Origin of the sequence: Lacrimispora algidixylanolytica (genome assembly GCF_003609635.1) — a bacterium.
Classification (GTDB): Bacteria; Bacillota; Clostridia; order Lachnospirales; family Lachnospiraceae; genus Lacrimispora; species Lacrimispora algidixylanolytica.
In genome coordinates this window covers 1-57,671 of the sequence record NZ_MCIA01000017.1, presented here as the reverse complement: position 1 = coordinate 57,671, position 57,671 = coordinate 1, and the positions used below count along the sequence as shown (strand labels likewise).

Genomic DNA, 57,671 nt, shown 5'->3' with positions numbered 1-57,671 from the left:
AGCTGATAACAATTAATAATAGTTTGCTTCAAAACCCTGAAATACAAAGTGAGGAAAAAGAGTTATTTTCACAACTTGGTAGTTTGTATCACCAAGGTTATGATCCGGCAGGAATCCGAGGACAGGAGCTTGCAAAACGATGGTGGGATTTGGTATGTGAGTTTACGTCTGGGGATAAAGAGATGATGAAAACACTTTTTTCAATAGGTACAGATTCTGCCAAATGGCCTGAGAATACGAAAGATATGCAAAAATCGATCGAGAGTTTTTTAGAAATAGCATTATACATATATTTACAGAATAATGATATCTTGATAAAAGATGGAACCGTGCAATAAAATCTAAGCACCCTTAAATTAATGGTAATATTCTATTAATGTAAGGGCGCTTTTCTATTTTATAGGACAGAGCTCCTTTTAGAGTCAGTCTCGGTGATATAGATACATGGACAAGAACCAAAGAAAAATAGCCTTGCCCATAAATAGCATATCAATAACCCGCCGGAACCGCACGCAAAAAAATGGTATGATCAAAGCAAGTAAAGTCCGTAAAGTAAACGGTAAAGCATTCACTAGCACGTGACTGGCTTCCAAACTTTCCAGCCACATAATTATGATTCCCAAAACCAGGACCAGCCGAAATAGCATACTTGCCCTTTGTGGCGGTCACAGTGCCATTCTTTGCCACCATACCGCCTCCTTTTACACCTTCTGCGATAAAATACTCTGATTCCAAACGGCAGCCCGCATCAAAGGCCAACTCAACCCGTAAAGGTGCCCGGTCAATGCCTTCTGTTTTTATCTTCACATCAATCCCATGTTCGACTTCTGATATCATAACATCAAAAATCATCTCAGGACCAATCAGCTTATCACGTTTGCTTTGATCCATTTTCCACCAGTCGGTAGTATCCTGAGGTTCGTCAAAAGGGAGATAATACCAACCTGTCTTTGTCTCCTTTAACCGGAAGCCTTTTTTCTCTGATTGCTCTGTGAGACTTTGAGCCGTAAAATACCGATGCTCACAAAACCCAGCCCCTATTTTCATACTCACGGTGAAATCACCGTGCTGGAAATAAAGAAAGGAAGGACTTTCCTTTAAGATAGAAGCAGAGTAGCCTCCCCGGCGCAGGCGTACAATGCCAGAATCCTTATAATGACAACAATAATCTGTTAATAACCCGCATGTATCATATTCAAAATCCACAAGCTCTGGCAAAAGCATAAAGTAAATAAGAAAGCCCTCCATACTAAGCTGCTTTTCCTCTGCTAGTTTCATAATGGAACAAGCTGTATTCAAAAAAGTTTCGTCATTAAATCTAATTCCCATGTAGAGATATTCTAAATAATACCCTTCTGGATAGACCTTTACTCCCCGGTCCTGCCTGGTGGAATTATTAGTAAAAATACTTTGATCCGGTTCGATGTAGGTGAGCATCATGGATAAATTCCGTTTCACAGGCTCGAAGAAAGAATCATCCCCGCTGGCAATGCCAAGCATGATCATGGCGTTATTATTTACCTTATTATAACCGCCTGCAGAGCGTTCTGCGTATTCCCCGTCCTCATTGCAGTCACAACCCTCCACCAGAAAGGCCTCCGCTCCCTTTTGAAAGGATTCATCACCAGTAATGGAATAAAGCATTTGGAGAACAGAAGCAATGGCCCAGCGGTGGTTGGGAGTATGAAACCCGCTTCCGATCATTGCCTGTCCACCTTTGATTAAGATGGACTCCATTGACTCTTTAAAAGGAACCAACATGCTCTTGTCCACTGGGCTTGTCTTATCTGATTCGAACAGTCGCTTTACATATAAATAGGAAGGCAAAAGCCCATCCAGGCAAAAAGCAGTATCCGCACCGGAATAAAAGTTGCAGTTAATCAGATCAAAAAAGCCGTTATCTCTTTGGCCTCTTACTATGTAATTGAGAGCAATTGAGATTCTATCATAAATGTCTTTACTTCCGCAGTAACGGCTATCCCCATTAAGATAGCAGGCAATCATATCAGTAACCTGAAAGATGGCATATTTAGGCTCTACAAGGCCGTCCTGGTCTCTAAATCCCCCATAGAATTGATTGGAAGGGTCTGTGACCTGAAAGTGAATCACTTGAGAGATCCGAAGATCGCAATCCCTAAGAATTTTATCGTAATGTTTTTTCATAAACGCTCCATTCTCCGCTAGTGGCGGTTTCCTGATACCCGAATAGGCTCATTGTATCATGGTGGTAAATCGGGAACTACTTATATGTTGCCAATCTACCTAAAAAATCTCCTGATAATTGCGGTCAAAAATACATAGAGGAAGCCGGCAGAATACTTTGCCGGCAGGTATGAAAAAAAGTATATATGAAAGGTCCCTGGGACCTATTCGTAAATATAAATATACGAAAAAATTGTGTCTATTCTTTGATAGATTTATGAAGAGTTTGTGAAACCTGAATTTTTAAAACTAACGAAATAGTTTGCTTAAAATAGATGAAAAAACTCGTGTTATGGGGAAGGATAAAATATATGGTATTTTCCTGGAAAATAAGGTCGATTTTAGGTTTTGAAAGAAGGCAATAAAAAAAGGAGTACCGTAGGATTGGGGAAATACGGCACTCCTAAGAAGAGTTAAATAAATTATAACGCAAGAAATCGTTTAAGTAAAGTAAAATAAGTAAATTTTTATCTTTTTAATGAAAAAATATGTAAATAGAAGTTATTTAGGACTAAATAAAATGAATAATGACGTTTCCCCTTTATTGCGACTATATTGTGTGGTTTTGGGTTAATTCTTCTGCTCATATCCAGCCTATAAACGCATAAACTGTATCATATCTTCATTAAAAAGACAGGAGGTTGATGCATGGAAAAGATTATGGACAATCGATATTATGATTTTATTATTAATAATGCATTGATACCAACTTATAATACAGGCGATAATATCACACCTCTTACCGATGTAAATTCCCTGGTTCATATATTAAGGGAGCAGATGGACGCCTGCGATCTTGGCAGGAGTCCTTATCATATGTTTCCGGCTTTATTTACTCTGGAATCTACCCTAAGTTATGATACTCCAGATTTATTTACCACTGAGGCGAGTTCCAATGTGACCACGTCTGGAAGAGGGGTGATTGTAGGTGTGGTGGATACGGGTGTTGATTACCGACATTCGGCTTTCATGCACAATGATAATACCACCAGAATTATATCCATTTGGGATCAAACACTGGTGGATAGCGTACCTCCCAGGGGTTTTACCTTTGGGGCAGAATATACCAAGGAACTCATTAATTTTGCATTGATTTCAGATGATCCTTTGTCATTGGTTCCTACCGTGGACACCATAGGTCACGGAACAGCCATTGCAAGCATCATTGCTGGTCGTCGGGATGATACATATAATTTTTCAGGGGTTTCTCCGGAAGCAGATTTGATTGTCGTAAAATTAAAAGAGGCCAAAGATAATCTAAAAGAGATATTTTTTGTTCCAGAGAATGCTCTCTGTTATCAGGAATCAGATATTATGCTGGGAATTCGATATATGGTGGGAGTAGCCAATCGGTTAAATCGTCCCATAGTCATCTGTCTTGCTCTAGGCAGCAGTCAAGGTGGCCATGATGGGAGAGGACCTTCTGGTGCTTATCTAGATTATCTGGTGCAGCTTCCAAAGACCGGGGTCGTTATTTCGGCTGGAAATGAGGGAAATAATCAAAGGCATTACTTTAACAATACAGTAACAGCCCCCTTCTATCATAACTTTCAACTTGTGGTAGGGAGAAATGACCGGGAATTTATGGTGGAGATTTGGCCTTACATACTATCCAATCTATATATAGAAATAACAACACCTACCTTTGAAACTTCTCAGATAATCAATGCTTCGGTAGAAAGCTGCCAGAGAATCACATTTCAGACGATTAGTGGTGAGGTCTGGGTAAATAATATTCTTTTCGAGGAAGAAACAGGAGATCAGCTCATTTTAGTACGGTTTCGGAATATTCCTCCGGGAACGTGGTACTTCAGGGTTGGGAGTAATCGAGGGGAACCATTTTCGTTTCACTGCTGGCTGCCATCTGGGAACTTGATATCAAACGAGACTTATTTTTTAAATGCGAATCCCGATACTACAATTACAGCAGACGGAGATTCGTCTCATCCTTTGACAGTCACAGCCTATAATCAGCAAAATGGAGAAATTTTGTTAGAATCTGGAAGAGGGTATACGAGGCTGGGGTTGGTGAAACCAGATGTTGGAGCACCTGGCTACCGGATTCCCTGTGCCATACCAGAAGGCCGGTATGGGACCATTACAGGCACTGGGGCGGCAGCGGCCCATACTACTGGGGTTGCTGCTACTGTCATGGAATGGGCCTACAGCCTGGGCAATTACACGGCTGTAACAGGGAATCAGGTCAACCGCCTGATCATAAGAGAAGCTGACCGTGAAGAAAATCAAACTTATCCCAATAATATTTGGGGTTACGGAAAGCTTGATCCTATTAATATCTTCAAACGGCTGTCAAGCCAGTGACCGCTTTCTTACTTTCTTTGCTCTAGCTCTTCCCGGATCTTGGGTTTGATTCCTCTTCGATTCATCTCCTTTAGAATGTTCTCGAATTCTCCGGGGGGAGCAGATGGGGCTTTCATATCCCTGCTTGCGGTTTCTAGCTGGTTAAATTCATTGGCCCACTGTTTCTCGGTTTTCTTTTCTCGATGTTTCAAAATATCACCTCCCAGAAAATTATATAACGATTGTAAAGCCGTACAATGAATTTAGATATATTAAAATATTTCCAATATTCAAAAAACGATTTTCACAAATCTTTCTATACCTATATTATAATAGGAAGAGATCATCTTTTAGACAAATAAAAAAGCACCGGAACCCCTTGTGTTTACAAGGAATTCCGGTGCTTTCACCGTAAACCTGACATGCGGGTAACAGGACTTGAACCTGCACGGTCTCCCACCAGAACCTAAATCTGGCGCGTCTGCCAATTCCGCCATACCCGCTGACAACAATATAGATGATACCATTGGAAGTAGAAATTGTCAAGAAATATAAATTGTATTTTTAATAAAGTTAGTGAGAGAGTAGTTTTGAGTAAGAAAAAACGGACTCTTTATAGAATCCGTCTTTCTTTTTTCGTGAGACACCGGGGATTCGAACCCCGGACAACTTGATTAAAAGTCAAGTGCTCTACCACCTGAGCTAGTATCCCATACTGGGCTAGTTGGATTTGAACCAACGAATGCAGGAGTCAAAGTCCTGTGCCTTACCGCTTGGCGATAGCCCAATAAAAACTCCAGATAAAAAAAAATTCCCTAAAAGGGAAAAGGTGAGTACAGGGATTCGAACCCTGGGCCTCCAGAGCCACAATCTGGCGCGATAACCACCTTCGCCATACCCACCATAATTCCACATCTTGGTTAGAGATGTAGAACGAGCCTGAAGGGATTTGAACCCCCGACCCACGGCTTAGAAGGCCGTTGCTCTATCCAACTGAGCTACAGACTCAAGAGCGGGTGATGGGAATCGAACCCACGCGTCTAGCTTGGAAGGCTAGCGTTCTACCATTGAACCACACCCGCAAAAGTGTTTGAGATTACTCTTTTGACAGTTTTATCTCAGTCGGGGTGACAGGATTCGAACCTGCGACTTCCTGGTCCCAAACCAGGCGCTCTACCAAGCTGAGCCACACCCCGAGGTGATTTGCGTTTGTTGCATTTCTCCAACGCAAGAGTTATTATATCTGATGTATATACTTTTGTCAACAATAATATTAAAAAAAGTTTTAATTATTTAAAAAGCTTGATTTTACGTGGTTTTTTGGAGGTTTTGTTCCTGAAATGGAGGAACCGGCAGGATTAATTTCTTAATCCTGCCGGTTGAGTATGAAAAATAAAAAGTCAATATTAAAAGGTGGGGTCCTTTACATTTATTAGTATATCTGGAAATTGTGACGGAAGTTTGACCAGTCGATAAACATTTCATAAACATTCGAAAGGAATTATAAGGAATGTTTAAAAACAAAAGGATGTTTTGATTCTGGTGGTTAATCCTATGATATTTGAAATTACCTATGATATAATGAAAGAAATTAAAATGAACCATAAGAGAAAGGAGATGCTGTCTATGAGATACTGGGATACCATGGAAAGCAAGATTGGAACTTTAACATTAGTATGTGATGAGGAAGCAATTCTTGGTTTAGAATTTCAGGTTACGGAGCCTGAGGGAGCAATTAGAGAAAGAACACCTTTAATAGAACAAGCAGCTTTACAGATAGAAGAGTATATGGAAGGCAAAAGAGTGAAATTTGATTTGCCTCTTAGGCCTGAGGGGACTAAATTTCAAATGCAGGTATGGGACTCGCTTTTAACCATTCCTTATGGAGAGGTTAGAAGTTATAAGGATATTGCAGTAGCCATTGGTAATCCTAAGGCATGTCGTGCGGTTGGAATGGCAAATAATCGCAATCCTATTTCTATTATAATTCCCTGTCACAGAGTCATTGGGGCAAATGGTAGCCTGGTAGGGTATGGAGGCGGACTTCCTATTAAGACTAAACTTCTTAAATTAGAAGATTCGAAAAGAACTTGGTAAAATTATTAAGAATTTTTGGGGATTCTTTCAGTTCCTTTAATACCCTATACTTTTCCTTTTTATCATGATATAATTCTCCACGTCACAAGAAATAAAACTGATTAGAAGGAGTGATTATTATGAGAAGAAAAAATTTGTTGGCAGCGATAGCATTAGCCATGACAGTAATGGTGGCAGCTACCGCATGTGGATCAAAAAATAATACAAAGCAGCCAGAATCCACGAAGGAAGCGTCAGCTACCGTAGCATCTTCCGAGTCCAAAGAAGAGGGAAGCAAAGCTTCAGATGCTGAAGATACCAAGGAAGCAGAAAGTGAAGAGACAACTGCTTATGTGCAGAAGACTTCTGCTGATGCAGGAAGCATTACCTCTGGCGTATTTACATCAGCTTCTGGAAAATATGAGATTACACCACCATCTGGCTGGAGCGTGGATGAAGATGGAGATGAAAGCGTAGCTTCCTTTACCTCACCAAGCGGAAGCGATATTGTAGAAGTTACTTATGCAGAAGGTGAAGATGCAGACGGCGCAAGAGAAGTTTATCCTGCAACCATGGAAGAGTATAAGAAACTGGTTGACAGGGGAGAAGGCATGGAATTTGTTCGTTATAATGTAGAAAACGGCAAAAACGGAAGTCAGAAGTTTGATTATGCCATTCGCTATAAGTCTCCTCAGGATGGAGTACGCTATTTCGCTATTAGCGGTTCCTATGATGCAGCCACTAAAAAATACCTTAGTGCTTCCGCTACCTTAGTATCTGAAGATAAAGCTGTAATCGATCAGGTAGAAGCATCTCTTAAGACTTTAAAATTAAAATAATAGTATATCAAATATTATAAAAAACGCATTGGTTGATATCCTCCCGTTTCGTACGGGGTAGGATATTGCCAATGCGTTTTTTGTTTTTATGAACTGTTTTTTCGTTCCTTTCATGAAAGACTGATTAATGTACCATTCAAAAGTGAGGCATCCTCAGACTGATGGGTACTGATAATTACTAGTTTATCCTTGGTACATTCTTTGATATAGCTCATTACGTTTTTCTTTGTTTCGTGATCAAGTCCAGTAAAGGGCTCATCCATTACGATAACATCGGAGGGCACCCATAAGGCCCTTCCAATGGCGACTCGCCGCTTCATACCACCGCTTAAGGTGGATACCGGACGGGTGAGGGATTCTCTGGGCAAAAGATTTAAAAGGACTTCCCTGGCTCTTTTTTGAAGCTCTTTTGAGTGGCCTGGAACCGTCATAGTGAGATTTTCAATGGGTGAAAATTCCTCGCAAAGACGATCTTCCTGAAAAACTGCGACAATTTTAAGATCAGAAGGAGCCTCAATGAGGCCAGAATCAGCTTCTAAGATTCCCAAAAGAATCTTAAAAAATGAAGTTTTCCCTGATCCTGATGGTCCCATAAGGCAGTAAACCGAGCCAGAATGAAGGGAAAAGTTAACATCTGATAAGACTTTAAGTCCTTGAAAGGATAAGTTTAGATGTGCTACATTCAGTTCCATAACTTATTCCTCCCTTCTTTTTACAAGGACTGAGGTGGGAGATGCCAGGGATAAAACCCGTAAAAATAGAGCTTCAAAGGCAGCACTGATTACAACAATCACCAGTGTCCAGGCAAATAAATCGGCCGTGCTTAAATAGATTTTTGCCATATACAGCCTCTCTCCAATGGAATGGCCGGGAACTCCGATGACCTCTGCTGCTATTCCAGATTTAAAGCTCATACCAAGCGCGACTCGGCATCCACTGATGAGATGAGGAAGAAGAGCAGGACGATAAATGTAATATAGTTTTTTGAATGGAGGCATACGAAATACTCTTGCCATTTCAAGAAGCTTTTTATCAGCGCTTCGTAAGCCTGCCATGGTATGGATGTAGATCATGGGAAATACAACTAAAAAGGAAATAAATAAGGATAGATTCTCTGATCCAATCCAAATCAGTGCCAGAATAATAAAAGAAGCGACTGGTACAGACTTTAAAAATGAAACTGGAGGTTGTAAGAAGTCCTCCAGCAAAGGAAAACGGTAGGCAGCGCCTCCGATTATGATACCAGCCATAAAAGCCAGGAAAAAGCCAAGGCTGATTTTTCCAAAGGAAAATGCAATGGTCTTCCAAAACTCCACTGTAAAAGCCTGAAAGAGCAGTGAATGGATTACCTCAAGAGGGCCGACTAAAATAATATTGTTGTGAAGGGCGACGCTTGCCACCTGCCACAGCAAGAGCCAAAAGAGGATCATACCGGTGCTTTTAAACCGGACGGTGGCTGATTTCATGAAAGTCTCCTTATCTATAGGTTAGAATTATGGCATGTAATAGAAGGAATCATCAGGAAGAGATCCCCCCACAGAGGTTGGTTCTATGCCAAAGATTACGTTTAAGTATCCGCTTAAAAGGGACTTCATCTCTTTCCCTTCAATATAAGTAATACTGCAGTATGGAATGGCCTTTTCTGCAATAGGTGCCTTCTCGATTATGCCAGAAGATACCACCAAAGCGGCTGCTTCGCTTACATTGGAATTGACAAATTCAGCTGATTTTTTATGTTCCAACATAAAGGTATCCACAGCTTCTTTGTGTTCTTTTAATACGTCATTTCTGCAGATGGTCACGCCTGTTACAAGGCTTCCTCCCTCTGCTTTTGCTTTTGCATCCCACTCTTTTGTTAAGTCAAGAACCACGCTCAGCTTATCGTTTTGGGTGATGGCTGCGGTTGCGAAGGGTTGGGGAAGGATGCCAACGGCCTCTGGTTTTTCTTTTAAAAGAGAAGCTACTTCTGTTGCCTCTGACTTATATTCTAAAGTTACATCTTCTGTGGTTAGCCCATTGGTTTTTAATATGTGCTGCAAAACATAATCTGGAGTGGTTCCCTTTCCGGTGAGATATATTGTTTTTCCTTTTAAGTCGGCAGTGGTTTTAATGGAGGCATCTCCTGATATTCCATAAAGTACGCCAAGGGTATTGATGTCAAGAACTGTGATTTCATGGTTTGTTTTTGTATAAAGAATGGAAGCCATATTGGCAGGTACCAAAGCAACATCTAGTTCTTTGTTTACGATTTTCCCTAGCAGCTCATCAGCTGCGGTTACCATGATAAACTCATAGCTGCCCTCAGAGGTTCCCTTGTCAGCCTTATCTTTAAGCTCCACCAGTCCCATGGAGGTAGGGCCTTTTAAAGAGCCTATTTTCAGGGGATAGCCGCCCTTCTTAGCCGTGGTTGTTTCTGATTGAGTAACTTCTTGTGACGTTGCCGCAGTGGTGTCCTTTGGGTTTGTTTCCGGGCCAGTCTTTTTTCCGGAACAACCAGTCAATGCGGTGAAAGCCATTGTAAAAACCATTAGCAGTGATAACATTTTTTTCATATGAATCCTCCCTTTTTATGTTACAAAATATGCTTGAAATTAATTTCCATATATCGGTAAATGGACAAATTCAGTATATCATTGTGCCGTCTAATTTGTCAAAATTTAGATGAGTTATATTAGAATTTGTGATATACTAAAAATACCTGTATTTTTGAATCTGCAGGAATGTGAAGGGAGATAAAAGCGAATGAATCAAGTATATGAAAAATTACAGAATTGTTTGAAAAGTGTTAGGGAAAAAACGGATTTTGTTCCGGAAGTCGCCCTAATCCTTGGTTCCGGCCTTGGAGAATACGCAGAGGAAATAGAAGTCGTTACTACCATTAATTATAATGATATTGAAGGGTTTCCTGTATCAACCGTTGCAGGACATAAAGGAAGATTTATTTTTGGTTATGTAAATAAGGTTCCAGTAGTTATCATGCAGGGACGTGTTCATTTTTATGAAGGATATCCTATGACAGATGTGGTGCTCCCTACTAGATTAATGGGATTATTAGGTGCTAAGACTCTGCTTCTTACCAACGCCTGCGGCGGTGTAAATAAGGAATATCATGCAGGAGATTTCATGCTGATTAGGGATCATATTGCGACCTCTGTTCCTTCCCCATTACTTGGAGAAAACATAGAAGAATTAGGCCCAAGATTCCCAGATATGAGTGATGTTTACCGCAGAGAGCTTCGTGGCATCATTAAGGAAGTGGCAAAAGAAGAGGGGATTGAACTTCAAGAAGGTGTATATCTTCAGTTATCAGGCCCAGCATATGAATCTCCAGCTGAAGTACAGATGTGTCGGATTCTGGGAGCAGATGCTGTAGGGATGAGTACCGCCTGTGAGGCTCTTGCAGCCAACCACATGGGCATGAAGGTATGTGGCATCTCTTGTATTACCAATATGGCCTGTGGCATCACAGATCAGCCATTAAGTCATGCTGAGGTTCAGGAGACAGCTGACAGGGTGGCTCCAATCTTTAAGAAGTTAATTACAGCTTCTATTACAAAGATTGCAGGGAAATAAGATAGAGATAAGTAGAAATGGGACTAGAGGAAACTTCTGGTCCTGTTTTTTGATGGATGCCACCAGGCAGAACCGAGTGTTAGTCAAAATAATGTGTATTGCAAAAAATACACCTAATCGGTAAAAATTTATTGATAACCCCACATTGATATGCGATAATATTTTAATAGGGGAAGCAATAACAAGGGGAAAATAGGAGGGGTAATACTCATGAGAGTTACAATCTGTATCGGCAGCGCATGCCATTTAAAGGGGTCAAGGGAAGTCGTAGCACAGCTTCAGTCTATGGTAAAGGAGCGTCATCTGGAGGAACAGGTGGATTTAAATGGTTCCTTTTGCAGCGGTAATTGCGTAAGCGGCGTTTGTGTGACCGTTGATGGCCAGTTGTATTCTTTAAAGCCAGAAGACACGAGGGAGTTTTTTGACAGGGAAATTATAGGGAGGCTTTGATCATGGGAATCATTGATTTCAAGGCTACCAAATGCAAACACTGCTACAAATGTATTCGTAACTGTGAAGTCAAGGCAGTCATGATCAAAAACGAACTGGCAGAGATCATGCCGGATCAATGCATTTTATGTGGTAAATGCATGCAGGTATGTCCACAGTCTGCCAAAACTCTGATCAGTGATCTGGATCTGGTCAAGGGATATATAAGCCGTGGGGAGAGAACCATAATCTCCCTGGCACCATCTTATATGGGGCTATTAAAATACGACTCCATTGGCCAGATAAACGGAGCACTGCGAAAGCTTGGTTTTACCGATGTCAGAGAGACCGCAGAAGGGGCCGCCCTTGTGACGGCAGAGTATACTCGGCTGTTAAAGGAAGGGAAGATGGACACCATCATCACCACCTGCTGTCCTGGCGTCAATGACTTAGTGGAGATTTATTATCCGCAGTTAATTCCTTATCTGGCACCGGTAGTATCACCTATGATCGCTCATGGAAAGCTTTTGAAGACGGAGATGGGTTATGATACAAAGGTGGTGTTTCTCGGTCCTTGTATTGCCAAGAAGAAGGAGGCAGAGGATGCCCGCCATGCTGGATATATTGATGCGGTTTTAAGTTTTGTCGATATTAAGAGATGGCTCTTAGAGGAAGGGATTTCTATCGAATCTTGTGAGGATATCCCATTTACCAACCAGAACCCCAGAGTAAACCGCCTTTACCCGGTCGCCAACGGAATCATCAGTTCTGTGCTGGCGACGGAAAAGGAAGGAGATCATTACCGGAAGCTTTATGTCCATGGCATTCGCAACTGTATGGATCTTTGTGATAGTATAACAGAGGGTACCATGGAAGGTTGCTTTATTGAGATGAACGTATGTTCCGGTGGCTGCATCAACGGCCCATTGGTGGAAGATGAGAAGATCTCCCGGTTTAAAGTAAAGCTGGATATGGAAGAAACTATTGAGAAGGAACCGGTTCCATGGGAAGAGATTAATCCTATCATGGACCAGTTATCATTTCAAAAGCATTTTATGAACCGGGCACCAGAGGAAGTTATGCCCACCGAGGCCCAGATCAAAGAGATTTTTAAGATGACAGGAAAACGTAAACCGGAGGATGAGCTAAACTGCGGAGCCTGCGGTTATTCCACATGCCGTGAAAAGGCGATCGCTGTATTTCAGAAAAAGGCAGAACTTAATATGTGCATTCCTTTTATGAATGAAAAGGCAGAGTCCCTTTCTAATCTTGTGTTGGAAACTTCACCAAATATTGTACTGATTGTGGATAAAGACATGAAAATCCTGGAATTTTCTGGAGTGGGCGAGAAATACTTTGGAAAAAGCAGACAGGAGGCTCTAACGATGTATTTATACGAGTTTATTGATCCTTCTGATTTCCAATGGGTATATAAAACCCATCAAAAGATTCATGGAAAAAAGGTGAGCTACGGGGAATATGGCTTTTCCACCATGCAGAACATTGTTTACGTTGAAAAAGAGGATATGGTTTTAGCTACATTTATCGATATTACGAGAGAAGAAGAACTGGCAAAGCAGGAATACGAAAAAAAGCTGGAGACCATTGATTTGGCTCAGAAGGTTATCCACAAGCAGATGATGGTGGCCCAGGAAATCGCAGGGCTGTTGGGGGAAACCACAGCAGAGACAAAAACCACATTGACGAAGCTTTGCAGATCTTTATTGGATGAAGGAAGCGAAAGCGAGGTTCGGTGATGGGAATTACAGTAGATGCTGCTTACAAAAGCCTTAATAAGTTCAATGAAGTTCTTTGCGGGGATAAAGTAGAATTTTTGCAAACGGATGAATCCAATCTAATGATTCTGGCCGATGGAATGGGAAGCGGAGTAAAAGCAAATATTTTGGCAACCATGACTTCCAAAATCCTTGGCACCATGTTTTTAAATGGAGCCACATTAGAGGAATGTGTGGAAACCATAGTAGAGACGCTTCCGGTTTGTCAGGTGCGGCAGGTGGCTTACTCCACGTTTAGTATTTTGCAGGTGTTTAACAGCGGTGAGGCTTATCTGGTGGAGTTTGATAATCCAAGCTGTATCTTTATCAGGGATGGGAGCCTTGTTCCGATTCCTCAAAACACGAGGATCATACGAGATAAGACAATCAATGAATACAGGTTTCGGGTTAAAAAGGGAGATGCCCTGATTCTTTTGAGTGATGGCACCATTCATGCGGGAGTGGGACAGCTTCTTAATTTCGGGTGGCTGTGGGAGGATGTGGCTTCTTATGCGGTAAAGCAGTATCGTCTGACCATCTCAGCCATACGACTTGCCTCGGCCCTTACAACGGCCTGTGATGAGCTTTACCAGTACCGGCCCGGCGATGATACCACAGTTGCAGTTATGAGGATCATTGACAGGAAGCCGGTACATTTAATGACTGGGCCACCCAAAAGCAAACGGGATGATGTCTCAATGGTAAGCGAGTTTCTCTCAGGAGATGATACCACCAAACGAATCGTCTGCGGGGGAACCAGCGCAAATATTGTATCCAGAGAGATTGGAAAGAAGCTTTCTGTTTCCCTTCATTACTATGACCCAGATATTCCCCCCATTGCCACGCTTGATGGGGTGGAGCTTGTAACAGAAGGCGTTCTGACCCTGAACCGGGTTTTAAAGCTTTTAAAGCAGTTTGTAAAAAATCAGTCCGTGACAGAGGAATACTTTAAGGAGTTGGATAAACCAAATGGAGGCTCTTTGGTCGCAAAGATGTTAATTGAGGACTGTACGGAGCTTAATTTGTATGTTGGAATGGCGATTAATAGTGCATATCAAAACCCAGGTCTGCCCTTTGATCTTGGCATACGCCAAAATCTTGTGGATCAGCTTAAGCATGCGGTAGAAGAAATGGGGAAAAAGGTTACAATCACATATTATTAGTAAACAAAGGATGTTCACACGACCACTTCGGTGGAAGTTACAGGAGGAAAATTATGGCAACAAGTGACGCTACATTACATCGCATTACACACAACGTACTGCTTGAGGTGGCAAAATATGTATGGGAGGATCGGTTAGAGGAAGGCAGAAATGAGATTCCTTATCACATCATTCCAGGTCCAAAAGCTCAGTTTCGATGCTGCATTTACAGGGAACGGGAGATTATCAGAGAGAGAGTTCGTCTTGCGGAGGGGTTATGCCCTAGCGGGAAGGGAACCACAAATATCGTACAGGTCATAAACTCTGCCTGTGAGGGCTGTCCCATCGCCCGTTATGTGGTTACGGATAATTGCCAGCTTTGTATGGGAAAAGCATGTCAGGCATCCTGTAATTTTGGTGCAATCACTATGGGCCATGACCGCGCCCATATTCACACGGATAAATGCAAGGAGTGCGGGAAATGCTCCCAGGCCTGCCCTTATAATGCAATCGCAGATCTGACACGCCCTTGCAAGAAAAGCTGTCCGGTGGATGCCATTACTATGGATGAAAACGACATTGTTGTTATAGATGAGAAAAAATGCATTCAGTGCGGAGCATGTGTCAATGGCTGCCCCTTTGGAGCCATTGGAACAAAGACCTTTCTTGCTGATGTGATACGGCTGATTAAGGCAGGGAAAAAGGTAGTTGCTATGGTAGCCCCCGCTACGGAAGGCCAGTACGGCCCGGATATTACTATGGCAAGCTGGAAGACCGCATTAAAAAAAGTCGGTTTTGAAGACATGGTGGAAGTTGCCTTAGGTGGTGACTTAACAGCAGCAGCAGAGGCGACGGAATGGGCAGAAGCTTATAAGGAAGGCAAGAAGATGACCACCTCTTGCTGTCCGGCTTTTGTGAATATGATCAAACAGCATTATCCAATGCTGCTTGAAAATATGTCTACCACCGTATCTCCAATGTGTGCGGTATCCAGAATGCTCAAGGAACAAGATCCAGATACCGTGACCGTATTTATCGGCCCTTGTATTGCAAAGAAGAGCGAAAGTCTTGACCTAAATGTAAAAGACAATGCGGATTATGTTTTGACTCTTGGAGAGGCCTATGCCATGATCCAGGCAAAGGGAGTGGACTTAGAACCAGAGGAAAATACGTATCAGCAGGCCTCTGTATTTGGCAAACGTTTTGGAAATGGAGGCGGTGTGACCGCAGCTGTATTAGAATGTCTGAAAGAGACGGAGGAAAATACGGATATCCAGGTGATGAAGTGTAATGGTGCGGCGGAGTGTAAGAAAGCACTCATGCTTTTAAAGGTTGGAAAGCTTCCTACCGATTTTATTGAGGGCATGGTCTGCACAGGCGGATGCGTCGGTGGTCCTGCAAGACATAAGAATGAAAACGAAGCCAAAAAAGCCAGAGATCTTTTGATTGGACAGGCGGATGGAAGAGAAGTTCATGAGAACTTAAAGAACCAGGGACTTGAAATGGTACCAATGCACAGGCATTAAGAAACGTCTATAAATCTAGTTAAAATCTTGTATTATAAAATAGAATTCTTATAAAAATGCGTCTTGATTGGACCTTTTAAAGGTCACGTCAAGACGCATTTTTACAGATTTGCTCTGAACTTAATCGACTATGTTATGATAAGTGATTACATTCCTGCAAACTGGTTTTTAACTTTGCTTATTTTCTGCTGCTCTGCTTGTTCTGTGGTATACCATCCCTTAGCGGACATTTTCTTATAAAGGCTATCCTGAATGCATAAACTGTCATTTAATGCAGTATCAAATGCTTGGTGTACATTCATAGTAGGGGATTCAATGGTTCCATGCATATACAAGTCACAGACTCCCTTGGCTGTGTTGAGCAGGTTTTCCATAATAATCTTGTCATCCATATTTGGTTCCTCCTTACACTAAATTATAGAAGCTGTCAAAAATTTGCTGGTGCTTTTGAATGATTTCCTGTGCGCAGGCTTTTAATTCTGGATCCTGCAGGTTCTGTGCTGCTTCTTGGCATTGTGTCTTTAAAAATTTTTCATGTCCGAGAGCATCTTCAATATAGATTAATTCTTTTGGGCTCATGTTTTATCACCTCCAATCTTAGTATGGAACTTTTCTCTTAAATCATTCACTTTGTTTAAAATTCTCATTAATTCAAAAAAATATGAATGATACAAGTTATTAGTTCTTGAAAATAGAACAAAAAAGCATCCTGAATTGGCGTTATAAGCCATCAGGACGCTTTTTGTATGATAATTAAACAATTTCTGAATTTTATGTTGTGGTTATATTTTTTCTAGCCCAACGATTTTTATGAATTGATTTTTCTTTTTACATAAGTGGTATGAAGGAGATGGTGAGCTTTCTCGCTTCCTGGCTCTCCTAAATAGGTACTATAAAGCTCTTTAATAGCAGGATTTTCATGAGATTTACGAATCTTACTTCCAGCATCAGAATCGTATAACACCTTTGCTCTCAGGCCACGGATATCAGTGGTGTTGCGGACATAACCTGGCTGTTGAGGCTGACCGCCTCCACCAATACAGCCACCAAGACAACCCATAATCTCAATGAAATGATAGTCTGCTTCCCCTGATTTCACTCGATTTAATAAATCTCTAGCATTGATAAGGCCGGATGCAACGGCTACGTTGACTTTCAGATCGCCTATCTCATAAGAGGCTTCTTTGATTCCCTCCATACCACGTACATCGTTAAATTCAAGTTTTTGCAACTCTTCTCCAGTAAGAGTTTCCACAGCAGTTCGAAGAGCAGCTTCCATAACTCCGCCGGTGGCTCCAAAGATAACTCCAGCACCTGTACCAATGCCTAGTGGGATGTCAAAGGATTCATCTGGAAGACTTTCAAAGCGGAGACCAGCCTGTTTGATCATTCGAGCTAATTCTCTGGTGGTGATAGTGTAATCCACATCTGGGCTACCACTTGCAGCTTGATTGTCTCTTCCAATCTCAAACTTTTTAGCGGTACAAGGCATAACGCTTACGGAAACGATGTCTTCTGGATTTAATCCCATCTTCTCTGCGTAATAAGATTTGGCAATGGCACCAAACATCTGCTGAGGAGATTTACAGGATGATAAGTTCTCTGTCATCTCAGGGAAGTAGTGCTCACAGTATTTAATCCAGCCAGGAGAACAGGAAGTGATCATAGGAAGAACACCGCCATGCTGCACTCGATGAATGAATTCGTGTGCTTCCTCCAAGATGGTAAGATCCGCACCAAAGTTAGTATCGAAAACGTTGTCAAAGCCAAGTCTTCTTAAAGCGGCAACCATCTTTCCTTCTACATTTGTACCAATTGGGAAGCCAAATTCTTCGCCAAGTGCCGCACGAACGGCAGGAGCGGTCTGAACAAGTACGTGCTTACCTGAATCAGCAATGGCAGCAACAACCTCTTGTATGCTGCTCTTTTCATAAAGAGCACCGGTTGGGCAGACGGCAATACACTGACCACAAGAAACGCAACTTGTTTCACCAAGGCCCATCTCAAATGGAGAGCCGATAAAGGTGGCAAATCCTCTTTGGTTTGGTCCGATTACGCCGATTCCCTGAACCTTTTCACACATAGAGGAGCAGCGACGGCATAAGATACACTTGCTGTTATCACGAACCATATGGGTAGCACTTTCATCCAGAGTGGATGGTGTCTTGTCTCCATCATAGAGGTTCTCGGAATCGACTCCTAATTCTTTACACAAGGTCTGAAGTTCACAATCTCCACTTCTCACACAAGATAAACAGGAGCGGTCATGGTTTGATAAGATGAGCTGCAGGGTTTTCTTTCTATAATCACGGACATTAGGTGTATTGGTCCATATTTCCATTCCTGCATTGATTGGGTATACACAGGAAGCTGCAAGCTTTCCGCCACCGATATCTACCGTACAGATGCGGCATGCAGCGATTTCATTAATTTCTTTTAAAAAGCATAACGTTGGTATCTCTATATGAGCAAGTCTGGCAGCCTCAAGGATGGTGGAGCCTGCCGGAGCGCTTACGTCAATACCGTTGATTTTAATTGTAATATTCTCCATGTTGCGGTCTCCCTCCATTATCTTTTATATACAGCGTCGAATTTGCATTTCTCCATACAGACACCACACTTGATGCATTTATCAAGGTCAATGATGTGAGGGTTCTTAACAGAACCGGAGATAGCCTGAACTGGACAGTTTCTGGCGCAGAGAGTACAACCTCTGCACTTTTCGGAATCAATGTGATAGGAGAGAAGCGCTTTACACACACCGGCTGGACATGTCTTATCTATGATATGAGCATTGTATTCGTCCCGGAAAAACTTTAAGGTTGACAGAACAGGATTTGGAGCTGTCTGGCCTAAACCGCATGCAGAGTTCGCTTTTATATAATGACAAAGTTCTTCCAGACGGTCTACGTCCTCAAGGGTAGCCTGGCCCTTTGTAATCTTATCAAGGATCTCCAGCATACGCTTGGTGCCGATACGGCATGGAGTACATTTGCCACAGGATTCTTCTACCGTAAACTCTAAGAAGAACTTGGCAATGTCCACCATACAGTCCGTTTCATCTAAAACAATCAAACCGCCTGAGCCCATCATAGAGCCGATGCCAATAAGATTGTCGTAGTCGATTGGGATGTCATAGTGTTCCATTGGAATACAGCCGCCGGAAGGTCCGCCGGTCTGAGCTGCCTTAAATTTCTTCCCGTTTGGAATGCCGCCGCCCACTTCTTCGATGATCTCCCGGAGAGTGGTTCCCATGGGGACTTCTACAAGTCCTGTATTCTTAATCTTTCCACCAAGTGCAAAAACCTTGGTTCCCTTAGAACGTTCTGTACCCATGGAAGCAAACCATTTGGAACCGTTTAAGATGATCTGAGGAATATTTGCGTAGGTTTCTACGTTATTTAAAATAGTAGGCTTACCAAAAAGACCCTTTTGGGCTGGAAATGGAGGTCGTGGTCTTGGCTCACCGCGGTTGCCTTCAATGGAAACCATAAGTGCCGTTTCTTCTCCGCAAACGAAAGCACCTGCTCCCAGACGAAGGTCAATATCAAAGGAAAATCCACTTCCAAAGATATCATCTCCTAAAAGACCCATCTCTCTGGACTGGCTGATGGCGATTTTAAGACGATCTACGGCAATTGGATATTCCGCACGTACGTATATGTAGCCTTGGGATGCGCCAATGGCGTAGCCGGCAATGGTCATGGATTCTAACAGTGCATGTGGATCTCCCTCTAAAACGGAACGGTCCATAAATGCACCGGGGTCACCTTCATCCGCGTTGCAGCAAACATATTTCTGATCCGCATCATTTTGCTTTGCAAGCTTCCATTTTAGTCCGGTAGGGAAGCCAGCGCCGCCTCTTCCTCTTAATCCACTGTCTAAAAGTTCCTGAATTACTTCATCAGGAGTCATCTCAGTGAGAACTTTTCCAAGTGCCTGATAACCTCCGGTACCAATGTATTCCTCAATGACTTCCGGATTGATGACGCCGCAGTTTCTAAGGGCGATTCTGTGCTGCTTTTTATAGAAATCGGTATCACCTAATGCTTTGATACCAGAGGGAGTTACTGTCTCTTCATAGAGCAACCTCTTTACGGGCCGTCCCTTTAATAAGTGCTCATTTACAATTTCCGGAATGTCTTCTTCCTTTACCATAGCATAAAATGATGCATCCGGATAAATAATCATAATAGGTCCTAATGCACAAAGACCGTGACAACCGGTCTGTACAACGGATACTTCTTCAGAAAGATCCTGTTTTCCAAGTTCTTCTACTAATTTAGCCATTATCTGCTGGCTGCCCGAAGAGGTGCACCCTGTGCCGCCGCAAACCAATACATGTGAACGATACATCTCCTGATTCCTCCTTATTGTGCGTCAGCAGAAGCCAACGTGTAGTGTTCCAGAACCTGACCCTTTACAAAATGCTCCTGAAATACTTCTTCCGCTTTTTCGGGAGTCATCTTGACGTAAATGATCTTTTCTTTTCCGGGTTCCAAAATCTCTACAATGGGTTCGTACTGGCATAAGCCATTGCATCCGGTCTGAATAACGGTGAACCGGTCTGTCATATGGTGTTCCTGAACCAGGTTTGATAGTGTTTGTAGAACAGGTCTTGCCCCGCTTGCAATACCGCATGTGGCCATACCCACCAGAATGCGTGTGCGTGCGTGATCTTCTTTTCTCATACTGACCTGACTCTGCATTTTATCTCGAATTTCCTTTAATTCCTCAAGAGTCTTCATGTTATTCCTCCAATAAAACGACCCTAAATGGTCGCATCTCCATCTATTTCCGATTTGTTCTCCCGTAAGTATTCCTTTATAAAAGTAGATATCTCCGGCTCATAAAGAGGGATATCCAAAAGAATGCTGCGAAAGCTTCTTGTATCCAATTCAAATGATGATTCATTATAACGGTAGGTATAGAAAAAGTCCTTGTCTGGATGGCATAGAATTAATGTCTCAATGGTGCTGTTAATGTCACCAAGAGGCATCCGGTCGATGTGGGATAGTGAAAAAAATGCTTCCACTTTCGTTCCCTTCCCCGGTTCTGAACAAATGGAGAAACTTCCCCCTGCTATTTCCGTTGCATATCGAAAAAACGGAATGCCAAGCCCAACCCCTCTGGTGGTTCGTGTGGTAAAAAACGGGTCTGTGACCCTGAGTAAAACTTCTTCTATCATTCCCACCCCATCATCGGTAATGATGGTAGTAAGACGGTCATTTTTCTCATCCACCCAAACCAGGATGGAGATTAGATGAGCGCCTGCCCGAAGGGAGTTTTCTGCCGCATCCAGAATATGTAAAGAAATCTCTTTCATCATATACCGTTTGGATTACTCATATTTGGCCAGAATGTCAGGAACATCATCAGCCGCTAGCCTTCCATAAACTTCCCCATTGACCATAAGGACAGGGGCGAGGCCACAGGCACCTACACAGCGGCAGGAATCAAGAGAAAACTTACCATCTGGGGTGCATTCCCCGTTGGTGATTCCTAAAAGGCTTTCCAGTTTGTGAAAAATATCACCAGAACCTTTTACGTAGCAGGCTGTGCCAAGGCAGACAGATACCTGATATTTACCCTTTGGCTGAAGCGCAAATTGAGAATAAAAAGTAGCCACCCCATAGATCTTTTCCAGTGGGATGTCTGTTTCATCGGAAATCATGGTTTGAACTTCGATTGGAAGATAACCGTAAATCTCTTGTGCCTTCTGCATGATAGGCATAAGAGATCCTTTTGTGTCCTTAAGCAGGAAGATTGCTTCTTTTAAAGCCACTTCCTGCTCTGCAGTCCCTTGAAAAGGGACACCTTGCTTTATACAAGTCATAAATAACCTCCTTAAATTGTTGTGCAATGTATCTGATATTTTACCATGTTATTGATAAAAAATCTATAGTTTTGTACCACATTCGACAAAAAAATAACAAAGATTACGTGTAATGTCCCTATGGAAATGCCTTGATTTGTGCTATAATTATCATAAATGCTTTTATTTTTATGAATAAAGAGAAAAAGGGGGCTAAAATGACGACAGGACAGCTGATTGACAGCGGTTTATTTGAACTGATTCATGAAGGAAACTGCAGAGATCAAGAGATATCCACCCCATTTTGTTGTGACCTTTTAAGTCTTGCTATGGGTAGGGCACCAAGGGACTGCGCCTGGGTAACAGTCATTGGAAATAAGAATACTTTGGCTGTTGCTACTTTGGTAAAAGCTGCCTGCATTATTTTGGCAGAAGGGGTTGTCTTAGATGATGAGACAGTGGAGAAAGCGAAGGAGCATGGAATTACGGTACTTAGTACGGAATTGCCTGTCTTTGAGGCGGCCTTGGCAGTTTTTTATAAGGCCAAAACCTATGTCATTTAAATTTCACTTAGATTTATGGAGTGAGTGCTTAAAATTCATATCATTTGTTAGATGATAAGATGAAGGGATAAAACTTATTGTTATATTATACTTATGGGATTGAGATAGCTTGTAAGTGAGAGTCAAAAATGGTAGGTACTTTTTCGTATAAGAAAGGGTGCCTTATTTTTTAGCCATTTTTAAGTATGATAGGATACCATTAAGAAAGATATACTTAAGTAGATATCTATAAATCTCTCTAAGGAAGTCACTGAAAATACAGCCTCATTCACTCTTTTTCACACGACCACCTAGCCAATTAACACACCAGGCACATATTGCTTCATATCTGGGTATTACACCGGTTTCGTTGAGTCGTATTCTCCGTGCAATCCGAGAAGAAAATGGAAATTAGAATCCTCAACTTCTGTAGAGGCAATTCTTTGTAATAAGAAAGGATAAAATATATGAAAAATACGATTCAAATGCCAATAGACACCAAATATGACTTTTTTTCTACCGCTGAGGATGTAATCAATCATTTGAGCTTGATTGGCAAAACTGCAATTGTAACTGGAGGTTATTCGGGAATTGGTCTTGAAACAGCCAGAGTTTTAGCTCAGTCGGGCGCTACGGTAATAGTTCCAGCGAGAACCATTGAAAAAGCGGAAAAAGCAGTAGCTGGAATTCCCAATATAGAACTGGAGACTTTAGATCTTATGGAACCTTCTTCCATCGATAATTTTTCGAATAAGTTTCTTTCTTCAGGAAGACAGTTAGATATCTTAATAAATAGCGCAGGTATTATGGCTTCGCCACTAATGAGAGATGAAAGAGGTTTTGAGTCTCAATTTTCAACCAATCACTTAGGACACTTCCAATTAACCGCAAGACTTTGGCCGGCACTTAAAAAATCTGGAAATGCAAGGGTTGTTGCTGTTTCATCAAGAGCCCAGCGCCTTGGAGGGGTCAATTTTGAAGATCCAAATTTTGAACATACAGAGTATGATAAATGGAAGGGATATGCTCAATCTAAAACAGCAAATATACTTTTTGCCCTTGAACTTGATAGAATTGGAAGAAATTACTGTGTAAGAGCTTTTGCAGTTCACCCAGGATTAATTCCTACTACAGATCTGGGCAGATTTTCTGAAAATGGTACTGTCGTGAAACAAGAGATTAAAACGGACGCAAATAAAAAGGCTGAACAGAAAGAAAAAACCTTAGTGAATGAACAGGCAAATGAGTTTAAAACCATAGAACAGGGGGCAGCAACTTCAATCTGGTGTGCGGTAAGTAATGATTTAATAGGAATGGGTGGCGTATATTGTGAAGATTGCAATATTGCAGAAGAAGTATCAGCAGATAGTTTAAAAGCGAATGGAGTACGCCCTTGGGCGATTAATCCTGATTATGCAAAAAAGCTTTGGAGGCTCAGTGAAAGACTGACTAGTGTAACGTTTGATTTTTAAACGAACATTCAAAAAGCCGAGATATCATATAGGTTGGATTGCTTGGGGGAAAGCTGAGAGATTGTGCATTTCTTCTATATGATATGTCATAGTGTTTTATACGGCAGTTTAGTTTAAGCTTCCTTTAAGACTCTTTACTTTTTTAGTAATATTCTTCCAATTCTTTCTTCTTTCCTGTATAGTAATAGTTAGTAACCGTTAAAGGAGAGAAGAAATATGAAAAAATTTCTACAATGGATTAGTATTTTAATGGCTATAGCACTTGTAATAGCCTTCGTACCAGCCGCACCATTTTCATCTATGGCAGATGAGACTGCGCCGGCTCCAGACAGGACGGATGTAAGACTTGGCTGGATAGATGAAAACCAGGGCCCTGGCGTTGCCAGATGGGTGGATGAAAACGGAAATATATCAAAACAACCTGGAAAAACTAAGGCTGAATCACAAAATAGCTCAACTCAAGCAACACAAGGGGAGAAAGCAGGAGAGAGCAGCCAGGGAAACAGTACTCAGCAGTCGGTAACCGGAGAAAGTGGACAAGCTGAAACACAGACTGAGACCCAACCAGCAACAGTGCCAGAGACACAACCGGCAACGCAGTCAGAGACACAACCGGCTGAAACTGGAAGACAGATCGATCCGGCGGGGCCGATGATTGCACTTACATTTGATGACGGTCCTTACGCTCCGGTAGGAAATCAGATTATGGATTCTCTTGCACAATACGGAGGAAAAGCTACATTTTTTGTGGTAGGAAGCAGGGCGGCTGCCTACCAGACAGAGCTTAAACGCATGGTGGCTGAGGGACATGAAATCGGGAACCATACGTTTGACCATAAGTATCTTACTAAATTAAACGGCGCGCAGATACAAAATGAGATCAACCGTTGTAACGATGCAGTCTTCGCGGCCAGCGGTGTAAAGCCAGTATTAGTAAGGTTGCCGGGTGGATTAAAAAACCATACAGTACTTGCCAATGTGAATGCACCAATCATTATGTGGAGCATTGATACCCTGGATTGGAAAACCAGAAATACAAGTAAAACCGTACATTCTGTGTTAAGTCAGGTGAAAGATGGAGATATCGTCCTCATGCATGAGCTATATTCCCAGACAGGAGCGGCGGCTTTAGAAATCATTCCGAAACTTGCGGCAGCAGGTTATCAGATGGTTACAGTCAGTGAATTGGCACAGTACCGAGGCGGAGTAGTTCCGGGTGGAGTATATTCTCAGTTTTACCGTTAAGTAAATGTTAGGAGGAGAGCATGAAGGAAATCGTTACGGAACGTTTGATCATACGCAGGTTCCAGCCAGAAGACTGGCAGGATCTTTATGAGTACCTATCCGATGAGGAAGTAGTCAGGTATGAGCCTTATGGGGTCCATACGATGGATCAGGCTAAGGAAACGGCAGTAAAAAGAGCGAGTAATGAATCATTTTATGGGGTCTGCTTAAAGAAAACTGGAAAGCTGATTGGAAACCTTTATCTTGGAAAAGCAGATTTTGATACATGGGAATTGGGCTATGTTTTTAATAGAAGCTATCAAGGCCAGGGGTTTGCATATGAAAGCGCAAAGGCACTTCTTGATTATGTTTTCGAACATCTAGGAGCAAGGCGTATCGTTGCAATGTGTAATCCCGACAATCATCGTTCATGGAAACTCATGGAACGCTTATCCATGAGACGGGAAGGGTTGTTGATACAAAATATATACTTCAAAAAGAATAAAGATGGAGAGCCGATATGGTCCAATACTTATGAATATGGCATTTTAAAAGATGAGTGGTGTAATCTTTAAACATAAAGTACTGATTAAGTAAAAACAGGTTCCTAATCCTTCGCCAAGGATTGGGAACCTGTTTTTATTAGAAGTAGATTGCTGATGATGCGCTAGTTATTTTTTCCATTTGTTAATTTCAGAAGTAAATTCCAAACTGATTCTCTTTATCTATTTCTCGTCACAAACCTGGAAGATATAGAACTTTAAATAGTAGGAAGTATCATCTCCAGTCCACAAGATCGGGTGATCGGCTGCCTGAGTGCGGTATTCTACCTGTCTAAGGCGTTTGTGGACATTAGAAGCAGCTTCCCTGATTGTCTTTGTAAAAAGCTCAGGTGTCATAAAATGGGAGCAAGAACAGGTGGCTAAGTAACCGCCATCTTTTACCAGCTTCATACCTCTTAAATTGATTTCACGATATCCCTTTACTGCATTTTTCAAAGAGTTCTTTGATTTTGTAAAGGCAGGAGGGTCTAGGATAACTACGTCAAACTTTTCTCCCTTTTTCTCCAGTTCCGGAAGAAGCTCAAAAACATCGGCACACTGGAAGGTCACACGGTCGGATAAATTATTTAAACGTGCATTTTCCGTAGCCTGAGCGACTCCAAGTTCAGAAGCATCCACTCCTAAAACTTCAACGGCTCCGGCAATTCCTGCATTTAAGGCAAAGGAACCGGTGTGAGTAAAGCAGTCTAATACTCGTTTTCCTTTACAGATGGGATGCATTGCGAGACGATTGTATTTCTGATCCAGGAAAAATCCTGTTTTTTGACCGTCCTCTACATCTACCAGATATTTCACGCCATTTTCCACAATTTCAACTTTTGTATCAAATGGTTCACCGATAAATCCCTTTACTCGCTCCATACCTTCCTGGAGGCGGACCTTGGCATCGCTACGTTCATAGATGCCTCGGATTTCGATGCCATCTTCTTTTAAGATACGTTTTAGAGTTTCTAAAATAAGAGGCTTTAAACGGTCAATACCAAGAGCGAGAGATTCTACCACCAATACGTCAGAAAACTTGTCCACAACAATACCAGGAAGAAAGTCTGCTTCTCCAAAGATCACGCGACAGCTATGAGTATCTGATGTAGTCTTACGGTATTCCCAGGCATTTCGAACTCTCATCTCAATAAATTCTTCGTTGATTTCTGTATCTTTTTTTCGTGTCATCATACGAACGGTGATTTTTGAGTTGGTGTTTATAAAACCTCGTCCAAGAATATAACCGTCAAAATCCTCTACGGTAACAATATCTCCATTGGTGAAGTCACCGGTAATGGTATCGATCTCATTATCAAAGATCCACATACCTCCAGCTTTTAAGGCGCGGGCCTCTCCTTTTTTAATTTTAACAATTGCTGATTCCATAAGCAATTACTCCTTTTCCTTAATTAGATTCGATTTAATGCAGTAAGAAGCCGATATAACGGCGAAAACAAGATGAGGGACAGAACAAAATTACCGATTCCATGTACGATATCAAAGGGAATTCCGGCGGTCCACCAGATAAAGGCCGCACCAGGACCTGCTAATACCAGGTAGGATAAGGCACAGAATAAACCAAAGAGCATACCAAATATTCCAGATAAGATGGATATGACAAATGGCTTTGGTGGGGTTACTCTGATAAACAGAAATACTGCGGCTGGAAGAATCGGCCATACATACAGGTAGGAAAACCACCACAACCCAAACCCATAAACAAGTCCCTCCAATACAATAAACACGTACAGGATCAGCCATACGTGTTTTTTAAATACCAGAGTATATAAAATCAGCAGCAGGGAGACTAACTCCACGTTACTGATCCAGGCAAGACTTACCTGGCTGACAAATAAAATTGCAGCGAGCAGAGCATCCCGTACCAGCTCATTGGTCGTCAGTTTGGGAAGGGGTTTCATGGCTTCGCGGCCTCCTCTTTTGCAGAGGTATACTGAAACGTATATGTTTCCTTATCCTTTATGGGTTGCTGGCTAATTCCATAACTGCAAGGCTCCCCATCCAAAAGAATGGCCCAGTAGGCATGGTCCTTTTGATAATCGGCACTTGTCCCATTGATGGCAGTTATCATAAGACCAAATTCGTCGCTTGTGTTTCCTTCTATCTTAAGATCAGGAATGGACTCAGTGGCCTCCAGCAGAAATTGAGCTTCCGTAGTGGTCTCATAATGCTCTTTCGTTCCATCTTCATATGCGACATCAATGGAAATATTCTTTGTTCCTACAATGGTAACTGGTCTTGTCAGACTGTATATAACGAGCAGTAGTGTTAAAACTGCAATAGCAGCAAAGCCTCCCAGTAAGGGAGAAAGCTTAATATGTTTATTCATAGATGGCTTACTTCCTTTGTTTATCTTTCATGCATGGATTAGTATAGCATAGATACATAGAGGGCCGCAAGGTCAGAATTTCCATCTTTTCTTAAGATTGCCATTGATGTATAATAGAGAAATACTTCTAACAAAAGGTGGATAACTATTATGATAAAAGAAACATTAGTGGAAGAAATAAAAAATTGTGAAAAACTATTAATTGGAATCGGGGAAGAGTGGAAATCCCAGGAAGCCGTAGACATACAGGTTCTTTATGATAAGCTTGGAGAATTGATTCAGGATAAGGATTATTTTATTGTAACTACGGTCACAGATGGAGAGATCAGGAAATCATCCCTGGATCAGAGAAGAATCGTGGCACCTTGCGGCAATGTAAGCTGGAGACAGTGCTCCAAATCATGTACAAAGGATATCTGGGAGCAAGGAGAAATCCCAGATGATATCTGCCCTCACTGTGGACAACCGCTTACCGGTAATACCATACAGGCGGAGGATTACATCGAAGAGGGGTATCTTCCCCAGTGGAATGCTTATACTTATTGGCTTTCTGCTACCTTAAATAAAAGAGTACTCATTCTGGAACTTGGGGTTGGATTTCAAACGCCTACGGTCATCCGGTGGCCTTTTGAGAAAACAGCTTCTATTAATAATAAGGCTCATTTATACCGGATTCACGGCTCCTTTTCCCAATTATCCGAGACTGTGAAAGGGAAAGCGGATTCTATTTCAGAAAATTCTTTAGAATTTCTTCGTAATTTATAGTTGCTTTTAGCGTTGTACAATACAAGGGACTGTGCTAAAATGTTGAAAAAAGGCGTAAAGAGGTGGCTGCTATGATTGCGATTATTGACTACGATGCCGGAAATTTAAAAAGTGTGGAAAAAGCCCTGGTTTCGCTAGGGGAACCCCCTGTTATATCGAGAGATAAGGAAATACTCCTTTCTGCGGATAAAGTGATACTTCCGGGAGTGGGGGCATTTGGAGAAGCTATGGAGAAGCTTCATCAGTATGGACTGGTGGAAGTAATTCAAAAAGTGGCAGAAAAGGGGACTCCCCTTCTTGGAATTTGTCTGGGACTTCAGCTCTTTTTCGAAAGTAGCCAAGAGTCAGAAGGAGTCAAAGGACTTGGGTTATTGCCAGGCAAAATTATTCGATTTCCGGAGACCCTTGGTTTGAAGGTCCCCCATATGGGGTGGAACTCTCTCAATATAAAACCAGAAGCTAAACTTTTTAAAGGAATTAATTCTGGGGAATATGTTTACTTTGTCCATTCATATTATTTAGAAGCAGAGCGGCAATCCGATGTGGCAGCAACGGCGGAGTATGGTCTAACCTTTGGAGCCTCGGTGGAACGGGGAAATGTTTTTGCCTGCCAGTTCCATCCAGAAAAGAGCAGTGATACAGGTCTTAAAATCTTAAAAAATTTCATTGAACTGACCTAAGGAGGAGCCGGATGCTGACGAAAAGAATCATACCATGCCTGGACGTACATAATGGAAGAGTGGTAAAAGGAGTTAATTTCGTAGATTTAAAGGATGCTGGTGACCCTGTAGAGATTGCGGCAGCTTATGATAAAGCAGGAGCAGATGAAATGGTGTTTTTAGATATCACCGCTTCCTCAGATAACCGAAGCACCGTGGTGGATATGGTGCGCCGGGTGGCGGAGAAGGTGTTCATTCCTTTTACTGTAGGCGGAGGAATCCGAACCGTTGATGATTTTAAGATGCTTTTAAGAGAAGGCGCAGATAAGATTTCCATTAATTCTTCCGCACTTAATAATAAAAGGCTCATTTCCGATGCCGCAGATAAGTTTGGTCGTCAGTGTGTGGTGGTTGCCATAGACGCCAAAAGACGGGAAGACGGAAGCGGTTGGAGCGTCTATAAAAATGGTGGAAGGCTTGATACCGGACTTGATGCCATAGAGTGGGCAAGAGAAGCAGACCGTCTTGGCGCCGGGGAGATACTCCTTACCAGCATGGATTGCGACGGTACAAAAGCCGGATATGACAATGAATTAAACCGTATCATTGCAGAGAATGTTTCCGTTCCAGTCATTGCCTCCGGGGGTGCAGGAACGATGGAACATTTTAAACATGCCTTAACAGAAGGGAAGGCAGATGCCGCACTGGCAGCTTCCCTGTTTCATTACAAAGAACTTGATATTATGGAATTAAAGGGGTATTTAAGAAATTCAGGGATACCCGTAAGGATTTAGATGCAAAGGAGAAAAAATGGGAGCTATTGAAAATGACTGGAAATCCCCCTTAAGTGAGGAGTTTAAAAAACCGTATTACAGGGAACTTTATCAGAAGGTGAAGGAAGAATATGAATCAGGAAAGGTTTTCCCGGAACCTGATGATATATTTAATGCGTTTATGTTTACCCCTCTATCCAAGGTAAAGGCAGTGATATTAGGTCAGGATCCTTATCATAATCATGGTCAGGCACACGGTCTTTGTTTCTCCGTAAAACCTGATGTTGATATCCCACCGTCTCTTGTAAATATTTATAAGGAATTGAGTGAAGACTTAGGTTGTGAGATTCCAAGCCATGGCTATCTAAAGAAGTGGTCAGATCAAGGAGTCATGCTTTTAAATACGGTTCTAACGGTTCGTGCTCATGCAGCCAACTCACATCAGGGAATTGGTTGGGAGAAGTTTACCGATGCAGCAATCCGTATCTTAAATGAAGAGGACCGGCCTATGGTATTTCTTCTTTGGGGTCGTCCAGCCCAGAATAAGAAAGCAATGCTTACAAACCCCAAACACCTCATATTGGAAGCGCCACATCCCAGTCCGCTTTCCTCTTACCGAGGGTTTTTCGGTTGCAAACATTTTAGCAAGGCCAATGCCTTTTTAAAAGCCAATGGAGTTGAGCCGATCGACTGGCAGATCGAAAATATAGAATAAAGCAGAGGGAATGGAATGAATATTTTAGAGATTTTAAAAGTTCTGGTACTGGGAATTGTAGAAGGCTTTACCGAGTGGCTTCCGATTAGCAGCACCGGCCACATGATATTGGTGGATGAGATCATTCACCTGAGCCAGCCGGCAGCCTTTAAGAACATGTTTTTAGTTGTGATTCAGTTAGGAGCCATACTTGCGGTCGTCGTATTATACTTTGATAAGCTTAATCCTTTTTCCCTAAAAAAGAAGCCGGCCCAGACAAAGGCCACTTTAGTTTTATGGAGCAAGATCATCTTAGCTTGTATGCCGGCAGCGATTATTGGATTCTTAGTCGATGATATCCTTGATGAATACTTAATGAACGGCTATGTGGTTGCGGCTACCTTAATTATCTACGGTGTGTTATTTTTGGTTATTGAAAGCAGAAATCAATATAAGACCTTTGATGTGCAAAAAGTGGGAGATATCTCTTATCAGACAGCCCTCTATGTAGGCCTCTTCCAGCTTCTGGCTCTTATTCCTGGTACATCAAGGTCCGGTGCCACCATTCTTGGCGCCATGATATTAGGATGCTCCAGAGCGGCTTCTGCAGAGTTTTCCTTTTTCCTTGGAATCCCAGTTATGTTTGGCGCAAGTCTTCTAAAGGTTGTGAAATACGGATCAAACTTTAGTGGGTCCCAGATATTTTATCTAATCCTTGGTATGGTGGTTGCCTTTGTGGTTTCTATTTACGCCATCAAGTTCTTAATGGGATATATCAGACAACACGATTTTAAATTCTTCGGATATTATAGAATCGTGCTTGGAACTGTGGTAATTTTATATTTTGGCATATCAGCAGTGATTGGTCTATAAAAATAGAGTGAATGAAGGAGGTTTCTACTCCGGTCATTCACTCTATTTTTGTATGTTGAAGTATCTTATACTAGTTCAGCAATCTCATAAAGCAGGCGTTCAGATGCCTCCCAGCCAAGACAAGGATCAGTAATGGATTTTCCGTAGCAGCCATCCCCTACCTTCTGAGCACCGGGTTCGATGTAGCTTTCGATCATCAGTCCTTTAACAAGTGAGCTAATCTCTGTTGCATGTCTGCGGCTATGAAGAACTTCCTTGGAGATGCGGATCTGTTCCATATATTTTTTGTTGGAATTGGAATGGTTGGCATCTACGATGCAAGCTGGATTTGCCAGGTTGCGCCTTCCATACATCTCATGAAGCAGAAAAAGATCTTCAAAATGATAGTTTGGAATGCATTGACCATGTTTGTTGACCGCGCCTCTTAATATGGTATGAGCAAGAGGGTTTCCACTGCTTTTTACCTCAAAGCCACGGTATGTGAAATCATGGGCCTGTTGGGCAGCTACCACAGAGTTAAGCATAACGGATAAATCTCCGCTGGTAGGATTCTTCATGCCAACTGGTACATCACAGGCACTGGAGGTGAGACGGTGCTGCTGATTTTCCACAGAGCGGGCGCCAATGGCGATATAGGACATAACGTCATCAAGATACGTTAAGTTTTCTGGATAAAGCATCTCATCGGCGGTGGATAAGCCTGTTTCTGTTAAGACCTTCATGTGCATTCTACGAATGGCAATTAGTCCTTCCAGCATGTCCGGTTTTTTCTCGGGATCTGGCTGATGGAGCATGCCTTTGTATCCCTCTCCCGTGGTGCGGGGTTTGTTGGTGTAAATTCTTGGAATAAGAATGAGTCTATCTTTTGTTTTTTCTTGCACTTTTGCAAGCCGATTTACATAATCGGAAACAGAATCTTCGTTGTCAGCAGAACAGGGACCAATGATAACAAGAAATTTATCGCTTGCCCCGGTAAATACGTCGCTGATGGCCTGATCACGTTCTAATTTAAGGGCTTTAAATTCAGTCGGAAGTGGAAAGCTTTCCTTGATTTCTTCCGGGCTTGGCAGATGATTGATATAATGAAATCCCATAATGTCCTCCTGTGCATGTTTTGTTCTGTATTTTGCAGTATTATATAACAGATCCAAATAAAAATCCAGTGTAGGTTTAAAATTTATCAATGTCTTATGGTAGGAGTGTTTCTTTTTGGTAAAGAATGGTGTATGATGATTAATAAAAATAGGAAAGGTGTTGAAAGAATGGTTAGATACTGGAGTTGGGAAGGCAACTATGTAGGTGTCCAGCAAAAAGACTATCTAGTTGCATGTGACGGTACCATCCTGGGCAAGTTCTATGGAACGGAAATTTACAATCAGAATGGAAATTACATAGGAGAGCTGGGAAAAAACGAGAGGCTGTTAAAGAACCTGAATAAGATCAATAACCGCCGACCGGCCTTTAGCTTTTATGTAAAAGGAACCATAACTGCTCCTTTCAAAAACAGCGCTTCTTATCCCATGATTTCGGGCTTTGCGGATTTTACCATATCTCAAACTACATAAGTACATGAAAGACTTAACAAAAGGAAATCCAGCCAAAATAATGTTAACATTTGCCGTGCCGGTGGCTCTTGGCAATGTCTTTCAGCTTTTTTACAGCTTGGCAGATACCAGAATCGTAGGAAGTATCTTAGGGGAAAAGGCCCTGGCAGCAGTGGGGGCTACCACATCGATCAGTACCTTATTTATAGGATTTTTATCCGGACTCACCGGCGGTTTTGCACTTTTGACTGCAAAAAGCTTTGGAGCAGGGGATAAAGAGGGGATCAGGCGCTACTCCGCGGGAGGTTTGTTATTAGGGACCCTGACCTCTCTTTTTCTGACCCTAATTTGCGTGGGAGGACTTCCGTTTTTCTTAGATTTATTAAGGGTTCCGGTTGAGCTACTTGCAGATGCAAAAGGATATATACGGATTATTTTACTTGGAATGTTCATGACTATGTTATACAACGCATGTGCCAATATTTTACGATCTGTGGGAGATACCGTTGCTCCTCTTTTGTTTCTTATGGGCTCTAGCATTTTAAACATATTTCTTGCCATTTTATTTGTGTATTATCTAAAGCTAGGAGTTTCTGGTGCTGCAATTGCCACCGTGATCGCCCAGTCAGTTTCTGCATTTTTATGTTTGTTTTATATGATGAAGCGTTATCCTGTATTTCGGTTTCGCTTAAAGGATTTTAAGATCACCCTAGCGGAAGCAAAAGAACTATATTCTTCCGGTCTTTCTATGGCGCTTATGATGTCACTCGTATTTTTTGGAACCCTGTCCCTTCAGCGAGTCATCAATACTTTTGGTATGGAAATTATCGTCGCCCATACAGCGGCTCGTAAGTTAACTGAATTTTTTATGTTGCCATTTTCTGTTATGGGAGTCACGATGGCTACTTTTTGTGGCCAAAATATGGGGGCAGGGAAACAAGACAGGATTCGACTGGGTCTTAAATGTGCTCTGACCATTACCTGGATTTGGTCTGGAGGAATGATTTTATTAAGCTATACAGTAGCACCAATTTTGATAAAACTGGTAACTGGTACCGTGAATGGAGACATTGTTCATACCGCTACGTTATATTTAAGAATCAATTCCCTTTTTTATGTTGTGGCTGCCTCCATATCTATTCTTAGGAATGCACTTCAGGGAACTGGAGATCATAAGACACCGGTGGTATCAAGCTTTATAGAGCTTGTGGGAAAAGTTGCCATCGCCATGTTCCTGGCTCCTGCACTCAACTACATGGGAATTATGGTAGCGGAACCCATTGTCTGGGTGTTGATGGTAATTCCATTGGCAGTAAAAATTAAAAAAATGGGAAAGGAAGTAGAAGATGAAAGGCGAACAAGAGCTTGTGACCTTAGAAGAGATGCTAGGCTTCCGTGAAGAAAAAGCATGGCTGCAAGATAAGTTCAAAGAAGCACACAAAGATTCTGTGATTGTAGCGATTGGTATGAACATTCCTGGTCCGAGAAAGACTTCCCCTGATATTATGAAAGCATTTCAAGCTGGTGGACAAGCAATCTTCAACTCTTTGCAGGAGCAAAAGATCCAGGTGGAAGAAGAAAAGGAAATTATAAAAAAAGAGGGGTGTTTGAAAATATTTGCAGTGAAAAGTGAAGATCCCTTATTAATAAAAAAAATCATGATAAATATAGAAGAAACGCATCCGTTAGGAAGGCTTTTTGATATTGATGTTTATGACAAAACTGGAAAAGGAACGAGCAGAGAGCAGCTTGGAATAACAGTTCGCAGATGTCTGCTATGCGATCAGGAAGCAAAAGCATGTGGTCGCAGCAGGAACCATACGATAGAAGAATTATATAAGCGAGTCGAGGACATAATAAAATCATGGCTGATAGAGGTACGTTGAATTAATTGTCAGATTATTCATGATATATGGGGCTGTAAACTTGATGTTTTCAGAAAAAAACATTGAGTTTACAGCACTTTCTGTCTTAATAAATTTTAAGATTCCTTTTTCCCCTAATTAAGATTTCAACCTTATAATGAAAGCATACGAAAATAAAAGGGAGGCTTTAAGCAAAATGGAGATAACAAAACCAGCCTTGGCAGGGACTTTAGAATCAAGTGACTGTCAGGTAACCGTAGAACCGGGCGATGGTAAGATCGACTTTGCTCTGGAAAGCGCAGTAATAAACCAGTACGGAAACCAAATCCGTAAAGTGGTTATGGAGACTCTTAATAATTTAGGCATTAACAATGTAAAGATTGCTATTGTTGACAAAGGAGCCCTGGATTGCACCATTAAGGCACGTGTTGAAGGTGCGGTAAGCCGTGCCACAGATCATTTTGAGAATAATCTTTGGGGAGGCACAGGAAAGTAATGAATCCGAATAAAAAACGGCTTAGAAGAACCATGATGTTTTTAAATGCCCAGAAACCAGGCCTTGTAAAGGATCCTTATATCTACAATCCAGATTCCATTATGTTGGATTTAGAGGATGCAGTTGCAGAGAATCAGAAAGACGTAGCAAGATTTTCTTTGTTTCATGCATTAAAGGAAATTGATTATAGAGGATGCGAGCGTGTTGTTCGTATCAATGGATTAGATACCGCTTATTGGAAAGAAGATATCCGCTGTGCAGTTGCAGGTGGCTGTGATGCGATCCGTATTCCAAAGACAGAATCACCAGAAGAAGTTCGCGCAGTAGAAGCAGAGATTGCTATCGCAGAGAAAGACTTTAATATTCCTGTAGGAAGAACTCTTATTATGGCAGCAATCGAGTCCGCAAGAGGTGTTATGAAGGCACTTGATGTCTGCGAATCTTCAGAAAGACTTTTTGGTATTGCTTTGTCCGGCGGAGATTATACCAAGGACTTACAGACTCGTATTACTGGAACCGGAGTTGAATTAATGGGAGCCAGACAGAACATGATCATTGCAGCAAGAGCAGCAAAGGTTCAGTGTTTTGATACGGTATTTACCGATCTTGATAATATGGAAGGATTCCGTAAAGAAGTTGAAACCATTCATTTAATGGGCTTTGATGGTAAATCAATTGTTAATCCACGTCAGATTCCGGTTGTACATGATATTTTCACCCCTACCCAAAAGGACATCATTTTTGCAGAGAAAGTTGTAAAAGAGATCGAAGAGAAGAGGGAAAAGGGCATAGGCGTATTTACCGTAGATGGAAAGATGATAGACATTGCATTCTATGACGGGGCGAAGAGAACCATAGAGCTGGCCAAGGCCTCCGGTGTGTATAAAGGAGAGTTATAAGATGATTAATGCAGTAGGCAGAGATATTCCAGATGAAATCTTAAAGCAAACAGGAAAACAACCCTTTATGGGAAACCATCATTTTGATGGATATGAATATAAAAAAGATGGCCCTGTTACAAAGTGTGTCATTAATAATACCGATAGCAAGATGGTTGATAACATTCGCGAAGTGTTAGTAAAGTGTGGAATTAAAGATGGTATGACCCTTGGTTTCCATCACCACTTCAGAGAAGGTGATTACATTGTAAATATGGTTATGGAGCAGGTTCATAACTTAGGCATCAAAGATATCACTATTTGTGCAAGTTCTCTTGGAAAGGCTCATGATCCACTTTTAGAATACATTGAGGATGGCACCATTGTTGGAATCCAGTCTTCCGGTGTAAGAGGAAAAATCGGTCAGGCTATTTCTGATGGTAAATTAAAAGGACTTGCTATCATGCGTTCTCATGGTGGAAGAGTTCGTGCGATTGAGTCTGGTGAAGTAAGAATTGATATCGCATTTATCGGCGCTCCAACCAGCGATGATTATGGTAACTTACGTGGTATCGGTGGAAAATCTAACTGTGGTGTTCTTTCTTATTCCATGGTTGATGCAGATTATGCAGATAAAGTAGTTGCTATTACTGACTGTCTGGTTTCATTTCCAAACTTCCCAGCTCATATTTCCATGACTAAAGTGGATTATGTAGTAGTAGTAGACGAAATTGGTAATCCAGATAAGATTGCAACTGGAGCAGCAAAACCAACCAGCGATATGCGTAAGCTTATGATGGCTGATTACTGTACTGAGTTCGTTGTAAATGCACCATACTTTAAAGATGGATTTTCCTATCAGACTGGTGTTGGCGGTGCTTCCATAGCATCTACTGTTTCTCTTGCTAAGGTTATGAAGGAAAGAAATGTACGTATGCGTTTTGGCGTGGGCGGTCTTACAAAACCTATGTGCGATCTCTTAGAGAATGGCCAGGTTGATGCACTTTTAGATACTCAGGATTTCGATTTAAGTGCAGTAGAATCCGTTATCAAAACAAAGCATTTCCGTATCAGTGCAGGCGAATATGCAGATCCTTTTAACAAAGGAGCTGTTGTTAATAAACTAGATTATGTAATCCTTGCTGCCTTAGAGGTAGACGTTAACTTTAACTGTAACGTAGTAGTAGGTTCTGATGGTGTTGTTACTGGCGCTCAGGGTGGACACCCAGATACAGCAGCTGGTGCAAAATGTACCATCGTAATTTCTCCTCTGATTCAGGGAAGAATTCCTGCAATCTGTACCAATGTAACAACTGTTACAACACCTGGTGAATCCATTGACGTAGTTATTACTGATTATGGTATCGCCATCAACCCTAAGAGACAAGATCTGATTGAGTGCATGAAAGAAGTTGATCTTCCATTCAAGACAATTGAAGAGTTAAGGGACATTGCTTATTCTATCGTTGGAGAGCCAGAGCGTGTGCAGTTTGATGATAAGGTAGTGGGTATCATTGAAGGCCGTGACGGTACCATCATGGACGTTGTGCGTAAAATTAAGAAATTCGAATTTTCAGAGGCTTAAATATGCAGTTCTGTTCAGGGACAGATATGGAAAAAATCTATAAAAGTGCCGAAAGAATCGGAGATATAGCATACCGGGCTTTATTGGAGGAGGTTTATACCTCCCCCAAGCCTGGCCTGGTAGATTTATATTCCAATGGCGCTCATAAGGATATGGATGTATCCACCTTTGAGCGAAGTGCGGACGCTCTTAAACCGTATTTTTCAGCCATGGCTCTAGAAGGCATAAAGCACAAGGAAAACCCGAAAATGATATTTTCTAGTATCAGAGGGCTTGGGCTAGATGCAGAACAGGCTATGTTCCGTGCAACTGCTGGTGTAAATACTCATAAGGGACTGATTTTTAATATGGGAATACTTTGTGCGGCTGTGGGGGCTTGCATGGAGGAAGATGATACCGTTAACATAGATTCTCTGATGGAAGTAGAGCAAGCTATGGTACGGGAGACCTTATTAAAAGAAGTTTATGGGATGCGTGACTTTACCAGCAACGGAGAAAAAAATCTGCAAAGATACGGCACAATGGGTGCCAGAGGAGAGGCTATAAGCGGCTACGAATCCATACGCTTAATCTCCCTCCCGGTGATGCTTCAAGGTCGATCGGAAGGAAGAGAATGGAACCTGATTAAGCTTCAGACCTTATTTGCCCTAATGAGCCAAGTAGACGATTCCAACATCATAGCAAGGCATGATCCTATTGTTTTAAAAGAGGTTCAGGAAATTGCTAAGGAATTCATCTCTGCCGGCGGGGCATATCAGGAAGAAGCGGCATCTATGTTAAAAAGTATGGATAAGGATTTTATAGAAAAAAATATCAGTGCAGGAGGATGTGCGGATCTTCTTGCTGTCACCATATTCCTGACAGAATTGGTGTGTCATCAACCGAAGAAATGTCCGGATGAGATTTTGTTTTCTAACTAAAAAATGCCAGAGGCCTATGGGATAAACCGGTATCCTAGGCCTCTGACTGTTACGATATGGGCCGGCTTTTGCCGGTCTTTTTCAATTTTACTACGCAGGCGGTTAATGTAGACCATGATGGCGTTATCATCAATGGCAATGCTGTTTCCCCACACATGTTCGTAGATCATATCTTTTGTAAAAACCTGATTGGGACGTTTGATAAAAAGAAGCATCAAACTACTTTCCTTAGAAGATAAGACAATCTCTTCCCCGTTTTTATAAAAACGCATGGTAGAAGTGTTGTAAGAGAAAGGCCCGCATTCGATCAGCTCAGAGCTGTCTAATATCTGGTTTTTGTTCCTTCGAATTAACGCTTTCACTTTAGCGCCAAGAACCAAAGGGCGAAAAGGTTTTGTAATATAGTCGTCAGCACCAAGTGAAAGTCCGTAGAGAGAGTCGTAATCCTCGTTTCTTCCACTGACGATCATGACAGGGGTCTGGTCTCCCTGACCTCGAATTCGCTTAATGACTTCAAAGCCTTCCATGTCCCCTAGCATAACATCCATAAGGATGATATCATAGGAATGGTTTTTTAATAAATTAAGTGCCGCGAGGCCGCTGTCTGCGACTGTGGTTTCCAGATCGTTGCTGTGCATGACTTTCTCAAGCAGCTTATAAACAGCCGGATCATCATCCACAATTAATACTTTATCAGACATAGATTCCCCCAAAATTAAATTTTTTGTAGAAATATATCGAAATTACTCTAAAAATATTATAGTATTAACCTGGAGACAAGTCAATGATGAAAAGACAAACGAAGGGAATATTGATGAAGATTTTAATGGAAATTAAAAAATACAGAGCAATACTCATGTCTTTGGCTATGACAATTGTGCTAGGTGTCTTTTCCTGTTTGGTGTTTAGTATATGGAAAGAATACAAAGAGGCGATCATAGACAATCAAAAAAAACAGATGCTATTGACGACCCAGAGTATGGGAGATAATTTAAAAGCATTCATTGAGGGATATCAAGCTGATATAAATTCGCTCTATGCCATGGAGGAAGAAAATTATAAAAGAACGGGTTCAAAAACATGGGCTGTGCTGGAGGAGTATGTAAATTTTCATACCCGGTACGTTTACGATGCAATCCTAGAGGATAAAAATGGAAAGTTATTAAAAAGTATCCATGGATTCGCTGTAAAAGAAACTTATTCAGTAACAAACATTGATAATGATATGAGCTTTCGCCTGTGTAAACTGGAAAACGGAGAAATGTATCTGTTGATTAAAAAGAAGTTAGACGATGGAACCTCTGTTTCGATCTTAATTGACAACAAAAGTTATAATGATACTCTGGTTTCAAATATACGCGTAGGTACCAATGGCTATGTACTTTTAAAGGATTCCATAGGCACCATACTGACGCACCCTCAGAAAAGTCAGTGGGGAATTAATGTTATTACTGGAAGAGAAATAATGTTTCCCAATGCAGATCTAACTAGCTTACAGCAGATGATCGAGAGACAAAACAGAGGAGAGACTGGAGTGGCAGAGTATTATTCCTACTGGTGGGAAGATCCTGGTGTGCCAAAGGTTAAGAAAATCAGTGCATTCTGTCCTGTGTATATTGGAGACGGTTTTCTGGTTATGAGTGCTGTTATTGATTATAATGATATTTATGTTCCAGTGGCTACGGGATTTTTTAAGCTTGGCCTTGTTTCCGTTGGTATTGTTGCGGTTGTTCTTGGTATGGTATTTTACATTGGAGCCTTATGGCTTCAAAAGAGAAAGGACCGGGAAGAGATTGACTATCTCATAGAACTTAACAACATTCTGGAAGAGATGCATCAGAGTGAAGAAACGATTGCTCATCAGCAAAGACTTCAAATCATGGGTACCATGACCGGAGGAATTGCTCATGAATTCAATAACCTGCTGACACCCATCATGGGTTATGCAGAGCTTTTAATGTTGGAACTGGAAGATGGATCAGATAGCTATGACAATGCGATGGAAATATACGATGCTTCCGCTAAGGCAAAGGAAATTATTCAGCAGATATCTTCTCTGAGCAGAAAAAATATGGAGACAGCATACAAATCTGTGGATGCAGGCAAGGTACTTCGCAGGGCAGCGAAAATGGTTACTTCTGTTTGTCCCCCGAATGTAAAGGTGGAGGAAGCCATTTACTTAGAAGAAGAGCGCTTTCTTGGAAATGAAACACAGATGAATCAGGTTATCTTAAATATTTGTGTAAATGCCATTCATGCCATCGGCCACAGAGAAGGAAAAATTCATATCAAAGCCTGCCGTGTTATGCCTTATGAATTAGAACAGTATAAACAATCTTCTGTATCGGGAGAATGGGATTCTTATATTAGGATTGATATTTCTGATAATGGAGAAGGTATGAGTGAAGAAGTATTAAAGCAAATTTTTGATCCGTTCTTTACGACTAAGAAAAATGGAGTAGGAACTGGACTTGGCTTATCTTTGGTAGAACAGATTATACATTCTCACAAAGGCCATATATTTGCAGAGAGTACGGCGGGTATCGGCAGTGTGTTCCACGTCTTCTTACCGGTAAATGAACATAAGGCTCAGGAAGCCAGTCAGTCTATGGAGACAGAACGAGATGGAGCTTTAAGACTTCTTATTATCGATGACAATCCAAAAGTCCTTAAACTTTTGGAAAAAAGCTTTAGCAAGCTTAAAGTAACCGTATTCTCATGTATGAATTTTGAAGAAGCCAGGAAAACTTTAAAGGAACAAGAGGTTGATGCTGTTATCAGTGAACAGTATGTTGCAGGAAAGAGCGGTGCAAATTTCTGTATGTCAATAAAAGGAGCTTACCCCAGACTGATTCGCATTATTATGGCAGATCGGGTGACAAAGGAAATTGTAGAAGCGAAGCAACGTAAAATTATTGACGAATATATTGATAAACCGGTATCAGACTCAGCGATTCTAAAGGCAGTGAAAAACTGCATTGAAAAACCATAAACAGAGTAAGTGATAAAAAAGCAAGGTGCAAAGATAACAAATTTCTTGTAGATTAGTTGGTATTTATTGACAATAACCCAGTTGGCACGGTATATTAAAAAGAAGCGTATCATACCGGCACGTTTCCAGTATAAATGAAAGTTCCGGGAAAGAAAGCTGGATTAGCATTAAATCAAAAAAAGTTCCAATAGGAGAAACAGATGCAGAAAGAATATTTAATGGAATCCGATGATGTAATAGTAAAGTTAGATACATCACACCAAGGGTTAACAGACACCCAGGTTGCGGAAAGACAGTCAAAGTACGGAATGAACAAGTTAACAGAAGGAAAGAAGGAAAGTCTCTTTCGTAAGTTTTTAAAAGAGCTTACGAACTTTATGACCATTATCCTGATTATAGCAGCTTTTCTTTCAGGAGCAACTTCCCTTTATGTAGGCGAAAGTATGATCGATACGTTCATCATTTTGATGGTGGTCATTATCAATGCAGTGCTTGGAGTATACCAGGAATCCAAAGCAGAATCAGCCATTGAATCCTTACAAGAGATGGCAGCCGCAACCACAAAGGTGATTCGTCATGACAGACTTCTTGTGGAACGGTCTGAAGAACTGGTACCAGGTGATATCATCTTATTGGAAGCGGGAGACTCCGTTCCTGCAGATGCAAGAATTCTGGAATGCGCCAGCTTAAAAGTGGAAGAAGCAGCACTTACTGGTGAATCCTTATCCGTATCTAAAACTGAATCTGTAGTTGGAGGCGGCTCATCAGAAGTTGCACTTGGCGACAGAAAGAACATGGTCTATACCGGTTCTACCGTTGTTTACGGCAGAGCAAAAGCAGTTGTATGCTACACTGGTATGGAGACAGAGATCGGCCATATTGCAGATGCCTTAAACACAGCAAAAGACGAAGAGACACCTCTCCAGATTAAGCTGAACCAATTATCAAAAATTCTATCGATTCTGGTACTAGTCATTTGCGGACTGATGTTTGCAATTAACTTAACAAGACTTGGACTTTCCGGCAAAGGAATCCACTTACAGGAACTCATTAATACCTTTATGATTGCCGTGTCATTGGCAGTTGCTGCAATTCCAGAAGGACTGGCAGCCGTAGTTACCATTCTTTTGTCCATTGGTGTAACCAAGATGTCAAAGAAACGGGCTATTATCAGAAAGCTTACCGCAGTAGAGACTCTTGGATGTACCCAGATTATTTGTTCCGATAAAACAGGAACTCTTACTCAGAATAAGATGACCGTTGTGGAACATGCGACTGACGATGAAACCATGCTGATGACAGCCATGGCTCTTTGTTCCGATGCCGAGTTAGATCCAGATACGAAAGATGCAGTGGGAGAGCCTACGGAATGTGCTCTTGTCAACGATGGTTATAAAAATGGTCTGAATAAGGCAGAACTTAAGAAGACCTTTGCCCGTATCGGGGAAGCTCCCTTTGATTCTGTGAGAAAGATGATGTCCACGGTTCATAAAAAAGAGGACAATACGATCCTACAGTTTACAAAAGGTGCCCCAGATGAAGTTTTAAAACGTTGTACCAAGGCTTATATCGGTGGCGTAGAAGTGGAGATGACAGATGAGATCCGAAAGGATATCCTTCACTCCAACAAATCCATGGCAGATAAGGCACTCCGTGTTCTATGTGGTGCCATGAAAGTTTGGGATGGCCAGCCAGCTTCCTATGAGCCAGAGACATTAGAGAGTGACCTCGTGTACTTAGGACTTTCCGGTATGATCGATCCAGTACGTCCAGAAGTAAAAGAGGCCATTAAGGAATGTCAGGCAGCCGGAATTCGTCCAATTATGATTACCGGTGACCATAAGGACACTGCTGTAGCCATTGCAAAGGAACTTGGAATCCTTGATAGCGAAGAAATGGCAATAACAGGTGCTGAACTATCTAAAATATCCGATGAGGATCTGTTAAAGACAATTCAAAATTACTCCGTTTATGCCAGAGTACAGCCTGAGCATAAAGTTCGCATCGTTAAAACTTGGAAAAAGCTTTCAAAAGTAACTGCTATGACTGGTGATGGTGTTAATGATGCACCTTCTATTAAAGAAGCTGATATTGGTGTTGGTATGGGAATCACCGGAACCGATGTAACAAAAGATGTTGCCGATATGGTTCTTGCAGATGACAACTTTGCTACCATCGTATCTGCAGTAGCAGAGGGACGTCGTATCTATGATAACATCAGAAAAGCCATTCAGTTTTTATTATCTTCCAACTTGGCAGAGGTTATCGCTGTATTCGTTGCAAGTTTATTAGGATTTACAATTTTAAAGCCGGTTCATTTATTATGGATCAACTTAATCACAGACTGTTTCCCTGCGATCGGACTTGGTATGGAAGCGGAAGAAGCTGACATTATGAAGAGAGCGCCAAGAAATCCTAAAGATGGTATTTTCGCTGATGGAGTTGGAGGCGAAACTTTATTCCAGGGTGTTGTGATTGCACTTCTTACTTTACTGGCATACTTTGTAGGTCATTATATGGAAAGTGGATTGTGGGAGGTTGCAGAAAGTGCCGACGGTATGACAATGGCATTCTTATCTCTATCCTTGCTTGAGATGTTCCACTCCTTTAATATGCGTTCCAGAACAGATTCTGTTTTTAAACTAAAGACTAAAAATGTCTTTTTAACTGTGTCTCTTTGTGCTTCCTTTATCTTAACGACTGCTGTCATTTATGTACCATTTTTAAGAGAAGCATTTTCGTTTGAGCATATTTCATTGAAAGAATATATCGCCGCTGTAATTATTTCTGTATCAATCATTCCAATTATGGAAATAGTAAAGATAGTTAAACGGAGATAATTCATAAAAGTGTAATTAAGAATTATTACAAAAATCTAAAAAAAATATTAAATCTTACAAAATTTTAAGTAAGTTTTTATTACTCTTTAAGAATCCCCGTTTAATATGGATACATGATACTTATGAATCAATAATAAAAGGGGGATCATTTAAGATGATTACTATTTTAGCATGGCTTATGATAATCGTATTCTTAGGATTAGTCATGACCAAGAGGTTACACCCATTTACGGCACTTATTAGTGTGCCACTGGTATTCTCACTTATCGGTGTATTTACCGGAGTAATGAAGGAACCAATTGCCAAGTTCCTTGAAAAGGACGCTGCTGATTCATTATCGATTGGTGATCAGATCGTGGCTCTTGGAAAGATGTCCCAGGACGGACTGGTAAAAAGTTCCAAAACAGCATTCATGTTACTTTTCGCAATTCTTTTCTTTTCCATCATGTTGAATGCTGGTCTGTTTGATCCGATCGTAAACACGGTTATCCGCATTGCAGGTGGTGACCCAGTTAAGGTTTTAGTCGGAACTGCAATCGTAGCTGCAGCTGTTTCCTTAAACGGTGACGGTACAACTACAACACTTATTTGCTGTACAGCGTTTATCCCGATTTACAAAAAGCTCAACTTAAAGATGCTTTATCTGGGCGTTTTGATTATCCTGATGAACACAATTATGAACTTACTCCCATGGGGAGGCCCAACTGCACGTGCTATGTCAGTTATGGAAGTAGAAGGCGGTCCTGTACTTGCTGCTCTTGCTCCAGGTATGGCTGTGTCTATTATCTACATGTTGGGTGTTGCTTTCTATCTTGGTCTTAAAGAGAGAAAGAGAGTAGGCATTCAGAAATTTACAGCAGCTGAGCTGGCTCAGACCACTAAGTCTGATCCAGAAAAAGAAGCTTTAAAACGTCCAAAACTCATCTGGTTCAACGCCATTTTAACAATTGGTACCGTTGTACTTTTAGTTATGGATAAGCTTCCATCATCTTTTCTTTTCTTAGTTGCATTAGTAATCGGTCTTATGGTAAACTATAGACAGATTAAAGAACAAAAAGACCGTATTCAGGACAATGCAGGCGATGCTTTACAGGTAGTTATTCTTGTTATCGGTGCAGGTATGTTCTCTGGTTTATTTGGAAACACAGGTATGAGTGATGCATTGGCTCATAGTATGGTTAGTGCCCTTCCAACCTCTCTTGGAAGATGGTGGGGACTTGTAACTGCTGTTGTTTCTGCACCTGGTACATTCTTCTTATCAAATGATGCTTACTATTATGGTATCTTACCAGTATTTGCAGAAGCAGGAGTTAAGTATGGCTACTCTGCACTTAACATGACTGTAGCATCCCTTTTAGGCCAGGCATTCCACTTATTAAGCCCACTGGTAGCATTTATCTACCTTCTGTTAAATATGACAGGGCTTGAAATGGGTGAATGGCAGAAGGAATCCGCTAAATGGGCATGCGGCATCTTCGTTATCATGGTTGCTGTTGCTGCTATTACAGGAGCATGTCCATTATTTATTTAAAGTTATTACAGGCAGAGATTTAGATTGGAGACAGAAATGAGCATATTATTAGAAGGGCTACTCGCATTTACCTGGCAGCAAGCTGTTATGATGTTAATCGGCTGCGCCTTGATGTATCTGGGTATCAAAAAAGAGTATGAGCCGACACTTTTAGTTCCTATGGGACTAGGCACGATTTTAGTTAACTTCCCGATGTCCGGTATTATTACACAACCAAGTACTGGAGTAGAAGGTGTTTTAAACGTGTTGTTTGATGCCGGAATTTCAACAGAACTGTTCCCGCTTCTGATTTTTATCGGAATCGGAGCAATGATTGATTTTGGCCCACTACTACAGAACCCTTTTATGATGTTGTTTGGTGCTGCCGCACAGTTCGGTATCTTCGCAACCATCGTATTAGTTGTAGCAATTACCGGATTATCACTTCCAGAGGCTGCTTCCATGGGTATTATTGCAGCGGCTGATGGCCCGACCAGTATCTTTGTAGCTGGTAAGCTGGCTCCTAACTTATTAGGACCGGTTACGGTGGCGGCGTATTCATACATGGCTCTTGTGCCAATCATACAGCCACCTGTTATCAATGCGCTGACAACGAAAAAAGAACGTATGATTCATATGAAATATGAGCCAAAGAACGTTTCTAAGACAGCGAAAATTTTATTCCCATTACTTATTACATTTGTTGCTGGTTTTACAGCGCCTATGTCCCTCCCGCTAATCGGATTCCTTATGTTTGGTAACCTTCTTCGTGAGTGTGGCGTGTTAGACCGCTTAAGTGCATCTGCACAGAATGAGTTAGTAAATATTATTAGTATTTTACTTGGACTTACAATTGCTTTAAAGATGACAGCTGGCGAGTTCTTAAACGTTAAGACTCTCTTAATCATCGCATTTGGTCTGTTAGGTTTCGTATTTGATACTGCAGGCGGTGTAATCTTTGCAAAGCTTTTAAATGTTTTCCGCAAAGAGAAGATCAACCCAATGGTTGGTGCTGCCGGTATTTCCGCATTCCCTATGAGCAGCCGTGTTATTCAGAAGATGGCAACAAAAGAAGATCCTACAAACTTTATCTTGATGCATGCAGCCGGCGCTAACGTATCCGGACAGATCGCATCAGTAGTAGCTGGTGGACTTCTGCTTTCCTTCTTTATGTAATTTAATGTAACTTTATTAAAGTATATTGTGCTGTCCCTTAAGGGGGAACGGAGGTAATGATGACAGAAATTATGGAACAGGCAATTGAATTAATGGGCGTAGGCATGGGCGGTATCTTCGTCGTAATGATCTTACTCTATGGAATATCTCAGTTGCTTTTAAAATTAACTGCACCAAAAAAAGAGAATTAATTAATTTTTGCTTACTATCTATTTATTAGAATCCTAAAAATAAAATGTTGGAAAAGACGACGGAAGAAATTCCGTCGTCTTTTCTATTTCGTTTCATTAAATGGATAACTGTGTTCTTAAATAATTCTTAGGTGTGATTCCCATGCGTTTTTTGAACACTTTAAAGAAATAAGCATAATCTTGAAAACCGCATTTCTCTGCTATCTTATGAAAGTCTCTTTCTCCAAGCTCCAGCATATGTATGGCAGAAGAAATTCTTAGGTAGTTTAAATAATCCGTAAAACCCTGTCCAGTTTCGGTTTTAAAGATAGTACTTAAATATCCCATACTGATTCCAATATCGCCGGCTACGCTTTGAAGGGAGATCGACTTTGAATAATCCCTATTCATATATGCGATTGCAGATTTCACGTAACTGGAATCACCAGGTATCTGTAGTCGCATTTCCTTGCACACATTAGAAAAGCAGTGGAGAAACCATTCACAGAGCTGTATCAATGTAGTAAGCTGAGTGAAAATCTGGTCTGGAGACACCTGATCTGTAATGATCCGATTCAAATCCAAATGATACTTTTTAGAAATTCTAGTAATGATGCTAAGCAAGTCTGCACATTTCATCTGAACATTGGATCTGGTTTCTTTCTGATCGATCATATCTTGAAATGATTTTCTGATAATCTCTTCCGTTTTCTTATAATCTCCTTTTAAAACAAGATCTAGAAGTGTTTTTTCGATTGCGTAGTCAAGTCCTGACAAGGTGTCTGAAGCATTGATAATAGTACTGGACCTTAAGATGGATTGCCTTCCAAAATAAAAGGTCAAACGCATGGTTTCTAAGGCTTTTGTATAGGACTGGCTGATATCAATAATATGGTTGGTACGTTCTCCAACACAAAAGCTTACGGAGATATTTAGAAAATTCCTATAATTGGTTGAGAGCTGATTTAAGAGTCTGCTAATCGTTTCTTCTATCTTCGCCTGACTTGCCTCATGAGCAAAGGAAAGCAGGATACAATACGTCTCTCTCTCAATATGGGCCAAGACACCGGAGGGGTAATTGCTTAGCAGTTCATTTCCTATATTGCATATGGAAAAGCTTAATATATTGCGATGGTAAAAGCTGCCCTGATGCTCAATTTTTGCATAATCATCAACAGAGAGAATAATTGGCATCACCTGGGTGAGTGACAGAGAGATACCAAGGGCGAGAATATTTGTTTCGATGTCTTTTTTGGAAAGGAAAGTTTTGCCTAGCAGGTCAGTGACAAACTTTTCTCTTAAAGCGGAAATGGTCCGGTCTGGGAATGCTTTTGAGTTATTATGTGTTTTTAAGCTCTTTTTTAGGTCATTTAATAAGGATAGAATGTAGTCCTCGCTCAGCTTGTGTTTTAGAACGTAATCCGTGGCCCCGTTTTTAAGTGCACCTCGGACATAGTTGTAATCATCGTAATTGCTTAGGGCGACGAATAATATGTCTGGATATAATTCTGTTACCTTTTGGCATAACTCCAGCCCGTCCATATTTGGCATTCTCATGTCGGAAAAGATGATGTGTGGATGAGTAAGTGGGATTTTATCCAGTGCAGATATTCCATCACTTGCTTCCCCACAGACAGTAAATTCCTCAGTGGAATTTTGAAGCAATAATTTTATGTTGGTGCGAACCAATAATTCATCATCTACAATTAATATGTTATACATAATGTGTCACCTCATTTTCAAGAACCATGGGAAGGGAAAGTTCAAATCGGGTGAAGACTCCGGGCTGGCTTATGATCTCCATATCAAAGTCAGTAGAAAAGTACATATGCAGACGTTCCCGGATGTTATGAATGCCAATGTGCCCTGCACTTTCGTTTTGATTGTGATCTAATATTTCTTGAATCCGATCTTCCTCTATTCCACAACCATTGTCCTCTACGATAAGTTTCAAATGTCCGTCATCAATAAAATAATCCACCAAAAGGATGCCATCTGAAACCTTCTCCTTTAAGCCATGTTTTAATGCATTTTCAACTAGTGGCTGAACTAATAGCTTTGGAATCATATATAGACCGGCTTCCTCAGAAACATGAACGCGGTATTGATAGGAATTGGTATAACGGTAATTTTGAATTTCCAAATAGGATATCAAAAAGTCCTTGTCCTCATTGATTTGAATAAAAGATCTTCCATTCATATTGGTATGCATCAAAGAGGAGAGAGCTTCTGCCACTTTGCCAATATTGTCAGCGCCCTGGAGTGCAGAGAGAAACTTAATGGTATTTAAGGTGTTGTATAGAAAATGCGGATTCATCTGAAATTGTAGAGCCGCAATTTCAGCTCGGTGCTTTGATTCCTCTTCCTTTTTTACCTGGAGAAGCAGAAGGCGGATTCGATTAAGCATCGCTTTAAATTGTTTGGTTAAGGCGCCTATTTCATCTTCTGAATGTATTTCTATGGGGAGATCCAGACAATCCCCGTCTATGCGCCTTACGGCATTTGCAAGAAGACGTATCTTCCTTGTTAGCAAGGAGGTAATGATAAATACGCAGGTTATGATGAGAGCAACTAGTAACAATGTAATTAGAATGATGTTATGCAGGGTATTGGTAAAGGCGGATACGATCTCTTGTTCCGGAATTACATTTAAGGTAGTCCAGTTTGTAAGGCGGGAGGTGTGATATACCACAAGCAGTTTATCATTTTCCTCATTGGTAATAAAAAAGTGACCGGATTGATTGGTTATCCTGTCAAGGATCTCAAAACGCGCTGGTTCACTTTGTTTTGTATTCAACAGATTAAATGCAGGCTGAAATAAAATGGCCCCGTCTTCTAGATTGATTACATACAAGGAAGAGGAGGAGGTGGAACTGGTATTAAAACACTCTTGAAACAGGTTCGCACTGATGTCTGCATTTACAAACCCAATCTTTTGATTGTCAAAGCCATAAACCGGTTTTAATACCGAAAATACCATATCATTTTTCGTATTGTACCATTTATTAGGATAATGAGGAGGAATAAAAACAAACTTTTTATTGCTGTCTTTGATTAAGGAAATCCAGTTGTTTTCTGCCATGGTTTCAAAAGAAGTGGGGAGACCATATGCAACTGTGTTTCCGTTAAAGTCGCTTAGCATTAGACCGTTTAAGTTGCTTTTAAAGCTGCAAAGGCTGATTAAATAATCGGAGGCAGTCCGCCGGTAATTCACGATATCAGAATCACTTAAGTCATCTCTTGACAATATAGTGATGATGTTTGTGGATAGAGAGTTACTGGATCGAACCGAAGTAAGAGCTGCTACATTCATAATATCTTGGACCTGATTTTCAAATATGGTATTGGATACCTGTAATAGATGCTCGGAGTTGTGTATGGCAGTGGAGGCAGCATCCTTCTTTAACGCTTTATACCAGATTCCAAGGACCAACGCTGCAAATAAAAGAAAGATCATAGTCATGGAAAAAATAAATTTATAACGGATGCTGGTAAAGTGTTTTCTCATTCATCCTCCTTTGGTAATGTGTTATAAAAGTATCATAGAATTTATGGGAATATATGTCAAGTTGTACATGAAAAAGTGTGAAAAAATCCTATGAAGTGAAAAAAAGTGCAATGCACTCCAATGGAATTTAATGGTATGATTGGTTTAAGAAATAACCGGTTAATTCAAGTGTAGATAAAAGGAAGGATATGAATTATGAAAAAGAGTAGAAAATGGCTGGCTATGGGTCTGGCTTTTTCAATGATTGCTGGTCTTACTGGATGTGGGGGAAGCAGTACTGCTTCTAAGTCAGTAAGTACAGGATCAAAAGGTGACATGGAGGTTAAGACATTTCGCGTTTTAATGTATACGGATTGGTATAAAGCAGGCTGGCAAGCATTGGAGCAGCATATAAATGAGAATTCCAAGGAACTGGGATTTAAGCTTGAGATATCAAAAATACAAGGCGGCTCCCAGGGAGATCAGGTTCTTCAGACAAAGTTTGCTACAGATGATCTTCCGGACATCATTCAGGTCTACAAGCCTCAATGGGTTGAGTCCTATGCCAATGGTCTTGATAAATTAGTTGACCTAACAGGACTAGAGTGTGTATCTGAATATGATGAGAAGGCACTGGACGGTACCTTTAAGTATAATGGTAAGTTATATGCGGTCCCAATTGATTCTGTGGTATTATCCGGCGTATTTTATAATAAAAAGGTTTTTGAAAAGGCAGGCGTTAAAATACCTCAGACATGGGATGAGTTATTAGCGGTTTGTGAAAAAGTTAAAGCACAGGGAGTAACCCCGGTTTATTATTCTGGTAAGGATGCGTGGAGTGTGCAGCCACCTACCATCAGTGGTTTATTAAATGATGCCAAAGAAAAAGGAACGGATACCTTTGGTCTCATGGAACAGATCAATACAAATAAACTAAAATATGCAGATTGTACGAATTTCGTAGGTTCTATTGAAAAAACGAAGAATCTGATCGACCTTGGCTATGTGAATGAGACGTATCTATCAGATACCGTAGACAATGCGCATCAAGCACTGGCAAACGGAGAGTGTGCCATGTACATTAACGGTACCTGGTGTGCAGATAACATCAATAAGAAGTTCCCAGATAAGATTGACGACATCGGAGCCTTTGCAATTCCAACCACAAGCGGTGATAATTACATCAATATGTTTACCCCATATTCGCTGGCACTTACCACCAATTGTAAGGATCCGGAGCTTGGAAAAAAGGTACTTAACTATATTGCTTCCAAAGAAGCTCAGCAGATTTATGCCGATGCACAGCCAGGCGTTTACTTAAATAAAAATGTTACCAGTGATATTCCAAAGGCAACAGAGGATTTAAAGAAAATCATGGATAACGGAAAATCCATGACAGACTGGGAGGAAATCAACAAATATGCTTACGGCAACTTAAGCGAACCTTTGTTAAATTACTATACCGGCATGTTAAAGGATGCCAAGGAAGTAGCCCAGGCACTTGATCAGGAAACCGAGCGAAATGCAAAAGCGCAAGGCGATTCTAACTGGAAATAATAAATTGGCAACGGAATAAAGAGAGATACCAGATATTCGTATTAGTAAAAACATACTTTTACCGTATCTGGTATTTCTGCTATCACCGTTACATCTAAGGAGCAGATTATGCATTCAACTACATTAAAAAGATATTCCTATACCTTGGCGATCCCAGGACTCTTGCTTTATATCCTGTTTTTTATAATCCCCGCCGTAGGAGGGTTGGCCCTGTCATTTGTTAAAATTCTTGGTTTCAATTTATCCTCAGCCCGGTTTGGAGGGCTGCAAAATTATGTAGACGTATTCACTCAGCCCAATATGAGACGGGCCATTGGTAATTCTTTTATATTTGCTTTAGTCACAACCATATTTAAAATGGGAATCGGACTGTCTCTGGCGATTGCACTAAACCGGAAGATGGCACTGACCAATGCCTTGCGGACTGTATTTTTTCTTCCAGCCGTAATCAATACGGTGGCGGTGGGACTTATATTTTCTTCTCTTTTGCACCCTTCGAACGGACTGGTCAATGGATTTTTACGAGCAGTAGGACTTGGGGGGCTTGCTCAGTCCTGGCTTGTGGATACCAATCTTGCTATTTTCTCTGTATGTGCCATTGAAATATGGAAATGGTCCGGCTTTACCATGGTGATTCTTCTGTCGGGAATGCAGACCATTGGAAGGGATTATTATGAGGCCGCAGAAATCGATGGAGCTGACGGGGTTACTAGATTTAAGTACATCACCTTTCCCCTTCTTTTGCCTGCATTTAACAATGCACTTATATTAAGTATCATCGGAGGACTTAAGGTGTTTGATCTAATCCAGGCCACCACTCAAGGAGGTCCAGGATCGGCAACAGAGGTCTTTGGAACTCTGATCTATAAATCCTTTGGGGCTGGAAGGCTCGGAGAAGGCTGTGCGGCTAGCATTATATTGGCCGTGGTAATTGCTGGGATTGCCCTGCCAGCTTATAAATACATTGCAAACAGGGAGGTGGAGATGTGAGAAGAAGAAAGCGATATGAAGCGATACTAAATACAGCGTTGTGCTTTTGTGCTTTGATTATATTAATCCCTGTATTTATGGTAATCATCAATTCTTTTAAAAACCAGACAGAAGCAGCAAGAATGAATTTAAAGCTTCCAACCACATGGCATATCTTTGAAAATTATAAGGAGATGATACGAGAGGGAGGAATCTTTCGGGGATTTTTAAACAGTACGATCATTACGGTGATTTGTGTCTTACTGCTGATTATTTTATGTTCTACCATGGCCTTTGTATTGGAAAGAAGAAAAACATTTTTTTCAAAGTTGATTCATATGACCGTTGTATTTGGGCTTGTGCTGCCACTTCAGATCATACCTACTTACTTTGTCTGTAATTTCCTGCATCTGACTCATGAGATAGCTGCTGTTTTTGTCTTAATCGTTGCAAACATGTCCTTTACGGTCTTTTTATATACTGGTTTCATTAAGAGTATTCCAATTGAGATTGATGAATCTGCATGGATTGACGGAGCCAGCCATACGCAATTGTTTTTTCGGATTATATTTCCTCTGTTACAGCCTGTAACAGTAACGGCTGTCATTATCAACTTTATGGCGGTATGGAATGACTTTGGAATATCCATTTACTTTTTGAACAGTGCCAGAAATTATACCCTTCCTTTGACGGTTTATAATTTCTTTGGAAACCATAATTCAGACTGGCAGCTGGTATTTGCAAACGTGGTATTATCCACTCTTCCCGTAGCAATTGTTTATTTGATTTTGCAAAGGCATATTATCTCCGGTATGACCTCAGGTGCAGTAAAAGGTTAAGGGGGGGGAATTTAAAATGAGAGAAGGAAGGGGGAGAAATAAAGTAACATTCAGTGAGAAGGTACTTTATATTCAAGAACAAATGTAAAGTCTGGAGGGGCAAATGAAAAAGGTATTGATGTTGTTATCAGCAGTATGTATGAGCATTATACTGGCTGGGGGCCATGTGTATGCAGAAGAACCACAAAATACTAAGTGGCAGAGATTGACTACGGCTACGTACTATGTGGACGATGTAAATGGAAATGATAAGGCAAGCGGTACGTCTGAGCAAACGGCATGGAAGTCCCTGAATAAAGTAAATGAAACTACATTTCTCCCGGGAAATAAAATATACTTTAAAGCGGGTGGAAAATGGAGCGGAATACTTCACCCTTTGGGGTCCGGAAGTAGCGGAGCCCCCATTATCTTGGATCAGTACGGAGTGGGAAATAAGCCTTTGATTGAGGGCAATGGAGCAGAAGCCGCAATCAAGCTTGAATCCCAGGAATACTGGACCATAAAGAATTTTGAGGTTACCAATAAGGCAGCCCAAAGAGGAATTCGTCAGGGAATCTTTATCAATGGAAAGACAGATGGAATCACTCATGGAATCACCATTGAAGATTGTGAGGTCCATGATGTAACCGGAGAGAACAGGAGGGATTTGCAAACCTACAAGAGCATGTACTGGAATTCAGGTATTTATGTCAGCATGCCTGGAAGGTCTACCAGCTCCGTTCATTATGACGGGGTGTCCATTAAGGGAAATTACGTTCATGATGTATTGACTAGCGGTATTCGGATAAACCAGAGAGAAGATTTTATTGTAGATCAGTACCATACCAATGTGGTAATTGAAGGCAATACAATAAGCAGAACCGGATCGGACGGAATGATAGTGGCAAATTGTATCTCACCTTTGATTCAGTATAATCTGTGCTATGATGCAGGTGCTCTTGGAAATTCTTCGGATACTAAAATTATTGCTGGCCTGTGGACCTGTGGAACAGATGATGCACTGTTTCAGTACAATGAGGTAGCAAGAACGGTATTGTTTGAAAGTGATGGAACCGCTTTTGATACGGATTGGGGAACGGGAGGAGTCACAACCTTCCAGTATAATTACACCCATGGAAATCAGGGGGGATTCTGGCTTGATTGTGCGGGAATCAATAAGGATCCTGAGCATATAAAGACGGTCCTGCGTTATAATGTCAGTGTAGATGATGAAAGGTATATTGTAAGAGCAGGAGATATGCCAACTGAGTTATATAACAATACATTTTATAAATCACAAGGGAAGCTGGATGCATGCTTTGGGAATGCGGGTAAGAATCATAAGTTTTATAATAATATATTCTATTTTAATTCTTCCCCGGATTGGGCCTCCTCTGTATATGAGAACAACCTGTATTATCCATGTGATGCAAACCAGGCAGATTTATATGCGGTTGCAGCAGATCCTCAATTTGTCAGCCCTGGGCCTGCAGAGGATGGAATGGGATTTGCGGACCATTTTAAAAATAAAAATACGTCTCCAGCCATTGGAAGAGGGGTATACCTTCCTGACAATGGGGGCAAAGATTTCTTTGGAAATGCACTGAATAAAGGTTCCTATGATATTGGAGCTCATCAGACTACGGTGACGGGTCTTGTTGATGAAGATACCTATGTATTTACCAGGGATTTTGCAACTTCTCAGGGTAACCGGGGCTGGTATTACATGGAGGCGGTTAACGGCTCTTATCAAACTATGTCATGGGATGATAATCAGAAAAAATGGAAAGGAAGCGGCGTTTATAATCTCATCTGGGCACCTGGAAATATGCACCCCGACGGCAATGATACCGTGCTTGCCTGGAAAGCTCAAAAAGCAGGTACCATTCAGGTTGTAGGAAACCCCAAAAAGATTAGTTTTGGAAATGATGGAGTAAATGTGAAGATTCTAAAGGGTAACACCCAGGTCTGGCCAGGAAGCGGCTGGCAGTTAATCGGTGGATCAGACGCAATAGGAATAGCCCATAACTTCACTGTTGATGTGAAAAAAGATGAGATGCTTTACTTTGTTTTAAATAAAAATGGAACGAATTACAGTGACGGCACATACTGGAATCCGCTTATTACCTATAAAGTAGTAGAAAAATATAGTTTGGCTGGGGATTTTTCCAATGTACAAGGAAACAGGGGCTGGTATTATCTTGAGACGGATAATAACGGATATCAGCAAATGACTTGGGATAGCAGTGTGAATCGGTGGAAAGGGAAAAAACAGTATAGTTTAATCTGGTCGCCAGCTCAGCTTCATCCCGATACCTCAGATACGGTAGTTGCATGGAAAGCACCTCGTTCTGGAAATATCACTATAAAAGGGAATCCAAAGAAGGCAAGTGCAGGCTACGATGGAGTTAAGGTCAAAGTATTAAAAAATTCACAGAACCTTTGGCCAGAAAATGGCTGGCAATCCATTGGAGGATCGGATACTTCAGGAATGACTCATCAACTGACCACCCGTGTTTTAGCAGGAGATTTTATTTATTTTTTAGTAAACCAAAATGGCTCCAATGCTGGAGATGAAATCAGCTGGAATCCTATTATCTCATTTGATTAGATACAGATTGGTTGATTTTCACTAACTCCCCTAAAAGATCCGGGTAAATGGAGGCTGTCATGAAGAAGAGAACATATATGATTGGAACTGTTTTTATTCTCTGCGTAGCTACTTGTTTTTTGACTGCATTTCAAAGTAAGCCTGTGATTACAGTAAATGGTCACAAGATATATGAAGACGAGTACTCCCTTTTGTCTCATGTCTTTACCGGTGGTGTTCAGGCTGGAGAACAGAGGCCTGAGGATAGAGTGACCTTTGCTAAGGTTGAACAGCAGATGCTTAAAGAGAACGCAGTTATAGAGGATATTTCCTATTCTGCTTTCTGCAAAACGGTAGAGAAAGAAAATGAAGCAAGAAAAAAGGCCATTGTTGCAGGTGAAAAAATCTATGGTCCAAAGGAGTATGATACGAGGATCTATTACGATTATATTTACAGTGAGGCAAAGGAACGGATGATAAAAGATGTTTTAATGGGTCGGATTTCCGAAGATGAGGTAATACGAGTTACAGAAACAAATGGATCTGAACTAAAAGAGGAGGAGGATAAGCAGTATATCCGTTACCAAATAGCCAAAGAATGCTATATGGCTGAATTAAAGGAGAGAGTTTCTAAAGCTGTAGTAAAAGAATAAAAGAAAGAGGATATAAGAAATCAGTCGGTTCCGGAAAATTTTCTATAAT

54 protein-coding genes and 7 tRNA genes (1 of these 61 running past the window's edge) are annotated in these 57,671 nt (G+C 41.2%); 35 read left to right on the top strand and 26 right to left on the bottom strand.

Annotation, left to right across the window (positions count from 1 at the left end):
* Positions 1-338 carry the 3' portion of a MerR family transcriptional regulator gene (locus BET01_RS11670; protein WP_120196990.1) on the top strand. Its footprint begins 448 nt before the window's first position, so 338 of the gene's 786 nt are visible here — the last part of the coding sequence; its start codon lies beyond the left edge, outside the window; the stop codon is at positions 336-338.
* A 151-nt stretch (positions 339-489) separates the two neighbouring features.
* On the opposite strand, the gene BET01_RS11665 is transcribed toward BET01_RS11670, so the two are convergent.
* On the bottom strand, positions 490-2,163 hold the full coding sequence (locus BET01_RS11665) for a hypothetical protein (RefSeq protein WP_120196989.1): 1,674 nt from the start codon (positions 2,161-2,163) through the stop codon (positions 490-492).
* Between the two features lie 687 nt (positions 2,164-2,850).
* On the opposite strand from BET01_RS11665, the gene BET01_RS11660 reads away from it, so the two are divergent.
* Positions 2,851-4,524, top strand: a complete 1,674-nt coding sequence (locus tag BET01_RS11660; protein WP_120196988.1) for a S8 family peptidase — start codon at positions 2,851-2,853, stop codon at positions 4,522-4,524.
* A gap of 8 nt (positions 4,525-4,532) precedes the next feature.
* On the opposite strand, the gene BET01_RS11655 is transcribed toward BET01_RS11660, so the two are convergent.
* From BET01_RS11655 to BET01_RS11620, 8 genes are all read right to left on the bottom strand, one after another.
* On the bottom strand, positions 4,533-4,715 hold the full coding sequence (locus BET01_RS11655; RefSeq protein WP_120196987.1) for a hypothetical protein: 183 nt from the start codon (positions 4,713-4,715) through the stop codon (positions 4,533-4,535).
* Between the two features lie 211 nt (positions 4,716-4,926).
* Positions 4,927-5,006, bottom strand: a tRNA-Leu gene (locus BET01_RS11650).
* Between the two features lie 136 nt (positions 5,007-5,142).
* Positions 5,143-5,215: transfer RNA gene (locus BET01_RS11645), tRNA-Lys, on the bottom strand.
* Between the two features lie 3 nt (positions 5,216-5,218).
* Positions 5,219-5,290, bottom strand: a tRNA-Gln gene (locus BET01_RS11640).
* A gap of 40 nt (positions 5,291-5,330) precedes the next feature.
* Positions 5,331-5,406: transfer RNA gene (locus BET01_RS11635), tRNA-His, on the bottom strand.
* 31 nt (positions 5,407-5,437) lie between these two features.
* Positions 5,438-5,511 (bottom strand) — tRNA-Arg (locus BET01_RS11630).
* Between the two features lie 3 nt (positions 5,512-5,514).
* Positions 5,515-5,585: transfer RNA gene (locus BET01_RS11625), tRNA-Gly, on the bottom strand.
* 40 nt (positions 5,586-5,625) lie between these two features.
* Positions 5,626-5,699: transfer RNA gene (locus BET01_RS11620), tRNA-Pro, on the bottom strand.
* Between the two features lie 430 nt (positions 5,700-6,129).
* Here BET01_RS11620 and BET01_RS11615 point away from each other — a divergent pair.
* Together BET01_RS11615 and BET01_RS11610 are read left to right on the top strand one after the other, a co-directional pair.
* Complete coding sequence (locus BET01_RS11615) at positions 6,130-6,600, top strand: methylated-DNA--[protein]-cysteine S-methyltransferase (RefSeq protein ID WP_120197005.1); 471 nt, start codon at positions 6,130-6,132, stop codon at positions 6,598-6,600.
* 119 nt (positions 6,601-6,719) lie between these two features.
* Complete coding sequence (locus tag BET01_RS11610) at positions 6,720-7,418, top strand: hypothetical protein (RefSeq protein WP_120196986.1); 699 nt, start codon at positions 6,720-6,722, stop codon at positions 7,416-7,418.
* 110 nt (positions 7,419-7,528) lie between these two features.
* On the opposite strand, the gene BET01_RS11605 is transcribed toward BET01_RS11610, so the two are convergent.
* The 3 genes from BET01_RS11605 to BET01_RS11595 are packed head-to-tail and all read right to left on the bottom strand — an operon-like array spanning position 7,529 to position 9,970.
* On the bottom strand, positions 7,529-8,110 hold the full coding sequence (locus BET01_RS11605; RefSeq protein ID WP_120196985.1) for an ATP-binding cassette domain-containing protein: 582 nt from the start codon (positions 8,108-8,110) through the stop codon (positions 7,529-7,531).
* A gap of 3 nt (positions 8,111-8,113) precedes the next feature.
* Entirely contained in the window at positions 8,114-8,884 is a 771-nt protein-coding gene (locus BET01_RS11600; RefSeq protein WP_120196984.1) for an ABC transporter permease, read from the bottom strand.
* A 27-nt stretch (positions 8,885-8,911) separates the two neighbouring features.
* Positions 8,912-9,970: an ABC transporter substrate-binding protein gene (locus BET01_RS11595; RefSeq protein WP_120196983.1), complete on the bottom strand. Its 1,059-nt coding sequence runs from the start codon at positions 9,968-9,970 to the stop codon at positions 8,912-8,914.
* Between the two features lie 190 nt (positions 9,971-10,160).
* Here BET01_RS11595 and BET01_RS11590 point away from each other — a divergent pair, with 190 nt between their 5' ends.
* From BET01_RS11590 to BET01_RS11570, 5 genes are all read left to right on the top strand, one after another.
* Entirely contained in the window at positions 10,161-10,991 is an 831-nt protein-coding gene (locus BET01_RS11590; protein ID WP_120196982.1) for a purine-nucleoside phosphorylase, read from the top strand.
* 210 nt (positions 10,992-11,201) lie between these two features.
* Positions 11,202-11,441, top strand: coding sequence for a (2Fe-2S) ferredoxin domain-containing protein (locus tag BET01_RS11585; protein ID WP_120196981.1), 240 nt, complete (start codon positions 11,202-11,204; stop codon positions 11,439-11,441).
* Between the two features lie 2 nt (positions 11,442-11,443).
* Positions 11,444-13,177, top strand: coding sequence for a [Fe-Fe] hydrogenase large subunit C-terminal domain-containing protein (locus BET01_RS11580; protein ID WP_120196980.1), 1,734 nt, complete (start codon positions 11,444-11,446; stop codon positions 13,175-13,177).
* A complete protein-coding gene (locus BET01_RS11575; protein ID WP_120196979.1) occupies positions 13,177-14,358 on the top strand; it encodes a SpoIIE family protein phosphatase in 1,182 nt (393 codons plus the stop codon). The genes BET01_RS11580 and BET01_RS11575 overlap by 1 nt, the downstream gene beginning before the upstream one ends.
* Before the next feature lie 53 nt (positions 14,359-14,411).
* Positions 14,412-15,863 (top strand): 4Fe-4S dicluster domain-containing protein, encoded by a 1,452-nt coding sequence (locus BET01_RS11570; protein ID WP_120196978.1) that lies wholly within the window; start codon positions 14,412-14,414, stop codon positions 15,861-15,863.
* Between the two features lie 146 nt (positions 15,864-16,009).
* Here BET01_RS11570 and BET01_RS11565 read toward each other — a convergent pair whose 3' ends face one another.
* The 7 genes from BET01_RS11565 to BET01_RS11540 form a co-directional block, all read right to left on the bottom strand.
* A complete protein-coding gene (locus BET01_RS11565; RefSeq protein ID WP_120196977.1) occupies positions 16,010-16,255 on the bottom strand; it encodes a spore coat protein in 246 nt (81 codons plus the stop codon).
* 13 nt (positions 16,256-16,268) lie between these two features.
* Positions 16,269-16,442 carry a hypothetical protein gene (locus BET01_RS21725; RefSeq protein ID WP_166428728.1) on the bottom strand — a complete coding sequence of 58 codons (174 nt, stop codon included), beginning with the start codon at positions 16,440-16,442 and terminating at the stop codon, positions 16,269-16,271.
* Positions 16,443-16,671: 229 nt separating this feature from the next.
* On the bottom strand, positions 16,672-18,414 hold the full coding sequence (locus BET01_RS11560; protein WP_120197004.1) for an NADH-dependent [FeFe] hydrogenase, group A6: 1,743 nt from the start codon (positions 18,412-18,414) through the stop codon (positions 16,672-16,674).
* A gap of 17 nt (positions 18,415-18,431) precedes the next feature.
* Positions 18,432-20,219: an NADH-quinone oxidoreductase subunit NuoF gene (nuoF, locus tag BET01_RS11555; RefSeq protein ID WP_120196976.1), complete on the bottom strand. Its 1,788-nt coding sequence runs from the start codon at positions 20,217-20,219 to the stop codon at positions 18,432-18,434.
* 14 nt (positions 20,220-20,233) lie between these two features.
* Positions 20,234-20,611 carry a (2Fe-2S) ferredoxin domain-containing protein gene (locus BET01_RS11550; RefSeq protein ID WP_120196975.1) on the bottom strand — a complete coding sequence of 126 codons (378 nt, stop codon included), beginning with the start codon at positions 20,609-20,611 and terminating at the stop codon, positions 20,234-20,236.
* A 23-nt stretch (positions 20,612-20,634) separates the two neighbouring features.
* Entirely contained in the window at positions 20,635-21,192 is a 558-nt protein-coding gene (locus BET01_RS11545; protein ID WP_120196974.1) for an ATP-binding protein, read from the bottom strand.
* 12 nt (positions 21,193-21,204) lie between these two features.
* Positions 21,205-21,699, bottom strand: coding sequence for an NADH-quinone oxidoreductase subunit NuoE family protein (locus BET01_RS11540; protein ID WP_120196973.1), 495 nt, complete (start codon positions 21,697-21,699; stop codon positions 21,205-21,207).
* Between the two features lie 197 nt (positions 21,700-21,896).
* On the opposite strand from BET01_RS11540, the gene BET01_RS11535 reads away from it, so the two are divergent.
* The 4 genes from BET01_RS11535 (at position 21,897) to BET01_RS11515 (ending at position 25,491) form a co-directional block, all read left to right on the top strand.
* On the top strand, positions 21,897-22,241 hold the full coding sequence (locus BET01_RS11535) for a hypothetical protein (protein ID WP_120196972.1): 345 nt from the start codon (positions 21,897-21,899) through the stop codon (positions 22,239-22,241).
* A 446-nt stretch (positions 22,242-22,687) separates the two neighbouring features.
* Positions 22,688-23,692, top strand: coding sequence for an SDR family NAD(P)-dependent oxidoreductase (locus BET01_RS11525; RefSeq protein ID WP_120196971.1), 1,005 nt, complete (start codon positions 22,688-22,690; stop codon positions 23,690-23,692).
* A gap of 216 nt (positions 23,693-23,908) precedes the next feature.
* The gene (locus BET01_RS11520) at positions 23,909-24,937 is read left to right on the top strand and encodes a polysaccharide deacetylase family protein (RefSeq protein WP_243117200.1); all 1,029 of its coding nucleotides are present in this window, start codon (positions 23,909-23,911) and stop codon (positions 24,935-24,937) included.
* Positions 24,938-24,957: 20 nt separating this feature from the next.
* The gene (locus tag BET01_RS11515) at positions 24,958-25,491 is read left to right on the top strand and encodes a GNAT family N-acetyltransferase (protein ID WP_120196970.1); all 534 of its coding nucleotides are present in this window, start codon (positions 24,958-24,960) and stop codon (positions 25,489-25,491) included.
* A gap of 150 nt (positions 25,492-25,641) precedes the next feature.
* On the opposite strand, the gene BET01_RS11510 is transcribed toward BET01_RS11515, so the two are convergent.
* From BET01_RS11510 to BET01_RS11500, 3 genes are read right to left on the bottom strand one after another with little or no spacing between them, the layout of a single operon-like run.
* Positions 25,642-26,847: a class I SAM-dependent rRNA methyltransferase gene (locus BET01_RS11510; RefSeq protein WP_120196969.1), complete on the bottom strand. Its 1,206-nt coding sequence runs from the start codon at positions 26,845-26,847 to the stop codon at positions 25,642-25,644.
* 23 nt (positions 26,848-26,870) lie between these two features.
* Entirely contained in the window at positions 26,871-27,380 is a 510-nt protein-coding gene (locus BET01_RS11505; RefSeq protein WP_243117199.1) for a hypothetical protein, read from the bottom strand.
* On the bottom strand, positions 27,377-27,808 hold the full coding sequence (locus tag BET01_RS11500) for a DUF4430 domain-containing protein (RefSeq protein ID WP_120196968.1): 432 nt from the start codon (positions 27,806-27,808) through the stop codon (positions 27,377-27,379). The genes BET01_RS11505 and BET01_RS11500 overlap by 4 nt, the downstream gene beginning before the upstream one ends.
* A 150-nt stretch (positions 27,809-27,958) precedes the next feature.
* Between BET01_RS11500 and BET01_RS11495 the strand changes: the two genes are divergently transcribed.
* The 5 genes from BET01_RS11495 (at position 27,959) to BET01_RS11475 (ending at position 31,572) form a co-directional block, all read left to right on the top strand.
* A complete protein-coding gene (locus BET01_RS11495) occupies positions 27,959-28,573 on the top strand; it encodes an SIR2 family NAD-dependent protein deacylase (protein ID WP_120196967.1) in 615 nt (204 codons plus the stop codon).
* A 71-nt stretch (positions 28,574-28,644) separates the two neighbouring features.
* Complete coding sequence (gene hisH / locus BET01_RS11490) at positions 28,645-29,253, top strand: imidazole glycerol phosphate synthase subunit HisH (protein WP_120196966.1); 609 nt, start codon at positions 28,645-28,647, stop codon at positions 29,251-29,253.
* 11 nt (positions 29,254-29,264) lie between these two features.
* A complete protein-coding gene (hisF, locus tag BET01_RS11485) occupies positions 29,265-30,026 on the top strand; it encodes an imidazole glycerol phosphate synthase subunit HisF (RefSeq protein WP_120196965.1) in 762 nt (253 codons plus the stop codon).
* A 16-nt stretch (positions 30,027-30,042) separates the two neighbouring features.
* Entirely contained in the window at positions 30,043-30,720 is a 678-nt protein-coding gene (gene ung / locus BET01_RS11480) for a uracil-DNA glycosylase (RefSeq protein ID WP_120196964.1), read from the top strand.
* A gap of 15 nt (positions 30,721-30,735) precedes the next feature.
* A complete protein-coding gene (locus BET01_RS11475) occupies positions 30,736-31,572 on the top strand; it encodes an undecaprenyl-diphosphate phosphatase (RefSeq protein WP_120196963.1) in 837 nt (278 codons plus the stop codon).
* Positions 31,573-31,637: 65 nt separating this feature from the next.
* Here BET01_RS11475 and BET01_RS11470 read toward each other — a convergent pair whose 3' ends face one another.
* On the bottom strand, positions 31,638-32,666 hold the full coding sequence (locus tag BET01_RS11470; protein WP_120196962.1) for a 3-deoxy-7-phosphoheptulonate synthase: 1,029 nt from the start codon (positions 32,664-32,666) through the stop codon (positions 31,638-31,640).
* 168 nt (positions 32,667-32,834) lie between these two features.
* Between BET01_RS11470 and BET01_RS11465 the strand changes: the two genes are divergently transcribed.
* From BET01_RS11465 to citG, 7 genes are all read left to right on the top strand, one after another.
* Positions 32,835-33,137: a hypothetical protein gene (locus tag BET01_RS11465; protein ID WP_120197001.1), complete on the top strand. Its 303-nt coding sequence runs from the start codon at positions 32,835-32,837 to the stop codon at positions 33,135-33,137.
* A 40-nt stretch (positions 33,138-33,177) separates the two neighbouring features.
* Positions 33,178-34,515 (top strand): MATE family efflux transporter, encoded by a 1,338-nt coding sequence (locus BET01_RS11460; RefSeq protein WP_330512771.1) that lies wholly within the window; start codon positions 33,178-33,180, stop codon positions 34,513-34,515.
* Entirely contained in the window at positions 34,463-35,002 is a 540-nt protein-coding gene (gene citX, locus BET01_RS11455) for a citrate lyase holo-[acyl-carrier protein] synthase (RefSeq protein WP_120196960.1), read from the top strand. The genes BET01_RS11460 and citX overlap by 53 nt, the downstream gene beginning before the upstream one ends.
* Before the next feature lie 175 nt (positions 35,003-35,177).
* Positions 35,178-35,477: a citrate lyase acyl carrier protein gene (gene citD / locus BET01_RS11450; RefSeq protein ID WP_120196959.1), complete on the top strand. Its 300-nt coding sequence runs from the start codon at positions 35,178-35,180 to the stop codon at positions 35,475-35,477.
* Positions 35,477-36,376, top strand: a complete 900-nt coding sequence (locus tag BET01_RS11445) for an aldolase/citrate lyase family protein (protein WP_120196958.1) — start codon at positions 35,477-35,479, stop codon at positions 36,374-36,376. Before citD ends, BET01_RS11445 begins: the two co-directional genes overlap by 1 nt.
* 1 nt (position 36,377) lies before the next feature.
* Positions 36,378-37,940, top strand: a complete 1,563-nt coding sequence (citF, locus tag BET01_RS11440) for a citrate lyase subunit alpha (protein WP_120196957.1) — start codon at positions 36,378-36,380, stop codon at positions 37,938-37,940.
* Between the two features lie 26 nt (positions 37,941-37,966).
* Positions 37,967-38,860, top strand: a complete 894-nt coding sequence (gene citG, locus BET01_RS11435; protein ID WP_120197000.1) for a triphosphoribosyl-dephospho-CoA synthase CitG — start codon at positions 37,967-37,969, stop codon at positions 38,858-38,860.
* A 14-nt stretch (positions 38,861-38,874) separates the two neighbouring features.
* Here citG and BET01_RS11430 read toward each other — a convergent pair whose 3' ends face one another.
* Positions 38,875-39,561 (bottom strand): response regulator transcription factor, encoded by a 687-nt coding sequence (locus tag BET01_RS11430; protein WP_120196956.1) that lies wholly within the window; start codon positions 39,559-39,561, stop codon positions 38,875-38,877.
* Positions 39,562-39,644: 83 nt separating this feature from the next.
* Here BET01_RS11430 and BET01_RS11425 point away from each other — a divergent pair, with 83 nt between their 5' ends.
* The 5 genes from BET01_RS11425 to BET01_RS22235 all read left to right on the top strand — a co-directional run bounded on the left by BET01_RS11425 (position 39,645) and on the right by BET01_RS22235 (position 47,569).
* Positions 39,645-41,852 (top strand): ATP-binding protein, encoded by a 2,208-nt coding sequence (locus BET01_RS11425; RefSeq protein WP_243117198.1) that lies wholly within the window; start codon positions 39,645-39,647, stop codon positions 41,850-41,852.
* A 200-nt stretch (positions 41,853-42,052) separates the two neighbouring features.
* Positions 42,053-44,692, top strand: a complete 2,640-nt coding sequence (locus BET01_RS11420; protein ID WP_120196955.1) for a cation-translocating P-type ATPase — start codon at positions 42,053-42,055, stop codon at positions 44,690-44,692.
* A 154-nt stretch (positions 44,693-44,846) separates the two neighbouring features.
* Positions 44,847-46,223 (top strand): CitMHS family transporter, encoded by a 1,377-nt coding sequence (locus tag BET01_RS11415; RefSeq protein WP_120196954.1) that lies wholly within the window; start codon positions 44,847-44,849, stop codon positions 46,221-46,223.
* Positions 46,224-46,259: 36 nt separating this feature from the next.
* Entirely contained in the window at positions 46,260-47,378 is a 1,119-nt protein-coding gene (locus BET01_RS11410) for a sodium ion-translocating decarboxylase subunit beta (protein ID WP_120196953.1), read from the top strand.
* A 56-nt stretch (positions 47,379-47,434) separates the two neighbouring features.
* Positions 47,435-47,569, top strand: a complete 135-nt coding sequence (locus BET01_RS22235) for an OadG-related small transporter subunit (RefSeq protein WP_279221929.1) — start codon at positions 47,435-47,437, stop codon at positions 47,567-47,569.
* Between the two features lie 96 nt (positions 47,570-47,665).
* On the opposite strand, the gene BET01_RS11400 is transcribed toward BET01_RS22235, so the two are convergent.
* The gene (locus BET01_RS11400) at positions 47,666-49,270 is read right to left on the bottom strand and encodes a response regulator (RefSeq protein ID WP_120196952.1); all 1,605 of its coding nucleotides are present in this window, start codon (positions 49,268-49,270) and stop codon (positions 47,666-47,668) included.
* Positions 49,263-51,056, bottom strand: a complete 1,794-nt coding sequence (locus BET01_RS11395; RefSeq protein ID WP_120196951.1) for a sensor histidine kinase — start codon at positions 51,054-51,056, stop codon at positions 49,263-49,265. The genes BET01_RS11400 and BET01_RS11395 overlap by 8 nt, the downstream gene beginning before the upstream one ends.
* 195 nt (positions 51,057-51,251) lie before the next feature.
* Here BET01_RS11395 and BET01_RS11390 point away from each other — a divergent pair, with 195 nt between their 5' ends.
* The 5 genes from BET01_RS11390 (at position 51,252) to BET01_RS11370 (ending at position 57,622) form a co-directional block, all read left to right on the top strand.
* A complete protein-coding gene (locus BET01_RS11390) occupies positions 51,252-52,592 on the top strand; it encodes an ABC transporter substrate-binding protein (RefSeq protein ID WP_120196950.1) in 1,341 nt (446 codons plus the stop codon).
* Positions 52,593-52,700: 108 nt separating this feature from the next.
* Positions 52,701-53,582 carry a carbohydrate ABC transporter permease gene (locus BET01_RS11385; protein ID WP_120196949.1) on the top strand — a complete coding sequence of 294 codons (882 nt, stop codon included), beginning with the start codon at positions 52,701-52,703 and terminating at the stop codon, positions 53,580-53,582.
* Positions 53,579-54,400: a carbohydrate ABC transporter permease gene (locus BET01_RS11380; RefSeq protein WP_243117197.1), complete on the top strand. Its 822-nt coding sequence runs from the start codon at positions 53,579-53,581 to the stop codon at positions 54,398-54,400. The genes BET01_RS11385 and BET01_RS11380 overlap by 4 nt, the downstream gene beginning before the upstream one ends.
* 103 nt (positions 54,401-54,503) lie before the next feature.
* Positions 54,504-56,990 carry a right-handed parallel beta-helix repeat-containing protein gene (locus BET01_RS11375; RefSeq protein ID WP_120196948.1) on the top strand — a complete coding sequence of 829 codons (2,487 nt, stop codon included), beginning with the start codon at positions 54,504-54,506 and terminating at the stop codon, positions 56,988-56,990.
* Positions 56,991-57,049: 59 nt separating this feature from the next.
* A complete protein-coding gene (locus tag BET01_RS11370) occupies positions 57,050-57,622 on the top strand; it encodes a hypothetical protein (RefSeq protein WP_120196947.1) in 573 nt (190 codons plus the stop codon).
* The last annotated feature ends 49 nt before the right edge of the window (positions 57,623-57,671 follow it).

Coding starts and splice junctions, on each gene's coding strand:
- hisF (WP_120196965.1), top strand. CDS start 29,265: ATGCTGACGAAAAGAATCATACCATGCCTGGACGTACATAATGGAAGA.
- BET01_RS11660 (WP_120196988.1), top strand. CDS start 2,851: ATGGAAAAGATTATGGACAATCGATATTATGATTTTATTATTAATAAT.
- BET01_RS11445 (WP_120196958.1), top strand. CDS start 35,477: ATGAATCCGAATAAAAAACGGCTTAGAAGAACCATGATGTTTTTAAAT.
- BET01_RS11395 (WP_120196951.1), bottom strand. CDS start 51,056: ATGAGAAAACACTTTACCAGCATCCGTTATAAATTTATTTTTTCCATG.
- BET01_RS11665 (WP_120196989.1), bottom strand. CDS start 2,163: ATGAAAAAACATTACGATAAAATTCTTAGGGATTGCGATCTTCGGATC.
- BET01_RS11545 (WP_120196974.1), bottom strand. CDS start 21,192: ATGATGAAAGAGATTTCTTTACATATTCTGGATGCGGCAGAAAACTCC.
- BET01_RS11370 (WP_120196947.1), top strand. CDS start 57,050: ATGAAGAAGAGAACATATATGATTGGAACTGTTTTTATTCTCTGCGTA.
- BET01_RS11375 (WP_120196948.1), top strand. CDS start 54,504: ATGAAAAAGGTATTGATGTTGTTATCAGCAGTATGTATGAGCATTATA.
- citG (WP_120197000.1), top strand. CDS start 37,967: ATGGAAAAAATCTATAAAAGTGCCGAAAGAATCGGAGATATAGCATAC.
- BET01_RS11470 (WP_120196962.1), bottom strand. CDS start 32,666: ATGGGATTTCATTATATCAATCATCTGCCAAGCCCGGAAGAAATCAAG.
- BET01_RS11420 (WP_120196955.1), top strand. CDS start 42,053: ATGCAGAAAGAATATTTAATGGAATCCGATGATGTAATAGTAAAGTTA.
- BET01_RS11595 (WP_120196983.1), bottom strand. CDS start 9,970: ATGAAAAAAATGTTATCACTGCTAATGGTTTTTACAATGGCTTTCACC.
- BET01_RS11560 (WP_120197004.1), bottom strand. CDS start 18,414: ATGGAGAATATTACAATTAAAATCAACGGTATTGACGTAAGCGCTCCG.
- BET01_RS11385 (WP_120196949.1), top strand. CDS start 52,701: ATGCATTCAACTACATTAAAAAGATATTCCTATACCTTGGCGATCCCA.
- BET01_RS11610 (WP_120196986.1), top strand. CDS start 6,720: ATGAGAAGAAAAAATTTGTTGGCAGCGATAGCATTAGCCATGACAGTA.
- BET01_RS11570 (WP_120196978.1), top strand. CDS start 14,412: ATGGCAACAAGTGACGCTACATTACATCGCATTACACACAACGTACTG.
- BET01_RS11515 (WP_120196970.1), top strand. CDS start 24,958: ATGAAGGAAATCGTTACGGAACGTTTGATCATACGCAGGTTCCAGCCA.
- BET01_RS11605 (WP_120196985.1), bottom strand. CDS start 8,110: ATGGAACTGAATGTAGCACATCTAAACTTATCCTTTCAAGGACTTAAA.
- BET01_RS11585 (WP_120196981.1), top strand. CDS start 11,202: ATGAGAGTTACAATCTGTATCGGCAGCGCATGCCATTTAAAGGGGTCA.
- BET01_RS11430 (WP_120196956.1), bottom strand. CDS start 39,561: ATGTCTGATAAAGTATTAATTGTGGATGATGATCCGGCTGTTTATAAG.
- BET01_RS11520 (WP_243117200.1), top strand. CDS start 23,909: ATGAAAAAATTTCTACAATGGATTAGTATTTTAATGGCTATAGCACTT.
- BET01_RS11460 (WP_330512771.1), top strand. CDS start 33,178: ATGTTAACATTTGCCGTGCCGGTGGCTCTTGGCAATGTCTTTCAGCTT.
- BET01_RS11465 (WP_120197001.1), top strand. CDS start 32,835: ATGGTTAGATACTGGAGTTGGGAAGGCAACTATGTAGGTGTCCAGCAA.
- BET01_RS11590 (WP_120196982.1), top strand. CDS start 10,161: ATGAATCAAGTATATGAAAAATTACAGAATTGTTTGAAAAGTGTTAGG.
- BET01_RS11540 (WP_120196973.1), bottom strand. CDS start 21,699: ATGACTTGTATAAAGCAAGGTGTCCCTTTTCAAGGGACTGCAGAGCAG.
- BET01_RS11510 (WP_120196969.1), bottom strand. CDS start 26,847: ATGGAATCAGCAATTGTTAAAATTAAAAAAGGAGAGGCCCGCGCCTTA.
- BET01_RS11525 (WP_120196971.1), top strand. CDS start 22,688: ATGAAAAATACGATTCAAATGCCAATAGACACCAAATATGACTTTTTT.
- BET01_RS11535 (WP_120196972.1), top strand. CDS start 21,897: ATGACGACAGGACAGCTGATTGACAGCGGTTTATTTGAACTGATTCAT.
- BET01_RS11580 (WP_120196980.1), top strand. CDS start 11,444: ATGGGAATCATTGATTTCAAGGCTACCAAATGCAAACACTGCTACAAA.
- BET01_RS11500 (WP_120196968.1), bottom strand. CDS start 27,808: ATGAATAAACATATTAAGCTTTCTCCCTTACTGGGAGGCTTTGCTGCT.
- citD (WP_120196959.1), top strand. CDS start 35,178: ATGGAGATAACAAAACCAGCCTTGGCAGGGACTTTAGAATCAAGTGAC.
- hisH (WP_120196966.1), top strand. CDS start 28,645: ATGATTGCGATTATTGACTACGATGCCGGAAATTTAAAAAGTGTGGAA.
- BET01_RS22235 (WP_279221929.1), top strand. CDS start 47,435: ATGATGACAGAAATTATGGAACAGGCAATTGAATTAATGGGCGTAGGC.
- BET01_RS11550 (WP_120196975.1), bottom strand. CDS start 20,611: ATGAAGACTCTTGAGGAATTAAAGGAAATTCGAGATAAAATGCAGAGT.
- BET01_RS11565 (WP_120196977.1), bottom strand. CDS start 16,255: ATGGATGACAAGATTATTATGGAAAACCTGCTCAACACAGCCAAGGGA.
- citX (WP_120196960.1), top strand. CDS start 34,463: ATGAAAGGCGAACAAGAGCTTGTGACCTTAGAAGAGATGCTAGGCTTC.
- BET01_RS11575 (WP_120196979.1), top strand. CDS start 13,177: ATGGGAATTACAGTAGATGCTGCTTACAAAAGCCTTAATAAGTTCAAT.
- BET01_RS11495 (WP_120196967.1), top strand. CDS start 27,959: ATGATAAAAGAAACATTAGTGGAAGAAATAAAAAATTGTGAAAAACTA.
- citF (WP_120196957.1), top strand. CDS start 36,378: ATGATTAATGCAGTAGGCAGAGATATTCCAGATGAAATCTTAAAGCAA.
- BET01_RS11400 (WP_120196952.1), bottom strand. CDS start 49,270: ATGTATAACATATTAATTGTAGATGATGAATTATTGGTTCGCACCAAC.
- BET01_RS11415 (WP_120196954.1), top strand. CDS start 44,847: ATGATTACTATTTTAGCATGGCTTATGATAATCGTATTCTTAGGATTA.
- BET01_RS11505 (WP_243117199.1), bottom strand. CDS start 27,380: ATGAAACCCCTTCCCAAACTGACGACCAATGAGCTGGTACGGGATGCT.
- BET01_RS11425 (WP_243117198.1), top strand. CDS start 39,645: ATGATGAAAAGACAAACGAAGGGAATATTGATGAAGATTTTAATGGAA.
- BET01_RS21725 (WP_166428728.1), bottom strand. CDS start 16,442: ATGAGCCCAAAAGAATTAATCTATATTGAAGATGCTCTCGGACATGAA.
- BET01_RS11600 (WP_120196984.1), bottom strand. CDS start 8,884: ATGAAATCAGCCACCGTCCGGTTTAAAAGCACCGGTATGATCCTCTTT.
- nuoF (WP_120196976.1), bottom strand. CDS start 20,219: ATGTATCGTTCACATGTATTGGTTTGCGGCGGCACAGGGTGCACCTCT.
- BET01_RS11410 (WP_120196953.1), top strand. CDS start 46,260: ATGAGCATATTATTAGAAGGGCTACTCGCATTTACCTGGCAGCAAGCT.
- ung (WP_120196964.1), top strand. CDS start 30,043: ATGGGAGCTATTGAAAATGACTGGAAATCCCCCTTAAGTGAGGAGTTT.
- BET01_RS11390 (WP_120196950.1), top strand. CDS start 51,252: ATGAAAAAGAGTAGAAAATGGCTGGCTATGGGTCTGGCTTTTTCAATG.
- BET01_RS11475 (WP_120196963.1), top strand. CDS start 30,736: ATGAATATTTTAGAGATTTTAAAAGTTCTGGTACTGGGAATTGTAGAA.
- BET01_RS11615 (WP_120197005.1), top strand. CDS start 6,130: ATGAGATACTGGGATACCATGGAAAGCAAGATTGGAACTTTAACATTA.